The 56,341-nt window shown below is 69.4% G+C and carries 56 protein-coding genes and 1 pseudogene (1 of these 57 cut by a window edge); 16 read left to right on the forward strand and 41 right to left on the reverse strand.

Features of this window, described 5'->3' with window-relative positions; all coding sequences use genetic code 11:
* Positions 1-147: 147 nt before the first annotated feature.
* From AB0J95_RS46970 to AB0J95_RS46985, 4 genes and pseudogenes are all read right to left on the reverse strand, one after another.
* Positions 148-947 (reverse strand): annotated as a pseudogene (locus tag AB0J95_RS46970) (IS5 family transposase).
* 36 nt (positions 948-983) lie between these two features.
* On the reverse strand, positions 984-1,487 hold the full coding sequence (locus AB0J95_RS46975; protein WP_364772792.1) for a methylated-DNA--[protein]-cysteine S-methyltransferase: 504 nt from the start codon (positions 1,485-1,487) through the stop codon (positions 984-986).
* 1 nt (position 1,488) lies between these two features.
* Entirely contained in the window at positions 1,489-1,842 is a 354-nt protein-coding gene (locus AB0J95_RS46980; protein ID WP_364772794.1) for a VOC family protein, read from the reverse strand.
* A 5-nt stretch (positions 1,843-1,847) separates the two neighbouring features.
* Entirely contained in the window at positions 1,848-2,636 is a 789-nt protein-coding gene (locus AB0J95_RS46985; RefSeq protein ID WP_364772796.1) for a helix-turn-helix domain-containing protein, read from the reverse strand.
* Positions 2,637-2,780: 144 nt separating this feature from the next.
* On the opposite strand from AB0J95_RS46985, the gene AB0J95_RS46990 reads away from it, so the two are divergent.
* Complete coding sequence (locus tag AB0J95_RS46990) at positions 2,781-4,265, forward strand: hypothetical protein (protein ID WP_364772798.1); 1,485 nt, start codon at positions 2,781-2,783, stop codon at positions 4,263-4,265.
* A 65-nt stretch (positions 4,266-4,330) separates the two neighbouring features.
* Here the strand turns inward: AB0J95_RS46990 and AB0J95_RS46995 are convergent, their stop codons facing one another.
* From AB0J95_RS46995 to AB0J95_RS47010, 4 genes are all read right to left on the reverse strand, one after another.
* On the reverse strand, positions 4,331-4,633 hold the full coding sequence (locus AB0J95_RS46995) for an iron-sulfur cluster biosynthesis family protein (protein WP_364772800.1): 303 nt from the start codon (positions 4,631-4,633) through the stop codon (positions 4,331-4,333).
* Between the two features lie 19 nt (positions 4,634-4,652).
* A complete protein-coding gene (locus AB0J95_RS47000) occupies positions 4,653-6,437 on the reverse strand; it encodes a SpoIIE family protein phosphatase (RefSeq protein ID WP_364772802.1) in 1,785 nt (594 codons plus the stop codon).
* A 115-nt stretch (positions 6,438-6,552) separates the two neighbouring features.
* Positions 6,553-7,053: a metallophosphoesterase gene (locus tag AB0J95_RS47005; RefSeq protein WP_364772804.1), complete on the reverse strand. Its 501-nt coding sequence runs from the start codon at positions 7,051-7,053 to the stop codon at positions 6,553-6,555.
* On the reverse strand, positions 7,050-8,327 hold the full coding sequence (locus tag AB0J95_RS47010) for a hypothetical protein (protein WP_364773065.1): 1,278 nt from the start codon (positions 8,325-8,327) through the stop codon (positions 7,050-7,052). The genes AB0J95_RS47005 and AB0J95_RS47010 overlap by 4 nt, the downstream gene beginning before the upstream one ends.
* Positions 8,328-8,450: 123 nt before the next feature.
* Between AB0J95_RS47010 and AB0J95_RS47015 the strand changes: the two genes are divergently transcribed.
* From AB0J95_RS47015 to AB0J95_RS47025, 3 genes are read left to right on the forward strand one after another with little or no spacing between them, the layout of a single operon-like run.
* The gene (locus AB0J95_RS47015) at positions 8,451-9,734 is read left to right on the forward strand and encodes an ABC transporter substrate-binding protein (RefSeq protein WP_364772806.1); all 1,284 of its coding nucleotides are present in this window, start codon (positions 8,451-8,453) and stop codon (positions 9,732-9,734) included.
* A gap of 20 nt (positions 9,735-9,754) precedes the next feature.
* Positions 9,755-10,447, forward strand: a complete 693-nt coding sequence (locus AB0J95_RS47020; protein ID WP_364772808.1) for a TetR family transcriptional regulator — start codon at positions 9,755-9,757, stop codon at positions 10,445-10,447.
* Positions 10,448-10,451: 4 nt separating this feature from the next.
* Positions 10,452-11,195, forward strand: a complete 744-nt coding sequence (locus AB0J95_RS47025; RefSeq protein ID WP_364772810.1) for an alpha/beta fold hydrolase — start codon at positions 10,452-10,454, stop codon at positions 11,193-11,195.
* A gap of 69 nt (positions 11,196-11,264) precedes the next feature.
* Here the strand turns inward: AB0J95_RS47025 and AB0J95_RS47030 are convergent, their stop codons facing one another.
* Complete coding sequence (locus AB0J95_RS47030) at positions 11,265-11,876, reverse strand: hypothetical protein (protein ID WP_364772812.1); 612 nt, start codon at positions 11,874-11,876, stop codon at positions 11,265-11,267.
* 197 nt (positions 11,877-12,073) lie between these two features.
* On the opposite strand from AB0J95_RS47030, the gene AB0J95_RS47035 reads away from it, so the two are divergent.
* Complete coding sequence (locus AB0J95_RS47035; RefSeq protein WP_364772814.1) at positions 12,074-13,147, forward strand: helix-turn-helix transcriptional regulator; 1,074 nt, start codon at positions 12,074-12,076, stop codon at positions 13,145-13,147.
* A 34-nt stretch (positions 13,148-13,181) separates the two neighbouring features.
* The gene (locus tag AB0J95_RS47040; protein ID WP_364772816.1) at positions 13,182-14,228 is read left to right on the forward strand and encodes a hypothetical protein; all 1,047 of its coding nucleotides are present in this window, start codon (positions 13,182-13,184) and stop codon (positions 14,226-14,228) included.
* On the opposite strand, the gene AB0J95_RS47045 is transcribed toward AB0J95_RS47040, so the two are convergent.
* Positions 14,218-14,733, reverse strand: a complete 516-nt coding sequence (locus AB0J95_RS47045) for a GNAT family N-acetyltransferase (protein WP_364772818.1) — start codon at positions 14,731-14,733, stop codon at positions 14,218-14,220. The genes AB0J95_RS47040 and AB0J95_RS47045 overlap by 11 nt on opposite strands.
* A gap of 119 nt (positions 14,734-14,852) precedes the next feature.
* Between AB0J95_RS47045 and AB0J95_RS47050 the strand changes: the two genes are divergently transcribed.
* Entirely contained in the window at positions 14,853-15,917 is a 1,065-nt protein-coding gene (locus AB0J95_RS47050) for a GDSL-type esterase/lipase family protein (RefSeq protein WP_364772820.1), read from the forward strand.
* On the opposite strand, the gene AB0J95_RS47055 is transcribed toward AB0J95_RS47050, so the two are convergent.
* From AB0J95_RS47055 to AB0J95_RS47070, 4 genes are read right to left on the reverse strand one after another with little or no spacing between them, the layout of a single operon-like run.
* A complete protein-coding gene (locus tag AB0J95_RS47055; RefSeq protein WP_364772822.1) occupies positions 15,899-17,221 on the reverse strand; it encodes a nucleobase:cation symporter-2 family protein in 1,323 nt (440 codons plus the stop codon). The genes AB0J95_RS47050 and AB0J95_RS47055 overlap by 19 nt on opposite strands.
* A gap of 10 nt (positions 17,222-17,231) precedes the next feature.
* On the reverse strand, positions 17,232-17,690 hold the full coding sequence (locus AB0J95_RS47060) for an Lrp/AsnC family transcriptional regulator (RefSeq protein ID WP_364772824.1): 459 nt from the start codon (positions 17,688-17,690) through the stop codon (positions 17,232-17,234).
* Positions 17,687-18,805, reverse strand: coding sequence for a Xaa-Pro peptidase family protein (locus AB0J95_RS47065; RefSeq protein WP_364772826.1), 1,119 nt, complete (start codon positions 18,803-18,805; stop codon positions 17,687-17,689). The genes AB0J95_RS47060 and AB0J95_RS47065 overlap by 4 nt, the downstream gene beginning before the upstream one ends.
* Positions 18,806-18,822: 17 nt before the next feature.
* Positions 18,823-20,058, reverse strand: a complete 1,236-nt coding sequence (locus AB0J95_RS47070) for an MFS transporter (protein WP_364772828.1) — start codon at positions 20,056-20,058, stop codon at positions 18,823-18,825.
* 141 nt (positions 20,059-20,199) lie between these two features.
* On the opposite strand from AB0J95_RS47070, the gene araD reads away from it, so the two are divergent.
* Positions 20,200-21,921, forward strand: a complete 1,722-nt coding sequence (gene araD / locus AB0J95_RS47075) for an L-arabinonate dehydratase (RefSeq protein WP_364772830.1) — start codon at positions 20,200-20,202, stop codon at positions 21,919-21,921.
* A 2-nt stretch (positions 21,922-21,923) separates the two neighbouring features.
* Here the strand turns inward: araD and AB0J95_RS47080 are convergent, their stop codons facing one another.
* Entirely contained in the window at positions 21,924-22,370 is a 447-nt protein-coding gene (locus AB0J95_RS47080) for a hypothetical protein (RefSeq protein ID WP_364772832.1), read from the reverse strand.
* 76 nt (positions 22,371-22,446) lie between these two features.
* Positions 22,447-23,346 carry a dihydrodipicolinate synthase family protein gene (locus AB0J95_RS47085; protein ID WP_364772834.1) on the reverse strand — a complete coding sequence of 300 codons (900 nt, stop codon included), beginning with the start codon at positions 23,344-23,346 and terminating at the stop codon, positions 22,447-22,449.
* 174 nt (positions 23,347-23,520) lie between these two features.
* Between AB0J95_RS47085 and AB0J95_RS47090 the strand changes: the two genes are divergently transcribed.
* Positions 23,521-24,504, forward strand: coding sequence for a LacI family DNA-binding transcriptional regulator (locus AB0J95_RS47090; RefSeq protein ID WP_364772836.1), 984 nt, complete (start codon positions 23,521-23,523; stop codon positions 24,502-24,504).
* An 11-nt stretch (positions 24,505-24,515) separates the two neighbouring features.
* Positions 24,516-25,457 carry a 5'-3' exonuclease gene (locus AB0J95_RS47095; RefSeq protein ID WP_364772838.1) on the forward strand — a complete coding sequence of 314 codons (942 nt, stop codon included), beginning with the start codon at positions 24,516-24,518 and terminating at the stop codon, positions 25,455-25,457.
* A gap of 240 nt (positions 25,458-25,697) precedes the next feature.
* Here AB0J95_RS47095 and AB0J95_RS47100 read toward each other — a convergent pair whose 3' ends face one another.
* From AB0J95_RS47100 to AB0J95_RS47145, 10 genes are all read right to left on the reverse strand, one after another.
* Positions 25,698-26,504 carry an SAM-dependent methyltransferase gene (locus AB0J95_RS47100; protein ID WP_364772840.1) on the reverse strand — a complete coding sequence of 269 codons (807 nt, stop codon included), beginning with the start codon at positions 26,502-26,504 and terminating at the stop codon, positions 25,698-25,700.
* Between the two features lie 106 nt (positions 26,505-26,610).
* Positions 26,611-27,819, reverse strand: coding sequence for a GNAT family N-acetyltransferase (locus AB0J95_RS47105; protein ID WP_364772842.1), 1,209 nt, complete (start codon positions 27,817-27,819; stop codon positions 26,611-26,613).
* Positions 27,820-27,876: 57 nt separating this feature from the next.
* Positions 27,877-28,572 carry a DUF4333 domain-containing protein gene (locus AB0J95_RS47110; protein ID WP_364772844.1) on the reverse strand — a complete coding sequence of 232 codons (696 nt, stop codon included), beginning with the start codon at positions 28,570-28,572 and terminating at the stop codon, positions 27,877-27,879.
* Positions 28,573-28,681: 109 nt separating this feature from the next.
* Positions 28,682-31,432, reverse strand: coding sequence for a DEAD/DEAH box helicase (locus AB0J95_RS47115; protein WP_364772846.1), 2,751 nt, complete (start codon positions 31,430-31,432; stop codon positions 28,682-28,684).
* 41 nt (positions 31,433-31,473) lie between these two features.
* Entirely contained in the window at positions 31,474-32,355 is an 882-nt protein-coding gene (locus AB0J95_RS47120) for a YegS/Rv2252/BmrU family lipid kinase (RefSeq protein ID WP_364772848.1), read from the reverse strand.
* On the reverse strand, positions 32,355-33,245 hold the full coding sequence (tatC, locus tag AB0J95_RS47125) for a twin-arginine translocase subunit TatC (protein ID WP_364772850.1): 891 nt from the start codon (positions 33,243-33,245) through the stop codon (positions 32,355-32,357). The genes AB0J95_RS47120 and tatC overlap by 1 nt, the downstream gene beginning before the upstream one ends.
* 96 nt (positions 33,246-33,341) lie before the next feature.
* A complete protein-coding gene (gene tatA / locus AB0J95_RS47130) occupies positions 33,342-33,686 on the reverse strand; it encodes a Sec-independent protein translocase subunit TatA (protein ID WP_364772852.1) in 345 nt (114 codons plus the stop codon).
* A gap of 47 nt (positions 33,687-33,733) precedes the next feature.
* Positions 33,734-33,964, reverse strand: a complete 231-nt coding sequence (locus tag AB0J95_RS47135; protein WP_364772854.1) for a bacteriophage holin — start codon at positions 33,962-33,964, stop codon at positions 33,734-33,736.
* Between the two features lie 19 nt (positions 33,965-33,983).
* Positions 33,984-34,946: a YafY family protein gene (locus tag AB0J95_RS47140; protein WP_364772855.1), complete on the reverse strand. Its 963-nt coding sequence runs from the start codon at positions 34,944-34,946 to the stop codon at positions 33,984-33,986.
* Entirely contained in the window at positions 34,943-35,911 is a 969-nt protein-coding gene (locus tag AB0J95_RS47145) for a WYL domain-containing protein (RefSeq protein WP_364772857.1), read from the reverse strand. The genes AB0J95_RS47140 and AB0J95_RS47145 overlap by 4 nt, the downstream gene beginning before the upstream one ends.
* 163 nt (positions 35,912-36,074) lie before the next feature.
* Between AB0J95_RS47145 and AB0J95_RS47150 the strand changes: the two genes are divergently transcribed.
* Positions 36,075-36,293, forward strand: a complete 219-nt coding sequence (locus AB0J95_RS47150; protein WP_364772859.1) for a hypothetical protein — start codon at positions 36,075-36,077, stop codon at positions 36,291-36,293.
* Between the two features lie 246 nt (positions 36,294-36,539).
* Here AB0J95_RS47150 and pafA read toward each other — a convergent pair whose 3' ends face one another.
* The gene (gene pafA / locus AB0J95_RS47155) at positions 36,540-37,898 is read right to left on the reverse strand and encodes a Pup--protein ligase (protein ID WP_364772861.1); all 1,359 of its coding nucleotides are present in this window, start codon (positions 37,896-37,898) and stop codon (positions 36,540-36,542) included.
* Positions 37,899-38,020: 122 nt separating this feature from the next.
* Between pafA and AB0J95_RS47160 the strand changes: the two genes are divergently transcribed.
* A complete protein-coding gene (locus AB0J95_RS47160) occupies positions 38,021-39,493 on the forward strand; it encodes a phosphatase PAP2 family protein (RefSeq protein WP_364772863.1) in 1,473 nt (490 codons plus the stop codon).
* Between the two features lie 262 nt (positions 39,494-39,755).
* Here AB0J95_RS47160 and prcA read toward each other — a convergent pair whose 3' ends face one another.
* The 9 genes from prcA to arc all read right to left on the reverse strand — a co-directional run bounded on the left by prcA (position 39,756) and on the right by arc (position 49,042).
* Positions 39,756-40,577 carry a proteasome subunit alpha gene (gene prcA, locus AB0J95_RS47165; protein ID WP_364772865.1) on the reverse strand — a complete coding sequence of 274 codons (822 nt, stop codon included), beginning with the start codon at positions 40,575-40,577 and terminating at the stop codon, positions 39,756-39,758.
* A 39-nt stretch (positions 40,578-40,616) separates the two neighbouring features.
* On the reverse strand, positions 40,617-41,480 hold the full coding sequence (prcB, locus tag AB0J95_RS47170; RefSeq protein ID WP_364772867.1) for a proteasome subunit beta: 864 nt from the start codon (positions 41,478-41,480) through the stop codon (positions 40,617-40,619).
* Positions 41,481-41,533: 53 nt separating this feature from the next.
* Positions 41,534-41,728 carry a ubiquitin-like protein Pup gene (locus AB0J95_RS47175; RefSeq protein ID WP_364772869.1) on the reverse strand — a complete coding sequence of 65 codons (195 nt, stop codon included), beginning with the start codon at positions 41,726-41,728 and terminating at the stop codon, positions 41,534-41,536.
* A gap of 91 nt (positions 41,729-41,819) precedes the next feature.
* Positions 41,820-43,328: a depupylase/deamidase Dop gene (dop, locus tag AB0J95_RS47180; protein ID WP_364772871.1), complete on the reverse strand. Its 1,509-nt coding sequence runs from the start codon at positions 43,326-43,328 to the stop codon at positions 41,820-41,822.
* Positions 43,329-43,338: 10 nt separating this feature from the next.
* Positions 43,339-43,968: a hypothetical protein gene (locus AB0J95_RS47185; RefSeq protein WP_364772873.1), complete on the reverse strand. Its 630-nt coding sequence runs from the start codon at positions 43,966-43,968 to the stop codon at positions 43,339-43,341.
* A 109-nt stretch (positions 43,969-44,077) separates the two neighbouring features.
* A complete protein-coding gene (locus AB0J95_RS47190) occupies positions 44,078-44,836 on the reverse strand; it encodes a 5'/3'-nucleotidase SurE (RefSeq protein ID WP_364772875.1) in 759 nt (252 codons plus the stop codon).
* Positions 44,837-44,927: 91 nt separating this feature from the next.
* Positions 44,928-45,998, reverse strand: a complete 1,071-nt coding sequence (locus AB0J95_RS47195; RefSeq protein WP_364772877.1) for a hypothetical protein — start codon at positions 45,996-45,998, stop codon at positions 44,928-44,930.
* A gap of 271 nt (positions 45,999-46,269) precedes the next feature.
* Positions 46,270-47,175, reverse strand: coding sequence for an aldo/keto reductase (locus tag AB0J95_RS47200; protein ID WP_364772879.1), 906 nt, complete (start codon positions 47,173-47,175; stop codon positions 46,270-46,272).
* A 61-nt stretch (positions 47,176-47,236) separates the two neighbouring features.
* Positions 47,237-49,042 (reverse strand): proteasome ATPase, encoded by a 1,806-nt coding sequence (gene arc, locus AB0J95_RS47205; RefSeq protein WP_364772881.1) that lies wholly within the window; start codon positions 49,040-49,042, stop codon positions 47,237-47,239.
* A 250-nt stretch (positions 49,043-49,292) separates the two neighbouring features.
* Between arc and AB0J95_RS47210 the strand changes: the two genes are divergently transcribed.
* From AB0J95_RS47210 to AB0J95_RS47225, 4 genes are all read left to right on the forward strand, one after another.
* Positions 49,293-50,051 (forward strand): hypothetical protein, encoded by a 759-nt coding sequence (locus tag AB0J95_RS47210; protein WP_364772883.1) that lies wholly within the window; start codon positions 49,293-49,295, stop codon positions 50,049-50,051.
* Positions 50,052-50,202: 151 nt separating this feature from the next.
* Positions 50,203-50,700 (forward strand): hypothetical protein, encoded by a 498-nt coding sequence (locus AB0J95_RS47215; RefSeq protein WP_364772885.1) that lies wholly within the window; start codon positions 50,203-50,205, stop codon positions 50,698-50,700.
* A 436-nt stretch (positions 50,701-51,136) separates the two neighbouring features.
* Positions 51,137-51,931, forward strand: a complete 795-nt coding sequence (locus tag AB0J95_RS47220) for a nuclear transport factor 2 family protein (RefSeq protein WP_364772887.1) — start codon at positions 51,137-51,139, stop codon at positions 51,929-51,931.
* The gene (locus tag AB0J95_RS47225) at positions 51,931-52,395 is read left to right on the forward strand and encodes a hypothetical protein (protein WP_364772889.1); all 465 of its coding nucleotides are present in this window, start codon (positions 51,931-51,933) and stop codon (positions 52,393-52,395) included. The genes AB0J95_RS47220 and AB0J95_RS47225 overlap by 1 nt, the downstream gene beginning before the upstream one ends.
* A gap of 3 nt (positions 52,396-52,398) precedes the next feature.
* On the opposite strand, the gene AB0J95_RS47230 is transcribed toward AB0J95_RS47225, so the two are convergent.
* The 5 genes from AB0J95_RS47230 to AB0J95_RS47250 all read right to left on the reverse strand — a co-directional run.
* On the reverse strand, positions 52,399-53,223 hold the full coding sequence (locus AB0J95_RS47230) for a tRNA (adenine-N1)-methyltransferase (RefSeq protein ID WP_364773067.1): 825 nt from the start codon (positions 53,221-53,223) through the stop codon (positions 52,399-52,401).
* Positions 53,224-53,287: 64 nt separating this feature from the next.
* On the reverse strand, positions 53,288-54,415 hold the full coding sequence (locus tag AB0J95_RS47235) for a site-2 protease family protein (RefSeq protein WP_364772891.1): 1,128 nt from the start codon (positions 54,413-54,415) through the stop codon (positions 53,288-53,290).
* A 105-nt stretch (positions 54,416-54,520) separates the two neighbouring features.
* Positions 54,521-55,291, reverse strand: a complete 771-nt coding sequence (locus AB0J95_RS47240) for an MHYT domain-containing protein (RefSeq protein WP_364772893.1) — start codon at positions 55,289-55,291, stop codon at positions 54,521-54,523.
* Between the two features lie 110 nt (positions 55,292-55,401).
* On the reverse strand, positions 55,402-55,965 hold the full coding sequence (locus tag AB0J95_RS47245) for a TIGR03086 family metal-binding protein (protein ID WP_364772895.1): 564 nt from the start codon (positions 55,963-55,965) through the stop codon (positions 55,402-55,404).
* A 60-nt stretch (positions 55,966-56,025) separates the two neighbouring features.
* Positions 56,026-56,341, reverse strand: the 3' end of a protein-coding gene (locus tag AB0J95_RS47250; RefSeq protein WP_364772897.1) for a RecB family exonuclease. The gene runs 542 nt beyond the window's last position; the window shows 316 of its 858 coding nt (coding positions 543-858); its start codon lies beyond the right edge, outside the window; it ends in the stop codon at positions 56,026-56,028.

The raw sequence follows: 56,341 nt of genomic DNA on the forward strand, positions 1-56,341 counted from the left end.
CAAGCCATACGGACCGGCACCCCGCTGGAAACCCGGCCCCCACTTGACAGATGTGATTCCCTCCGGGCAGGCCATACCGGAGGGACAGGGCACGGTGAACCCCCCTCTGGGTGGCGCTGCCGCGCGGCGAGCGCTCTTTCCACCCACCTAAGAACTTCTACTCAATGACAGGTTCCGTAGGCGGCGCCAGCAGATGATGGCGCAAGCGAGGCTGAGGAACGCCTGACGGATGTCGTCGCGGATCTCCCAGCGGGTACGCAGGCGCCGGAACCAGTGCAGCAGCGCGAAGCTTTGCTCGACCACCCACCGATGCGCACCCAGGCCAGAGCCATGCTCAACGCCGCGGCGGGCGAACAACGGCGTGATGCCTTTCTCTCGCACCAGCTTGCGGTACTTGTCGTGGTCGTAGGCGCGATCAGCGCAGATCGTGTCCTGCCGCCGCCGGGGACGCCCGCGTCGGCCACGGACCAGCGGGATCGCCTCGATCAACGGCAGCAACTGGGTGCCGTCGTTGCGGTTGCCGCCGGTCAGGATGACAGCCAGCGGGATGCCGTGCGCCTCGGTGATCAGATGGTGTTTCGAGCCGGTGCGGGCACGGTCGACCGGCTCGGTCCCGCTTTGGGCCGCCCTTCAACGCCCGCACGCGGGACCCGGCGACCACCGCCCTGGGACAAGTCCAGTCCGCCCGCGGCGTGCAGGTCGGCCAGCAAGCCTTCGTGCAGGCGTTGCCAGACCCCGGCCTCGTTCCAGTCACGCAACCGTCGCCAGCAGGTCATGCCGGAGCCGAAGCCCAGCTCTTGTGGCAGGAACTCCCACGGATGCCCGCGTAGAGCACGAACAGGACGCCACACAAAGGCCTTGCGGTCATCCAGCCGCCTACGGCCCGGGTGATCCGCCCGGCTCGGCACCACCGGCAGCACACGCAGCTCAACACCGATGTTGATCAACCTACTCCAAGATCCATTCTGTCAGGACCTTAAAGCTCAACCGATCAACGCGATGCCATCAGGATCCCAATCCAAAGTAGGCGGAAGAGCGCCTTCCATTGTCAGAAGCCACCTTTTGACCTCAAGGTGGTTCCTGACAGTGCCGCCGCTGTACCCACCCAGCCCATCAGCGGCCACGACACGATGGCACGGCACAACAATGGGAATGGGATTGCTGCCCATGACCGAACCAATGCCACGCGCGGGAATCCCAGTCCCGCTGCGCGCCGCCAACTCCCCGTAAGTGATGGCGCTGCCATAGTCCACTGTGGCGTAAAGGGTCTCCAGGATCTCCCGCTGCACGCCCGCGGTCCGCCCCCAGTCGATGGGCACGTCGAACCGCCGCCGCTCCCCCCGAAAGTACTCCTGCAGCTGCGCGACGATGTCGTGAGTAGACGGCGGTGTTGGCGGTGCGGTGGTCCAGCCGATGTCGGCCAGGCCGAGATCGGTGGTCCGGACGCGTAGGCGCCCCACCGGAGTCACCAGCACCGCCGTGGTCATCTCACTCTCCTCCGGGAACCAGGCAGAACATGTGCCCGGCGGGGTCGGCGAGCACGGTCCACTCGCCGCCGCCGGGCTGGAACGAGGGCTTGGTGGCGCCCAACGCCAACAGCTCCTTCTCGGCAACGGCCACATCGGACACGGTCACGTCGATGTGCACCTGCTTGGCCGACGAAGGCCACGCGGGCGCGGTGAAGTCCTCGATCCGCTGGAACGCCAGATCCACCGAACCGGAAGAGATCGTGGCGTAGTCGGCGGTCGACGACGACACGTCCCACCCGGTGAGGACACTGTAGAAGGACGCCAAGGCGACCGGGTCCGGGCAGTCGAGCACGATGGCACTGAGTTTGTTCATGCCTGTCAGCCTGTCCCGGAAGAACGTGCGGGTATTGAAGATTCTTGCAGCAGCGCCCGCGGCGTCGACCCGAGGTGCGCGCGCATCGTCCGGGTGAGGTGCGCCTGGTCGGCGAACCCGAGATCGGCCGCGAGCACGGCGAGGTTACGCTCCCCCGCCTCCAGCCGGTCCAGCGCCCGCCCGACGCGCACCCGGTTGCGGTACTGGGTCAGCGAAACACCCAGTGACCGGGTGAACACGCGGCTCAGCCGGTACGGCGACACGCCAAGCCAGGCCGCGAGCGGCATCAGCCCGCGAGCGGCCGGATCGAACGCCAGCACCGCCTCCCGCGCGGCGGCGAGCAGCGCCCGGTCACCCGACAGCGCCAGGACCGGTGAACGAGACGCGACCGCGAGCAACCCGAGTAACTCCTCCGTCACCGCGAAGGACACATCACCGGACCGGACCGACCGCAACAGCCGCCGGTGCGCCAGATCGAGCCGGGCGTCCACATAGATCACCGGATGAACGTCCGTCCGCCACAGTGCACCGCTGAACGAGACACCGGTACACTCGTCTCCCCCGGCCGGGTGGGCGAACCGTTCCGCGCAACCGGGTACGCTCAGATATCCCACGGTGGCATCGACCTCGACCACCTGCCCGCGCGAGGACCAGCTGAACCGCCCGCGCCGGGCCAGCACGACCCCGAAGTCGGTCCGGACCTCCGGCGCCGACCAGGATTTCCGGTCATCACGGCAGGTCACGGCCCGGACGGTGAAATCCGGCGCCGAGGCGAGCAGCGAAGTGGTGCGCATGACGGCCACGCTAGACCAGCCCACCGACAATTCCGGGCCCTAGGTGAACCGGCCTACACCTAGGTCTTATTCGTCATGGCCGAGGGGTACCCCGCGTCCTAACTTGATCGCAAACGAAACCCCGTACCCTGCGCGGAGGTCATCGTGACCACACCTTCGGGGTCACCCCTGTCCAGAAGAAACCTGCTGCGCGCCGGTGGTGGCTTCGCCGGCGCCCTGGGAACGCTGGCGATGCTGGACAAGCTCGCCTGGATCCCGCAGCGTGAGGCGATCGCCGAGGAGATCGCCTTCCCGGACATCCAGTTCGACATCGGCGCCTTCTGCCCGCCCGCCCGGACGTTCGACGGGATCCTGGCCGGGATGCCGCCCATCAACACGGCGTTCGTGACCGCGCGGCTGGCCCGCACACCGTCCAAAGCGGACGCCGGCCGGATGGAGAGCGCGCTGCGCGCGATCGAGGCCAACTACCCGTACGCCTCCGGCGGCATCTTCACGCACGTCGCCTACAGCGACAACTACTTCAACCGGTTGCCCGCCAACGTGGTCAGCGCGAACATGCCGCGCACGCTGGCCGGCAACCAGCCGGTGCTCAAGCGCGCGGTGGCCAGCCCCAGCGACATCGCGCCCGGCGGGCACACCTTCCAGCTGCGCCGCCCCGAGTTCAGGGTGCCACTCCGGTTGGAGGACAACGACATTCTGTTCACCGTCCGCGGTGACGACTCGTCCTTCGTGGCCGATGTGGTCCGGTTCCTCCAGGGCAGCGACAGGTTGGTCGGCCGGCCGGTCACCTCGCCGCGGTTCGACGCGGGCATGACGATCACCTCGACCAGGGCCATGTTCGTCCAGATGGGACTGCCGAGGAACATCGCCGACCAGAACAACCTGATCTTCAAGGACTTCGTGAACCCGTTCTCGCCCATGTGGATGGGGTTCGCCGACCAGCAGGTCGACGCCAGTGCCCCCGCGCCGGACGTCACCTTCGCCGGCGGGCACGGCATCAAGCTCACCACCGCCCAGCCCGGCAGCTACTTCGACAACGGCGCCATCCAGCACCTGTCGCACGTTCTGCTCGACCTGCGGCAGTTCTACTTCGACGGAACGCCGCCGGAGGAGCCGGGCGACGACACCCGGGAGCCGTTCGAGGAGCGGCTGCAGTACATGTTCGAGTCGCCGCCGCAGATCCAGGGCGACGCCGACCCGTTCCGCAACGGCGGCGGGCCGCGCAACCAGACGCTCGGCTCGTTCCTGCCCAACCGGTTCCGCGGTGCCGGCTACGCCCGCACGAGCGCGCAGCAGTTCGGCCGGATCGGTCACATCTCCGCGCTGCACCGCAGCGGCCGGACCAGCGACGGGCGGCCGATCCACATCCGCATCGACGGTCCCGGCTTCGACGCCATGGACACCACGACCGGGCGCAACACGCCGAAGCTGCAGTTCTCCGGGTTCTTCCCGAGCGCTGACTTCTTCGCCGACCTGCGCCGCAACCAGTCCGCTGTGGACCTGCTGGAGGAGTTCGACCTGGAGGAGGAGGATCACGGCCTGGAGCGGTTCACCACCGCCACGCGCAGGCAGAACTACCTGATCCCGCCCCGGCGGCACCGGGCGTTCCCGCTGATCGAACTCACCTAGGGACAGGCCGGGCTGAAGGCGACCGCCACGCCCGCCTTCAGCCCGTGCCTCCTGGGTCCGGACAGTCAGGCCCGGGGTGGCTGCTGGGCCTCGAGGGCGAACGCGACCTCCCCGTCGGCGTTGCGCTGCACGTCGAGAACCTTGTCGTCGAGGAACTGGGCCGCGCCCTGGTCCACGAAGACATGGGCGCCGTTGTCCGCGGTGACCACCTGGTCGCCTTCCTCCGGCCGCGGCGTGACGGCCAGGGCCAGCTGGGCGCTGGAGTCCTGGCTGGACTGCAAGCTGAACCGCAGGCCCCCGTCGGTCGTCGCTTCCGAGCTGGTCAGCGCCTCGATGGCCTGGGCGGCGGCGTCCGTGACTGCGAGCATGAGGGATTCCCTTCGCTGTTCATGAGTTCGGACGTACATCCAGCAACATATCCACGCCGCTGATCGCCAAAACATTTCCAGCTGGGGATGCGGGCGCCGCGACAACCCGCAGTTGACGCCCGGCGTCCTGCAACCGCCGTCCCTGCTCGGTGAGTACCCGCAGACCGGCGCTGCCGAACACGGTCACCTCGTCGAGGACGAGGGTGATCGGCAGCCGTCCGCCGCGCGCGGCCTCGAGCAGCGCGCTGCGCAGCCGGGGCGCGGTCACCGTGTCCAGCGCGCCGCTCACCGTGATGCACAGGGCGTCGGTGTCGTTGACGGTGTTGATCCTCAGGGTGTCGTCCCTGGCCGGGGAGACCCGCGGGACGACCGAGCGGACCGGGCGGCGGACCACCTTGGCCATGTCCACCACGGTCCCCTTGGACGTGTGCGCCAGCCGCATGTGGTCCATGGACTCGCGGATCATCAGCAGGCCGCGGCCGCGGAAGCCGGGTTCGCCGTTCGGCGGCTTCCACACGCCGGTGTCCGACACGGTCAGCTGGATCCGGCCCAGGTCGTCCAGGGACGCCTCGACGTGCACGATCCCGTCCGCGCCGCCGTAGGCGTGCTCGATGCTGTTGGTGACCGCCTCGATGACGCTCAGCTCGACGGCGACCAGGTCGTCCTCGGTCAGCCGCAGGTCGGCCAGCCAGAGACCCAGGCGACGACGGACCTCGGTGAGCCTGCCGGGGTCCGCGGGCACCGACAGCACCAGTGGTTCGACGAACGGCAGCAACACGGTCACGGCCAGCATGCTGGCGTCGTCACGGCTGCCCTTGACCTGGTCCATCGCGCCGTGGCAGATCCGGTCGGCCAGGTCACGGGGGCCGGCGCCGTTCTGCCGCACGATGGTGCCGGCGGACGCGGCCAGCTCGGCGATCCCGTCCACGATGGTGCGCCCGGGTCGTTCGACCACACCGTCGGAGTACAGAACGATCGTCTCCCCCGGCCACATGGTGTCGTCCGCGGCCATGAACTCGCCCTCACCGAACGCCAGCGGCGGCAGGCTGGGCTGCGGCAGCACCCGCGTGCCCCCGTCCGCGCTCACCACCAGCGGAGGCGGGTGCCCGCGCGTGCAGTACTCCAGCATCCCGCTGTGCCGGTCCAGGATCGCCACGCACACCGTGGCACCCCGCGCGTCCGGCGTGCCGGCTGCGAACGCGTCCAAGGCGGTCACGACCTCACGCAGATCGCCGCCCAGCGAAAGACGCTCGGCGGCGACGGCACGCAGCTGGCCCATGATCGCGGACGCGGTGGCGCCGTGCCCGACGACGTCGCCCAGCACGAGGCCGAGGCGCCGGCGCGGCATCGGGACCACCTCGAACCAGTCCCCGCCCGCCTCGGTGCCGGCCGGCTGGTACACGGCGGACATGCTGACCTCGGGCAGCACCGGCAGCCCGTCGGGCAGCACGGCCCGTTGCAGGTCCAGGGTGATCTCGTGCTCGGTGCGCCGGTCCGGGCGGCCCAGATCGACCACCTGGACGACGAGACCGGTCACTTCGTCGGAAGGACCGGTCAGCGGCTGCACACTCACGAACGCGTCGGGTTCCTCGACCGACAATGGCTCGCCCGAGGTGTAGACGTCGTCGAGCATCCGCAGCAGGTGCGCACCCGGCAGGGCCGGTCCGGCCAGCCGGATCGGCATCCCCTGCAGGTCGACATCGCCCACACTCACGCGCGCCGCCCGGTTGGCGGCGACCACGACGTGCTCTGGCCCGTCGAGCAGCCAGGTCGCCGCCGGCAGATGCTCGAAGGCTCGTGCCACGTCGGACGGGTCGCCCCCATGTCCAGGTCCCACGAGAGCCTCGCCTCCTCATCAGGCGGTTCTCACGCCCCGGGCCGGGTGTACCCCGTTGTGCCGCATGGTAAACCGGTGAACATCATTTCCCGGGCAGTTCGTGCAGCGTCACTCCGGACAGCTCGCCGTGCCCGGCCACTACGGTCATGTACGTGCACGCGGGCTGGCGGCGCCGGTCGGTCGGCGAACCGGGGTTGAGCAGGCGCAATCCGTTGGCCGCCGTCGTGTCCCAGGGAATGTGGCTGTGGCCGAACACGAGCACGTCGGCATCCGGGTACTCGGCGGCGCAGCGGGCTTCCCGGCCCTTGGCCTGGCCGGTCTCGTGCACCATCGCCCACCGCAGGCCGCCCAGCTCAGCACGCGCCACCTCAGGCAACCGCGCACGCAGCTCAGGGCCGTCGTTGTTGCCGTAGACGCCGATCAGCCTGGCGGCCCGCTGTTCCAGCTGGTCCAGCAACGACACATCGACCCAGTCACCGGCGTGCAGCACGACGTCCGCCTCGCTCACCGCCTGCCAGACCTGCGCGGGCATGTCCTTGGCCCGCTTGGGCACGTGCGTGTCGGCGATGAGCAGCAGCTTCACACGGTGAGTTTAAGGATGTCGATGCCGCGCGCGTTGTCGGCGACGTAGACCAGGCCCTTGTGCCAGACCGGCTGCCAGGACTGGGCGTCCGCGGCCCGGTGGTAGGCGATCTGCCGCGGGTTGGTCGGGTCGCTGATGTCCAGGAACCGGGTGCCCTGCGCGTAGAACGACTGCACCAGCACGTCGCCGCGCACGTCGAAGTAGTGCGCTGAGCAGTCGTCGGAGGCCGGGTCGCTGCCCTCCTGACCGGCGACGCCCCAGCTGCCGACGGTGTTGAGCCGGAACGGCTTGTCCGGGGTGGACCGCCAGCCCTCGCCGTTGTACGAGCCCTTCAGCGAGGCGATCACCAGGATGCCGTCGGTGGCACAGCCGTCGTTGAAGCTCTCCTCGGTGACGAACAGCAGGTCGCTGCGGCCCCAGCGGCCATGGCCGTCGATCGGGCGGTAGCTGTTGTGCATGAACTTCGAGGGCGCGGTCAGCTCCGACAGGCCGCCACCCGCGTACGGCACCGGGTTGACCGCAGTCGCCTTGCGGAACTTGCCGGTCGTCGGGTCCTTGTGCACGCCGTCGGTCCAGTAGCCGCGCACACCGCCCCGGCCGGACGCCCAGGCGATGCCCATCTCGTCGACCTGGACGTCGTGCACGTAGTCGGTCTTGCCGTCGTTGCGCGCCAGCTCGATCGGGTTCGGGTTGACCTTGGGGTGGCGCGGGTCGCGCATGTCGGTGACGAAGATCGGCCGGCCGCCCCAGTCCGCGGGCTGGTCATCGGCCTTGGCCGGGCCGCCGGTCCAGACGTACTTGCACTCGTTGATGCAGCTGGTGGTGTGGCCGGTGGGGACCTTGACGTAGCTGAGCACGTTGAGGTTCTCGGGCTTCGACGCGTCCACGACGTAGATGCCGGACTCGCCGGTGTGCGTGTTGCCGCCGAACGCTCTGGGGTCGCGGGACAGGAAGACCAGCTTGCGCTTCTGGTCGACCTCGGTGTTCTCGGTCTCCCACATCCCCGGCAGGTTCAGCTCGCCGACGAGCTTGGGCTTCGCGGGGTTGGCCAGGTCGTAGGCCTTCAGGCCGAACTCGCCGGACACCATCATCACGTCGCGCCAGCCGTACTGCAGGAAGCTGATCGAGATCGCGCCCTGCGCCTCCGGCAGGTTGGCCAGCAGCTTGACGTTCTTGATCGCCTCGGGCGCACCCGCGACCTTGGCCTGCGGCGCCGCGTGGTGCGGCACGTCCTCACACGCGATCGCGGGCGCCACCGACCCGACAGTGAGCATGGTGGCGGACAAAGCGACAGTGACCACCCAGTTACGCACGAAAGCCACACTAGGACCGGCATCACCCGCACACAACGTACTTTCGTCGTACCGCGAAAGTTTCCGTCTGATAGGAAGTGCCGCATGCGATTGACGGTCGTCCTGGTCGCGGCGGCGTTGCTGGCCACGGCATGCACTGACTCCCCGCCGCCCCCGCCGCCGGAAGGCGTGCTGCGGATCGGGTTCCCGAACACGCCGATACTGGATGAGCCGTCGTTCAACTTCGCGTTGTGGACTCCCCTGATCGACTACGACCCCACGACCAGCAAGGTCACCCCACGCGCGGCCGAGTCGGTGACGTCCACCGATCTCAAGACGTGGACCATCAAACTCAAGCCGGACAAGTACATCGACGGCGCGCCGGTCACCGCGCAGTCCTATGTGGACGCTTGGGCGATGCTCCACCCGCTGCCGGGCGGCGTCGCCACCGCCGTGGATCGGCAGACCATCCAGGTCGTGTTCGCCCAGCCGATGAGCGAGGTCCCCGCCATGCTGGCGTCGGAGCGCTCGCTGCCGGTCCGCTGGGACAAGCCGGAGGCCGGCAACGGCCCGTTCATGCTGGATCCGCGCCAGCCGGGGGACCCATGGCGGCTCGTGCGGATGGCGAAGGCCCCGGGCAAGGTCAACGTGGTCGAGGTCCGCCTTTTCGATGATCCCGCCAAGGCCTACGACGAGGTCGCCGCCGGGACGCTGGACATGTCGCTGGTCGTGCCCGGTTCCCGGCATGACGCCATGCACAAGGACTTCGCCGACCGGCACGCGATCTGGCCCCGGCCGCGGTCGGCGGTTCTGTCGTTCGGGGCGGACGCGCCGGAGGCCGCCGCCCGGTTCGCGGTGTCGATGTCGTTGGACCGCAAGGCTTTGGCCGCCGGGCCGATGGACAACCAGGTCGACGCCGCCACCGCGTTGATCCCGCCCGCGCTGGCGCCCGGTGAACGGTCCGGCGCCTGCCGGGCGTGCAACCTCGACGCGGCCGCGGCGAAGTCGCTGAAGGCCCAGTCCGGTCTGACCTCCGTTGCGTTGAAGGCGGGGCCGGTAGCCGACCAGGTGCGTTCGGTGCTGGGCGTCGACACCAAGTCCGGCGTCAAGATCGAGCAGAAGGACCTGCGCGTGGACAGCCTGAGCCCGTACGAGTTCTTCACCCAGCTGGGAGTTCCTTCGGTGCAACAGTTCCTGGACGCCGCCGCGGCCTCCGCCGATCCGGCGGAACGGGCCCAGCAGTACCGGCTCGCGGAGAACCAGATCCTGCGCGATCTGCCGGTGATCCCGTTGTGGACCGCACACGGGCACGCGATCTGGAGCCCGCGCGTGCGAGATGTCGCCGCCACCGCGGCACACGGGATCGATCTCGCGGCGATCTCCCTGTAGCCGGCGGATACTGTCAGGTCATGGTGGACCTTCCGCACCGGCCGCGGTCCCGCAACGGCGCTGGTCTGCCCGCGATCACGGTCGAGCAGATCGTGGACTCGGCGGTCCGGCTGACCGCGGAGCGCGGCCTGGAGAACTGGACGCTGCGGCAGCTCGCGGCGGAGATCGGGGCCTCGCCCGCGGTGGTGTACCACCACGTGGGTGACCGGGAGGCGGTCGTCGCGCTGGTGCTGGAACGGGTCATCCTCGAGGTCGAGACCCCGCCGGAAACCCTGCCGTGGCGCGAATGGTTCTCCACCATGCTCGACAACCACCGCAGGGTGCTGAGGTCCTATCCCGGCACCGCGTACCGGCTGGCGATGTACGGGCCGCCGGTCGAGGCCGCCGCGGTCACCATCGACCTCGGCGTGCGGCTGTTGCAGGAGGCCGGGTTCGGCGCGGAGAGCGTGCTGGCCTACAACGTGCTGATGTCCACCGCGTGCCAGTACATCGCGATGCAGGACAACCCCGGCCGCGGCAGGAGCAACAGCCCGTTCTACCTGCCGTACCGGGAGCGCGAGGACCTGCCTGGCATGGCCGCGGTCGGCCACCTCGTGGCGCGGCTGAGCAGCAGCCCGGAGGCACTGGCCGGGTTCCACGACGAGGTGTTCCGGTACGCGACCGAACGCTGCCTCGACGGCCTGGAGCGGCGTCTGGCCGAGCTGGCAGGATGAACACATGACCGCCGACGCGTGGATCCGCAGGTTCGTCCCGGCGCCGGACGCGCCGACCCGGCTGGTGTGCCTGCCGCACGCGGGCGGTGCCGCGAGCTACTTCCTGGGGTTCGCCAAGGCGTTGTCGCCTGGTGTGGACGTGATCGCGGTGCAGTACCCAGGGCGGCAGGACCGCCGGATGGACCCGTTCGTGGAGACGGTGCCGGCGATGGCGGACGCGGTGATGGTGGCGCTGCGGCCGTGGCTGGACCGGCCGGTCACCCTGTTCGGGCACAGCATGGGCGCGACCATCGGGTTCGAACTGGCGCAGCGGATGGAAAAGGCGGGCGCGGGCCCGGCCGCGCTGTTCGCCTCGGCCCGCCGCGCACCCAGCCAGAGGGTGGACGACGCTACCTACAAGCTGCCGGACAAGGCGTTGATCGCGGAGGTGAAACGCCTGGGCGGCGCGGGTTCGCAGCTGCTGGACGACCCGGACATCCAGGAGATGGTGCTGCCGGCGATCCGCAACGACTACCGCGCCATCGAGACGTACACCAACACCACCGAGGCCAAGGTCGCCTGCCCCATCTACGCCCTCGTCGGCGACAAGGACCCCAAGGTCACCGCCGCCCAAGCCCAGGCCTGGTCGGTCCACACCACCGGCAAGTTCGACCTCCACACCTACCCGGGCGACCACTTCTACATCGACACCAACACCCCCGCGATCCTTCGGCAGATCACCGCCCACCTCGCCGAGATCCGCCCCTGAAGTCCCTTCAGGAAACTTCAGGGCGATACGCTCCGAACCGTCGGCTCAAACGCCGGACTTCAGTGGACTTCAGCCCGCCAGTTGGTGGTGGGTGGTGACCGCGGGGACGTGAACCCAGCCCTGGTGCCAGCCGTCGCCGAGGCGGACCTGGGTGAGGCGGTGGTAGGTGGTGCGGTCGATGCCGTCGTAGTCGTGGCGGATGACCGACATGTAGATCTGCTCGGACACCACGAGGACCATGGGGGCGGTGGTGGCGCGCAGCTTTCCCTTCACCTCGGGGGCATCCAGCAGCCGGCAGGTGATGTCGACGTCCTCGCCGTACACGCCCCGCTTGTCGTAGTGGACCTCGCCGGAGTGGATCGCCGCACGCATCCGGAAACTGTCCTGCGGCCGCTCGAACTCCAGCTGGCACAACAGGTCGCTGAGGGTGGGGACGACGGTGGTGAGCAGCGTGGTCTTCGGCAGGTCGTCCACCGGCCGGACCAGCACGAGCACTCCGTCACCCCGGTCGTAGAGATCGCGGTACTGCTCGGAGATCCCGGCCATCTCCAGCGACCGCTCGAGCAGGTCGTACATGGCGTCGCGCAACTGCGCCCGGCCCACGTTCGTTCTGTGCGTGGATCCCTCGACATCCACCGCGATGATGGCCCGGTGCCTGGGGAGCACAGGAAGTGCGGTCATGACGACCCCCTCTCGGTCGCTGCGCCCTTGTCCTGAACTTCAGTAAATTTCAGCTGCGTCAGATCATGTCTGCTACGCTGTGGTTCCCAACTGTACACGCCGGAGATCGGGTCCAGAAGACTCAACTCCAACTGAAGAAAACTGAATTTACAGATTCACACTGAAGAACACCCGAGTTCACTGGAAGGGTGACACCGGTGAGTGGCAGCGGAAACCTGGCCGAACGTCTGCGCGCCCTGCGGGAGCGGCACTGGACCTGGTTGAGCCTCACGCAGAAGCAGCTGGCCGACGCCCTCGGGCTGAGCGTCGCGTCGATCTCCGCCTACGAGACGCCGGACAAGGCGGTCGTGCCGACCAGGCGGCTCAACGCCTACGCGACGTTCTTCGCCACCCCCCGATCGGTGGAATCCGAGCCCTACCGGGTGCTTCCGCTCACCAAGCTGTCCGAGGACGAGCTCACCGCCCGCGAACAGCTGCTGCAGGACCTGATCCGGCTGCGCGACGAGCCGCCGCCCGTCGCCCCGGCGCCGGACCTGCCCCCGGCGACCGACGGCATGTGGCGGTTCCCGGTCAACCACGACGTGACGATCGTGTGCGCGCAGCTGCCCGCCAAGCTGCACCGCAACTTCGTCTACGCCAACCCGGAGAACCCCGACTACGTCTCGCTCTACACCTACGCCGACCTCGACGCCCTGTTCGAACTGCACGGCCACGTCCGCGCCACCAACCCGGCCAACTCGGTGGAGTACAAGGCCGCCGACCGCGACTTCAACCCCGACGACTTCACCGGTCACCTGATCGTGCTCGGCGGCACCGACTGGAACTTCCTCACCGAGGAGCTGCTCAAGACCATCGACCTGCCGATCACCAGCCTGGAACGGGAGACCGAGGACGACCCGGGCGGGTTCGAGGCGGGCGGCCGGTCCATCGTGCCCAAGCTGCTCGAGAACGGGCAGCTGGCCGAGGACGTGGCGCTGTTCTACCGCGGCCCGAACCCGTTCAACCAGAAGCGAACCGTCACGATTTGCTACGGTATGTACGGGCGGGGAACGTATGGTGTCGTACGCGCTCTCACCGATCCGAGGTTCCGTGACCGCAACGACGGGTTCCTGCGCGAACGATTCGGCACCTCGCGCCAGTTCTTCATCATCAGCCGGGTGAGGGTGGTCAAGACCCAGGTGTTGACCCCAGACTGGACATTGCCGGAATCTCGGCTGTTCGAGTGGCAGGAGGGCACGCGTGAGCTGGCGGGCAGGCGAGGCGCAGGCTGACACTTCGCATCATCACGGGTCACACCGCCAACTGGTGGACACGGTCCACAACCCGGTGCCCGCCACCGTCGACGCCATCATCGTGCCGACCGGCCGCCCGGTCGCTTATCTCCAGTCCGCGATGAAACTGGCCAAATACCACCAATGCACGCTGGTCACCATCAGCAGCCGCAGCTCAACGGCGGCCGATGTGCGCGCACTGGCGGCGCGGGAGGGCCTGGCCGACCTGATCGCGGTCGACGCCACCGAGATCGGCGAGCACGTGCCCGAGTTCGCCACCACGAACCTGCTGCGGGACACCAAGTTCGACCGGCGCACGGACACCAGCCAGAAGCGCAACTTCGGCCTGCTGCTGTCCCGGATGGTCGGCTGGGAGCACGTGGTGTTCCTGGACGACGACATCGACATCCCGGCCCCGCACGACCTGGCCGGCGCGGTCGGCTCGCTCGGCCGGTTCGCCAGCGTCGGGCTGACGATCAACGGCTACCCGGACAACTCCGTGGTCTGCCACGCCTACCGGATCGCGGGCGGGCGGCAGGACACGTTCATCGGCGGCGGGGCGCTCGCGGTCGGCGTGGAGTCGTTCAACTCGTTCTTCCCCAACATCTACAACGACGACTGGTTCTTCCTGCTCAACGACCACGGCCTGCGCCCGTCGGCGTTCACCACCGGCGTCGTGGAGCAGTCGAGCTACGACCCGTTCCACGACCCGACCCGGGCCCGTTCGGAGGAGCTCGGTGACTCGCTCGCCGAGGGCCTGTACATGCTCCTGGACGACACGCAGCGGCTGGACACGGCGAACTACGCGTACTGGGCCCGGTTTCTGTCCCGGCGGCTGAAGTTCATCGACGAGATCGTCACCTTCGTCGGTGACACGGCGTTACCGCAGCCGGAGAAGGAACGCATGATCGAGTCACTGAAGGCCGCCAAAGGCCGGAACCTGGTCATCGAGCCGCAACTGTGCGTGGACTACTTGGATGCATGGCGGCTGGACCGGAAACTCTGGCGCGAGCACATCAACGTGGCGCCCGAACAGCTCGGCGTGGAGAAGACCCTGGCCGAGCTCGGCCTCATCCGCTGACGAGCTTCTTCACCATGACGTGGCAGGTCTCGGTGGCCTGCTTGCGTTCGCCGTCGGCCAGCCGCTCCTCGTACCAGCACTTGACCGTGGAGTGACCCCAGTCCTGGTAGCCGAGCCGTTCGTAGAGCCGCTTGGCGCCGTAGTTGTCGGTGCGCACCGCCAGGGCCACTCGGTCGTAGCCGAAGCCGTACAGCCGTCGCTCGGCCGCGTCGACCAGCCGGCGGCCGATCCTCCGGTTGCGCAGGTCCGAGCGGACCTCGACGTGGTTGAGCAGCGGCACGCCGGGCAGGTGCCGGCGGATCTCGGGCTCGTCGGCCTCGCCCATCCACAGGTAGACCTCGCCGACGAGCTGCTCGTGCAGCCAGGCGGTCAGCAGCTGGCCGTGCCCGCGGTCCTGGCGGGCCAGCCGGTCGGCGATGAAGTCCTCGTCACCGAAAGCCCGGACCAGCGCCCCGCGGTCGGCGTGCAGGGCCGTCCAGAACCGCAACCCGTCGTCGTCGCTCATAGGCTTCCTTTCCCAAGGACGCGCACAGCCTAGATCTTGCCCGCAACGACCCGGCAAAAACCCCTGAACCTCGATCTCCCCGACGGACCCTCCGGTCGTAGCCACTAGGATTATGCGGGATGACTCGCAAGCGGCGATGGACCCTGTACGCCATTCCGGCCCTCGTAGCGGTCGTGGTAGGGGCCTACTTCATCATCGGCGGTGACGAACAGCAGGCGCCCACGCCGCTGCCCCGGCCGCCGGAGAACGTGCCGCAGGTGCTGGTCGCGCTCGGTGACAGCACGATCTCCGGTGAGGGCGCCGGTGACTACGAGCCGGGTACGAACGGGGAGAAGGGCGACTGGTGTCACCGGTCGCGTGATGCGTCCATTCACCACACTTTGGTGACCGGGTTGCAGGCGACGATCAGCCTGGCGTGTTCCGGCGCGAACTCCGCCCAAATAGGACTGGGTGACATCAAGCAGTACACCGAGCCGTCGCAGGCAGGCCGGCTCGCGGTGGTGGCGCGGCAGAACCGGGTGCTGGCGATCCAGGTGGCGGTGGGCGCCAACGACGACCCGTCGTTCGCGAACTCGCTCAACAGCTGTGTGGAGGCGTGGTTCGACCGGACGCGGAAGTCCTGTAAGGACGCGTTGGGGCCGGAGTGGCAGCGGCGGATCGACGCCATGGTGCCCAAGGTCGTGAAGGTGTTGCAGGACATCAGGAAAGTGATGAGCAGCGCCGGGTACTCGGACAGCGACTACCGGCTGGTGCTGCAGTCCTACGCGGCCCCGGTGACGCCGAACCTCATCGGTGGGCTGCAGGACCTGTCCGGGTGTCCTTTCCGGACCGAGGACCTCCAGTGGATCAAGGACACCGCCGTGCCCACGCTGACGGTAGGGCTGCGTAAGGCCGCGACCGAGGCCAACACCCGGTTCCTGGACCTGTCCAAGGCCGGGCAGGGCCGCGAGGCGTGCTCGCGGGACAACCCCGACGAGGAGTGGTTCCGACGGCTGGCCGTGGAGTGGACCGACCTGCGCGCGCAGGAACGCGCCACGCACGCGCTGCAGGAGTCGTTTCACCCCAACGCGACCGGCTATGCCGAGTTCGGCCGCTGCTTCGGCGAGTTCATCACCTTCCCCGCGGTCCGGGAAGGCGCCTGCCTGGTTGGGCGGGACGGCAACCTTCACGCCGCGTTGCTCTGACGTCCACGCAGGTGGTTGAACAACAGGTTCAACAGGATCGCGCACAGGCAGCCCGCGCTGATCCCGGACTCCATGATGGTGCGGAACCAGGCCGGGAAGTGCGCGTAGATGTCCGGCACGGCGGTCGGGATCAGGCCCACACCCAGCGAGACCGCCACCACCATGAGGTTCCCGCTCCTGGTGAAGTCCACTGCGGACAGAATCTTGATGCCGGTCGCCGCGACCGTGCCGAACATCACCACCCCGGCGCCGCCCAGCACCGGCGCCGGGATCCGGGCGACGATCTCGCCGAGCACCGGGAACAGCCCTAGCAGCACCAGGATCCCGCCGCTCACCGCGACCACGAACCGGCTGTACACGCGGGTCAGCCCGACCAGGCCGACGTTCTGCGCGAAAGCCGTGTACGGGAACGTGTTGAACACACCACCGAGCACAGTGGACAGCCCATCCGCGCGCAGGGCGTCGGCCAGCCGCGGTCCGTCCACCGGGCGGCCGGCCATCTCCCCCACCGCCAGGATGTCCCCGGTGGTCTCGGTCATGGTCACCGCCATCACGATGATCATGGCCACGATCGCCGCCGGTTCGAAGGTCGGCAGTCCGAAGTGGAACGGCGTGCTGACACCGACAACCGGCGCGTCCGTGATCCCGGAGAAGTCGGTGAACCCCAACGGGATCGCCACCACCGTGCCGATCACGATCCCGGCCAGCACCGAGATCCGGCTGATCATCGGCGGCGCGAACCGTTGCACCAGCAGCACAAGCAGCAGCACACCCAACGCGAGCGCCAGGTTCTTGGGTGCACCGAAGGACGGCGCGCCGACCCCGCCCGCGGCCCAGTTCACCGCGACCGGGATCAGCGCCAGCCCGATGATGGTGATCACGGTCCCGGTCACCAGCGGCGGGAAGAACCGCAACAGCTTGCCCCACAACGGGGCCAGCAGGATCATCAGCACGCCCGACAGGATCACCGCGCCGTAGATCGCGGTCAGCCCGCCGCCGGTCGTGCCGATCAGCACCATCGGCGTGACCGCGGCGAACGTGCAGCCCTGCATCAGCGGCAGCCGCGCGCCGAACCGCCAGAACCCGAGGCACTGGATCAGCGTGGCCACCCCGGAGATCAGCAGGTCGGCGTTGATCAGGTAGCCGATGTCCGCTTTGGACATGCCCAGCGCGCCGCCGACGATCAGCGGCACCGCGACCGCGCCGGCGTACATCGCCAGCACGTGCTGCAGCCCCAGCGCCGCCATCTGCCCGGCCGGCAGCAGCTGGTCCGCCGGATGCGCTTCGCGATTGACCCGGACCACGGGCACCTCCCTAGAGGGCGGGTGGGCGGCCCTCGTACGGTGTCGAAAGGACCACGGTCGTGCGCGTGGAGACCTTCGCGGCCTCACGGACCTGGCGCAGCAACTCCTCCAGGCCGGCCGGGGACGGCACGCGCACCAACAGGATGTACGACTCGTCGCCCGCGACCGAGTAGCACGACTCGATCTCCGAGATGTGCGCCAGCCGCTGCGGGTAGTCGTCCGGGGCGGCCGGGTCGATCGGGGTCAGCGACACGAACGCGGTCAGCGGCAGGCCGATCGCCTCGGTGTCCAGCCGGGCCGTGTAGCCACGGATGACCCCGCGCTGTTCGAGCCGCCGCACGCGCTGGTGCACGGCGGACACGCTCAGGCCGACGCGCTCGGCCAGGTCGGTGAAGCTGCGCCGGCCGTCGGCGGCCAGCTCCCGCACGATGGCCTGGTCGAGCGGCTCCAGGTGGTGGGGTGCGGTCACTCGCCGAGCACCACCAGTTCGTGCGGCTGGTTGTTGAACGACTCCACGCCGTCCTCGGTGACCACCACGATGTCCTCGATCCGGGCGCCCCACCGGCCGGGCTGGTAGATCCCCGGCTCGACGCTGAACGCCATGCCCGGCTCCAGCGGCAGGTCGTTGCCGTCCACGATGTAGGGCTCCTCGTGCACGTCCAGGCCGATGCCGTGGCCGGTGCGGTGGATGAAGAACTGGCCGAACCCGGCGTCCGCGATCACCTTGCGCGCGGCCAGGTCGATGTCCTGCGCGGTCACCCCGGGCCGGACCGCGGCGACCGCGGCCGCCTGGGCCTGCTGCAGGACGGCGTACGTGCCGGCGACATCCGCGTCACGCGGGGCGCCGATCGAGTACGTGCGGGTCGAGTCGGAGTTGTAGCCGGCCGGCACCGGGCCGCCGATGTCGATCACGACGACGTCGCCCTGCTCGATCACCCGGTCGGAGGCGCTGTGGTGCGGGGAGGCGCCGTTCGGGCCGGACCCGACGATCACGAACTCGGCGACCGCGTGGCCCTCCTCGAGGATCGCCTCGGCGATGTCCGCGGCCACCTCGTTCTCGGTGCGCCCGGCCCGCAGGAACTCGGCCATCCGGGCGTGCACCCGGTCGATCGCCGCCCCGGCCTCGCGCAGCGACGCGATCTCGCTGTCGTCCTTGCGCATCCGCAGCTCCCGGATAACGGGCCCGGCCAGCGCCTGGTCCACTCCGGCGAGCGCGTCCCGCAGCCCGAACACGTGCAGGGCGGGCGTGAAGTCGCTGACCGCCACCCGCTTGGGGTTGCGCAGCAGCCCCGCCGCCAGCTTGGCCGGGTTCTCGCCGTCCACCCAGGTGGCCGCCTCGACACCGAGCCCGTCGACCAGCACCGACTCGTAGCCCAGCAGCTCCAGCTTGGGCACCACCAACGTCGCCGCGCTGCCGTCCGCGGGCAGCACCAGGCAGGTCAACCGCTCGAAGGACCCGCCCTGCGCGCCGATCAGGTAGCGCAGGTCCGAGCCGGGCGTGACGAGCAGAGCGTCGAAACCGGCGTCAGCGGCGGCGGCCGCGGCACGGTCCAGACGAGAGCGGAAGACAGCGGTCGACGACATACCCCAGAGACTAGTGGTCAGCCGACGGAAACCGGCACCGGTGCCGGGGTGGCGGGCGCCTGGAACGGCTGGTCCATCTGGCGCCAGACGCGGAAGGCGACGGGGCAGAGCGTGGTCAGGAAGTACACGGCGGCGAACAGCACCAAGGTGGCGGTCAGGCCGAGCTCGTCGAGCAGCACCCCGGCGAAGAACGCGCCGGCGGGCATCATCGCCAGCACCCCGGCCTCGCTCGCGCCCATCACCCGGGCCCGCAGATGCGCGGGGACACGGTCGAACTCGACGGTCAGCAGCAGGGGGTTGAGGCTGCCCGCGGCGAGCCCGCAGACGAAGAACCCGGCCAGCAGCACCGGCACGCTCGGGCCCAGCCACATCAGCAGGAACCGCGGCGCCCCGGCCAGCAGCGCGCACACCGCGAAGGTGTACCAGCGGCACCACTGCGACCCGCACCAGCCGTAGATCATGCTGCCCGCGGCCGCGCCGAGGCCGAACACGCCCATCAGTTCCCCCAGCAGCACGCTGCTGTGCAGGGACGCGGCGTACGCGGGTTGCAGCACGGTGGACATCCCCGCGTCGAGCGCGTTCATCACCGTGACCGTGCTGATCATCGCCAGGATCAGCCGGTCGGACCGGACATAGCGGAACCCCTCGGCCAGCCGCCCGAAGTAGCCCTTGCTGATCGGCGCCGGGTCCATCCGCACCGTGACAAGACCGCCCACCAGCACCGCGGCGACCAGGAACGTCACCGCGTCCAGTAAAAGCACGCCGGGCGCACCGATCATCGTGATCAGCGCGCCCGCCAGAGGGGCCCCGAGCATCCGCCCGGATCTGATCACGCTGTCGGCGATCCCCGACCCCCGTTCCAGCGAGGTCCTCGCCACCCGGACGGCGCCGGGCAACAACACCCGTTTGGCCGTATCGCCGGGCGCCCTGGTGAGCCCGGCCAGTCCGGCCAGAACGGCCAGCACCGGCAGGGAAAGCCCAACAGTGTTGTATGCCAGTGGGATGGCACCCACCGCGAACATGGCCGCGAAGTCGGCCGCGACGCTCATCGAGCGGGCGCCGAACCGGTCGATCACAGGCCCGGAAAGAACCGAAGACACAAGCAGGCCAACGGTTTCCGTCGCCGTCACCACCCCGGTCTGCAGGCCGCTGCCGGTGCTCTGGAGCACCAGCCACGGGATCGCCAGCAGCGTCATGACCGAACCCGCGTGTGACACACCGAGCGCGCAGAACAGGGCGACCAGGGATCTCATACCCGTCCTTCTGGAGAGGAACGATCCACTGCACCACGCTCCCGACGTTGCGGCAAGCGGTTCACTCTTCCGCGTCTGACGTGCTAAACAGGGGGTTACAGAAAATTTGAAAACGTTTACTTGAATTGCCGGAGGTGCGCGATGGCGCGCAAGTCACCCTCACAGCTGCGGAGCGCGCGTTGGTACAACGGGGAAGGTCTGCGCTCGTTCAGTCACCGCACCCGGACCCGGCAGCTGGGCATCGGCGCGGAGGAGCATCTGGGCAAGCCGGTGATCGGGATCCTGAACACCTGGAGCGAGATCAACCCGTGCCACATCCACCTGCGCGAACGGGCCGAGGCGGTCAAACGCGGCGTGTGGCAGGCGGGTGGGTACCCGGTCGAGCTGCCGGCGAGCGCGTTGTGCGGGGAGACGTTCCAGAAGCCGACCGCCATGCTCTACCGCAACCTGCTGGCGATGGAGGCCGAGGAGCTGCTGCGGTCCTACCCGGTCGACGGCGCGGTGCTGATGGGCGGCTGCGACAAGACCACGCCCGCGTTGCTGATGGGCGCCACAAGTGCCGGTATCCCCTCGATCTTCGTTCCGGCCGGGCCGATGCTGCGCGGCAACTGGCGCGGCCGCACGCTCGGCAGCGGCAGCGACATGTGGCGCGCCTGGGATGACAAGCGGGCGGGCCTGGTCGACTCGGCGCAGCTGGCGGAGCTGGAGGACGGCCTGGCCCGCTCCCCCGGTCACTGCATGACGATGGGCACCGCGTCGACGATGACGTCCGTCGCCGAGGTGCTCGGGATGACTTTGCCTGGGGCGGCGTCGATCCCGGCGGTCGACTCCGGGCACTCGCGGATGGCCGCGGCGAGCGGGGCGCGGATCGTGGAGATGGTGTGGGAGGACCTGACCCCGGCCACTTTGCTGACCCCCGAAGCGTTCACCGACGCCGTGGTCACCGTGCTGGCGCTGGGCGGGTCGACCAACGCGGTGATCCACCTGATCGCCATGGCCGGCCGGGCCGGGGTGGCACTGTCGCTTTCGGACTTCGACGAGATCGCCCGCGGCGTGCCGGTGCTGGCGGACATCCAGCCGAGCGGCCGGTTCCTGATGGAGGACTTCTACTACGCGGGCGGGTTGCGGGGGTTGCTGTCCCGGTTGACGCCGTGGCTGCACCTCGACCGCCGGGTGGCCAGCGGGTGGACGCTGGGCGAGTCGCTGGCCCACGCGGAGGTGTTCGACGCCGAGGTCATCCGCCCGCTGGACAACCCACTGGCCAAGGAGGGCGGGCTGGCCGTGTTGAACGGAAACCTCGCGCCCGCCGGGGCGGTGATCAAGCACATCGCCGCCGACGAACGCCTGTTGCGCCACACCGGGCCCGCGGTGGTGTTCGACTCCTACGCCGACCTCCAGGCGCGGATCGACACCGTCGAAGCCACCGCGGACTCGGTGCTGGTGTTGCGTGGATCAGGCCCCCAGGGCGGCCCGGGCATGCCCGAGCACGGCATGATCCCGATCCCCAAACGCCTGCTGCGGCAAGGAGTCCGCGACATGGTGCGGATCTCCGACGCGCGGATGAGCGGCACCAGCTTCGGCACATGCGTCCTGCACGTGGCACCCGAGTCGCACGTCGGCGGCCCGCTCGCCGTCGTGCGCGACGGCGACCTGATCACCCTCGACGTCCCGGCCCGCCGCCTCGACATCGAGATCAGCCCCGAGGAGCTCGCCGCCCGCCTCGCGACCTGGACCCCATCACCCGACCGCTACCCGCGCGGCTACACCGCGTTGCACGCCGAGCACATCCTCCAGGCCGACGAGGGCTGCGACTTCGACTTCCTGGCCGCGCGCGGCGAGACCCCCGAACCCGACGCGACCTGACCTCAGAACGGGCGTGAGTAGTTCTTGGGAGTGTCGCACCACAGCCGCTCTTCGCCGAAGTAGCCGCAGCGGGTGATCCTGATCCGGTCGATGCCGCCGACCCGGTCGGTGCTCAGGTCGAAGCGGAAGCTCTTCGGCGAGGCCTCGTAGTCGGTCGACCGGGACTGGATCTCGACCTTGGTGGCGAGGTTGTAGGCCTCGAAGTACACGCGCGTGACCGTCACCGGCTTCGGGTCGTTGTCGAACGCCGGGTTGCCGGTCGCCACATACCCGGCCACGGTGACGGTCCGGTTGAACCACGTGAACGAACCGTGCGTGTGGTACCAGCTGCCGCTGCCCTCGTCGAAGATCGTCGAGTCCCCGACATCCCCCGCCGACGCCTGTCCCGCGGTGGCCAGGCTCAACGGCAGCACGGCCGCGATCGCCGCGGCCGCCAGTTTCTTCCGCATCCGGTGTCCCCCTTCATGATCGACTGCCCCGAGGGTACAGACACCGCCCTAACGATTCGCTCCCAGTCACCCGGGCTCAGCTGCCGATGCCCCAGTCGCGCAGGATCTTGCCGACCTCGTCGCGTTCCGCGGGCGGGAGTTCGCTGATGGGTGGGCGGACGTCGCGGCGGCAGAGTTCGAGCTGGGCGAGGGCTTCTTTGACGGCGGAGACGTTGTAGGCGTTGCCGTGGCGGGCGCGGAGGTCTTCGAAGGGCTTGAGGCGGCGCCACACACGCATGGCGGAGCCGGGGTTGCCCGCGTCGAGTTCGTCGAACAGCCGCATCGACAACTCGGGCGCGACACTGGCCAGGCCGGAGGTGAAGCCCTCGGCGCCCGCGACCCAGAAGAACGGCGCCCACGACTCGGCCAGCCCGCACACCCACACCAGCCGTTCCGCGCCCCCGAACCCCGTCTCCGCGAGCATGTCCGCGAACGCCATGACGTCCGGCACGGCGTACTTCACCCCGGCGACGTTCGGACAGGTGATGGCCAGTTTCCGGACCGCCGCGCCGGTGATGTGCGGACTGCGGAGGTAGCAGACGACCTTCAGCGACGGCACGGCGTCGGCGATGGCCTTGTGGTAGGCGATCCAGCCCTCGTCGGACAGGTACGGGTGCACCGGCTGGTGGACCATGACCCCGTCGGCACCCGCGTCGGCCGCCGCGCGGGCCATCTCGACGGCGCGCGATACCTCATGGCCGACGCCGCTGATGACAGTCGCTCGACCCTTAACAGTTGCCACAGTGACCGCCAGGGCGCGGTCGAGCTCGTCGGGGGTCAGTGAGTAGAACTCGCTCGTGTTCCCATTGGGTGTGACACAGCCGATCCCGGCGGTCACGGCGTGGTCGAGGACCCGCGCGTAGTCCTCCTCGGCCAGCGCGCCTCGTGCGTCGAAGGGTGTCGCGGTGATCAACACTACCGAGCGAAGCGCGTCCATGCCCTCTTCCCTTCCCCGGAGAAACAATGTAAACGTTTTCGTTATGTTTCCATCCGACCCGCGCGACGGTCAACGCATCGCACGTCGCGCCCGCCGCGCCGGACGCCCGGTACCGATACCGCGTTACATCGGTCGGTAGGATCTCCAGCCAAGTGACGAACGGAGGTGTGCCCGGTGGCGGTGACCATCCGTGACGTCGCGCGCGAAGCCCAGGTATCGGTGGCGACGGTCTCCCGTGCGCTCTCGTCCCCCGATCTGGTCCGCCCGGCCACTCGCGACCGCGTGCTGAACGCGGCCGCGCAGCTCGGCTACCAGCCCAACCGTGCCGCCCGTGGCCTGATCACCGGCCGCACCGGCAACCTCGGCATCGTCGTGCCGGACCTGAACAACCCGTTCTTCACCGGTGTGCTCAAGGGCGTGCAGGCGCGCGCCCGGCAGGCCGACTACTCAGTGTTCGTCGCGGACAGCGACGAGGACCGCGCGACCGAGGAGCAGCTGCTGCGGGCGATGGCCAAACAGGTGGACGGCGTCATCGTCTGTTCGCCGGGCATCGACGACACCCAGCTGTACGAGGCCGCGGGCACCACCTCGGTGGTCATGCTCAACCGGCGGCTGCGCGGGGTGCCCGCCGCGCTGATGAACAGCGCCTCCGGCATGCGCCAGATCGTCGACCACCTCGTCGCCCTCGGGCACCGCAAGCTCGTGTACCTCAACGGCCCGCGCACCTCCTGGTCGAACAAGGAACGCCGGCGCGGCCTGCGGGTGGCCACCCAGCAGCACGGCGTCGAGCTGATCGAGCTGGGGCCGTTCCCGCCGCGCTACGAGGGCGGTCTGCAGGCGTGCGACCTCGCGCTTGCCGCGGAGCCGACCGCGATCATGGCGTACAACGACATCATGGCGCTCGGCGTGCTGGCGCGGCTGCGGGACCGGGGCATCGTGGTGCCCGACGAGGTCAGCGTGACCGGGTTCGACGACCTGATGTTCGCCGCGCTCTGCTCACCGCCGCTGACCACCGTCGCGATGCCGCTGATGCCGGCCGGCATGCTCGCGGTGGACCTCCTGCTGGACGGGCTGAACGCGGGCACGACCGAGGTCCGTCAGGTCGACCTCGACACGCAGCTGATCGTCCGCGCCACAACCTCGCCGCCACCCGCCTAAGCTTCACCCCCGTGACCGCTCCACTCGCGCTCCTGGACTCCGCCAGCCTGTACTTCCGGTCGTTCTACGCGCTGCCGGACTCCATGACGGCGCCCGACGGCACCGTGGTGAACGCCGTGCGCGGGTTCGCCGACACCATCGCCCGGATCCTCACCGACCGGCAGCCGGGCCGCCTGGTGGCGTGCCTGGACGCCGACTGGCGGCCGGACTTCCGCGTGCGGGCGTTGCCGTCCTACAAGGCGCACCGGGTGGCCGAGGACGGCGACGGGCTCGAGGAGGAGGTGCCGGACCTGCTGACCCCGCAGATCCCGATCATCCTCGACCTGCTGGACGCGGCCGGCCTGTGCACCGCCGAAGCCGCCGGGTACGAGGCCGACGACGTGATCGGCGCGCTGGTGGCGCGGGAGAAGACCGACCCGGTCGAGGTGATCTCGGGTGACCGGGACATGTTCCAGGTCGTCCGGCACGAGCCGACCCCCGCGACGGTCTGGTACGTCGGCAGTGGCTGGAACAAGGTCCAGGTGATCGGCCCGGCCGAGCTGGCGGCCAAGTACGACCTGCCCGCCGAGGACACCGGCCCCCGCTACGCCGACATGGCCGTCCTGCGCGGCGACCCGTCCGACGGCCTCCCGGGCGTGCCCGGCATCGGCGAGAAGACCGCGGCCAAGCTGATCCGCGAGTTCGGTGACCTCCAAGCCCTGATCGCCGGTGCCACCGCGGGGGACAAACGCATCCCCAAACGCGCCGCCACCAACATCCTCGCGTCCGCCGAGTACCTCGCCGCCGCGCCGACCGTTGTCGCCGTGGCCGTCGACGCCCCCGTCGTGCTGGACCGCGACGACCGCGTCCCCACCGAACCCGCCGACCTCGACCGGTTCCTGGCGATCAAGAAGCAGTGGGGCCTGGGCGCCTCCGCGGACCGCCTCCTGGAGGCCATCACCACGGGCCGGTGATCGCCACACCCGCCACGGTCGCTCCATCTGCTGACCGAGCGGGACGGGGTCGGCAAGGTCCTGCGCGACCGGAGTATCGGCACCTGACCACAGCGACCTACGGCGCTGAGCGGCAGACCGCCGTTCTCGCGGTGGGATCACATCGGCGCTGCTACGCGGCTCGGGAATCGCCCATGGCCCAACGGGAACCCGCCACCCGACCACATCGTCCGCACGGCCGCGGACGCTGTCGAGTCCTGCTCAGCGCTTGATGCCCACGCCCGCGTAGAGGTTCGACCGGGACGCGTCGGCGAGGTCGCCGGGCCGGTCCGGCCGCCACTCGGGGGTGTAGACCAGGCCCGGCGGCACCAGCTCGAAGTCGCCGAACATCCGCAGCAGCTCCTGGTGGGTGCGCGGGAAGATCGGGTCGCGGCTGTTCTTGAACACCTCGATCGCGGCCTGCATGCCCTCGGGCGCGTTGTCCCAGGTGAACGCGGACAAGGCCAGGTAGCTGCCGGGAACCAGCATCGACCGGTACGCCTCGGTCATCGCCCACGGGTCGTCCGCGTCCGGCACGAACTGGACCACGCCGACCATCAGCAACCCCAGCGGCCGGTTGAAATCGATCAGGTCCCGCACCGCGGGGTGGTCCCGGATCGCCTCCGGCTCCCGCATGTCCGCCAGGATCGCCGCCGCGTTCGGGTTCTCGCGCAGGATCATCTCGCTGTGCGCCACCGCGACGGCCTCGTTGTCGACGTACACGATCCGCGCCGCCGGGTTGACCTTCTGCGCGATCTCGTGCACGTTGCCGACCGTCGGGATGCCCGACCCCAGGTCCAGGAACTGCGTGACGCCCTCGCCGATCAGGTAGCGCACGACCCGGTCGAGGTACTGGCGGTTGAGCCGGGCCATGTCCCGCGCGGGCAGCACCTTCAGCAGGTTCTCCGCGAGCTCGCGGTCGGCGCTGAAGTTGTGGCCGCCACCGAGCAGGTAGTCGTACACCCGCGCGGCGCTGGGCACCTCCTCGTCGATCCCGGTCGGTACCCATTCGATCGCCGCTTCGGTCACCCAGTCCTCCTCGTCCACGCCGTTGCCGCCAGGTTAGCGGCGAGTGCGCGGATTTGACCCGGCCGGACAGCGGATTAACACGATCGCGCTACGCATCCGTAGGAACTCAGAAAAACGTGCCACACCAGGCAACCGTGTCACACCCGAACAGCTTGTCCGCGTGGGGAAGCGCCGAGGGGTCGAGGACCTGCAGCCGGCCGGCGGCGGCCAGTTCGGACGGTTTGACCGAACCCAGGTAGATCATCGCCAGTGCGGAGGCGTCCAGCACCAGGGCCGCCGAACCGCTCACCCGCGCCGCCCCGGACGGCGAGATCCCATACGTACCAGTGTTCTCGGGCAGGAACGCGTCGTTGACCTTGATCACCACCGGTGGCGCGGAGCCGTAGGTGCGGGCGGCCAAAGCGGACTCGACGTCGATCAGCCGGATCCACAGCTCGTCCTGCACCACAGCGGTCCGACAGGTCCGCACGTCCTGCAGCAACAACTCGGGCTTCTCGTCCAGCGCACGGGACTCGAAGTACACCTCGCCGACCAGGTCCAGGCCGAGCACGAACCGGACGAGATCGTTGTAGGCGCCCGGGTTCGCGGCCTGCAACTCCTCGACAACGACCTTGTTGTCGTGGTCCGGGTTCGCCGGGTCGGCCAGGGATTCGGTCTTGTACAACAGGTACCCGTCGTCACCGTCCGGACCGGAGTGCACCACCGCGTACAGCGTGGGGTTCGGCCGCAGGAACCGGTTGATCAACGCCCACGCGCCGTCGTCCCGCAGCAGCATGCCCGGCCGGTCCAACCCGATTTTCTCGTACAGGCCAGGCAAAAGCGACACGGCCTCATCGCCGGTGACGAACCGGACCTCACCGGCCCGCGGCACCCCGGGATGCAGGCGAGCCCCGCGCATCCGCAGCTCACGGCCGTACGTGCCCGGCCCGTACCCGAACCGGCCGTAGATGACGGCCTCGCTGGCGTTCAGCGCGGCGATCACATCCCCGCGCGCCTTCGCCTCGGCCAGCTGGTAACGCATCAGCTCGGTGAGCACACCCCGGCGGGTGTGGTCCGCGCGGACACCGACCCGGGACACGCCCATGGTCCGCACCATCCGGCCGCCGGGGACCAGCATCTCGAACACGAACGAGTACGCGGTGCCCACGATGGTCCCCTCCGAGAACGCCGCCAGAAACCGCCCGGGCGCGAACGTGGGCCCCAGCTGCGCCCACTCGTCGTCGGTCGTCGTCCCCTTGTGCAGCGCGCGCCGGAACATGTCCTGCGCGGGCCGGTACTCCGGTTCGTCCAGCACCCGTACGGCGAAGTCGCTCACACCGGCGATCTTCGCACGGCGTGAGCGACCGCTTCGAGCGATTTAGGGTCCGGGGTCCTACTTGGACTGGCTGACCTCGTACTCGGCCTTGTCCTCGGACTTGACCGTGATGGTCACCTTGCGGCTGTCGCCGTTGACCTTCAGCGTGCAGTCGAAGGTGTGGCCGACCTTGACCTCCTGGTCGGCGGGGCACTGCACGTCGCTCGCGTCCTCGTTGTAGCGCTCCTTGAGGATCTTCACGACGCCCTGCTGCACGGCGCTCTGGTCGAGCACCTTCTTGTTCAGGAAGCCCGGCGTGACGAACGCGGTGACCACGAAGCCGGCGACCAGCAGCACGACCACCACGACGATGATCCACACCGTGGCGCCACCGGACTTCTTCTGCGGCTGCGGCTGCTGGCCCGGGTACTGGCCGTAGCCCCCGTATGGCTGCTGTTGCTGCGGCTGGCCGTAGCCAGGGTATTGCTGCTGCTGCGGCTGGGCGTACGGCTGCGTCTGCTGCGGGAACCCGCCGCTGGGCGGCTGTTCCTGGCCGTACTGCGGCTGCTGCGGATACCCGCCCTGTTCCTGCGGCTGGCCGTACTGGGGCTGCTGCGGCTGCTGCTGCGGATAGCCCCCGTACTGGGGCTGCTGTTGCGGGTAACCCGGCTGCTGGGCCGGGAAACCGCCGGCCGGTGTGCCGTAGGGCTGCTGCGGTTGCTGGCCCCACTGCTGCGGATCGTTCCCGCCGGGTGGCCCGTACGGGCTGCTCATGCTTTGCCTCCGGTGTCCTGGTGCAGCCGTTCCGCGAGATCCAACCACAGCCGCACTGAATTCCCTCCCTCGACCCGGCCAGCGTGTCCCAGCCGTGTCTCGCGATTTCTCACAACGTACCCATCGCCACCACACCGCGGCGGATGTCCTGCACCGCCTGTGCCGCGGTGGCCCCCACCGGGTCGCCGGTGCCGAGCACGTCCCTGATCTGGTCCAGCAGGTCAACCACCTGGCGGCACCAGCGCACGAAGTCGCCCGCGGACAGCTCCTGACCCGCGCTTTCGGCCGCGGTCAGGACCCGCTCGAGCGACTCGCCGCGGGCCCAGCGGAACACCGGCCAGGCGAACCCGGCGTCCGGCTGGCGGGTGCGGTCCAGCTTGTGCCGGCGCTCGTCCTCGTCCAGCGACGCCCACAGGCGCGCGGTCTCGGCCAGCGCCTCGGTGACCGCGCCCGGCGGGACGCGGGTGTCCATCGGCCCGTCCCGGCGCGCCTCGTAGACCAGCGCGGAGACCACCGCGGCCAGCTCGGCCGGGTTGAGGGCGGACCACACCTCGTGCCGCAGGCACTCGGCGGCCAGCAGGTCGGACTCGCCATAGAGCCTGGCCAGCCGCCTGCCGTGCTGGGTGACTTCCTCGGAACCGTTGCGGGACAAGTACTGCCGCTCGGTCAGCAGGGCGCGGATGCGGTCGAAGTTGCGGGCCAGCGAGTGCGTCGTGGCCGCTACCTTCTGCTCCAGCTGCTCGGTCTCCGACTTGAGCCGGTGGTAGCGCTCACCCCAGCGCGCGTGCGCCTCACGGTCCTCACAACCGTGGCACGGGTGCGCGCGCAACGCCCGGCGCAGAGCCGTGAGATCGGCGTCGTCGTCCGGACCGGAGCGGCGCTTCGCCCGGGTCGGCACGGTGATCCCGGTGTTCTGCAACGTCGAGGCGAGGTCCCGGCGGGACTTCGGGGAGCGAACGTCTACCTGTTTGGGCAGTCTTATCCGCCCCAACGGCTCGACCGGCTGGGTGAAGTCGTGCACGGACAACCGGCCGGACCACCGGTCCTCGGTCACCACGAGCGGCCGCGGCTCACCCATCGGGTCCAGGCCCGGATCGATCACCACCGCCAGCCCCGACCGGCGGCCGGTCGGCACCGCGATCACGTCGCCCTTGCGCAACCGCTCCAGCGACGCCGCCGCCTCGGCCCGCCGGACCGAGGAGTTCTGCCGTGCCAACGCCTTCTCGCGGTCGTTGAGCTTGCGGCGCAGCTCGGCGTACTCGGCGAAGTCGCCGAGGTGGCAGGTCATCGACTCGGCGTAGCCCTCGAGGGCCTCCCGGTTGCGGTCGATCCGGCGGGACACGCCGACCACCGAGCGGTCCGCCTGGAACTGCGCGAACGACTGCTCCAGCAGGCCGCGGGCGGCCTCCGCGCCCAGCCGCGCCACCAGGTTGACCGTCATGTTGTAGCTGGCGCGGAAGGACGACTTCAGCGGGTACGTCCGGGTCGAGGCGAGGCCGCCGACCACCTTCGGGTCCACGCCCGGCTGCCACAGCACGACCGCGTGGCCCTCGATGTCGATCCCGCGCCGTCCCGCCCGGCCGGTGAGCTGGGTGTACTCCCCCGCGGTCAGGTCGACGTGCGCCTCGCCGTTGTACTTCACCAGGCGTTCCAGCACGACCGTGCGCGCGGGCATGTTGATGCCCAGCGCGAGGGTCTCGGTGGCGAACACGACCTTCACCAGGCCGCGGACGAACAGCTCCTCCACGGTCTCCTTGAACATCGGCAGCAGCCCCGCGTGGTGGCTGGCGAACCCGCGCTCCAGCGCCTCACGCCACTCCCAGTAGCCGAGCACGCCCAGGTCGCCCTCGGGCAGGTCCTTGGTCCGCAGGTTGACGATCTTGCGGATCTCGGCGACCTCGGCCTCGGTGTTCAGCCGCACCCCGGACCGGCTGCACTGCACCACCGCCGCGTCACAGCCGGCCCGGCTGAACACGAACACGATGGCGGGCAGCAGGCCCGCGTTGTCCAGGCGCTGGATGGTGTCGATCCGCGACGGCGGCTTGAACCGCGACCCCCGGACCGGCGGACGGCGCCCGCGCCCGCGCGGGCCGCCCCAGGCGTGCATCCGGCCGACTTCCTCGATCCGGCGGGTCAGGTGCGGGTTGATCCGCGGCTCCCCGGCCGGGTCCTCGCCGGCGAACAGGTCCATCATCCGCGGGCCGACCAGCATGTGCTGCCACAACGGGACCGGGCGGTGCTCGTCGACCACGACGGTGGTGTCGCCGCGGACCTCGACGAGCCACTCGCCGAACTCCTCGGCGTTGCTCACCGTCGCGGACAGGCTGACCAGGCGGACGTGCTCGGGCAGGTGCAGGATGACCTCCTCCCACACCGCCCCGCGGAACCGGTCGGCCAGGTAGTGCACCTCGTCCATCACCACGTAGGCCAGGCCCTTGAGGGCGCCCGAGCCGGCGTAGAGCATGTTGCGCAGGACCTCGGTGGTCATCACCACGATCGGCGCGTCGCCGTTGACCGACGTGTCGCCGGTCAGCAGGCCGACCTTGCCCGCGCCGTAACGGGCCGTCAGGTCCGCGTGCTTCTGGTTGGACAACGCCTTGATCGGCGTCGTGTAGAAGCACTTGCGGCCCTCGGCCAGCGCCAGATGCACGGCGAACTCGCCGACCACGGTCTTGCCCGCGCCGGTCGGGGCGCAGACGAGCACCGCGTGCCCGGCCTCGAGCGCCTCGCACGCCTGGGTCTGGAAGGGATCGAGCTCAAAGGAGAGCGCGGAGGAGAACTCGGCCAGCTCCGGGCTTTCCGAACGGCGTCGAGACGCCTGGTAAGCCTCAGCCGGCGTACGCGAAGGGCGTGCGGCCACGGGTCAACAGTAACGTGCCGGTACGACAGTCGTGGCGGGGATTACTTGACCACGACCTGAAGAGCAGCGGGAACACAGGTGACGTCGAGCGGGAGCGGGCGGATACGTTCGCCGTCGGCGTAGCCGATCCAGCCGCCGTCCACGCTCAGGCTCACCTCACGCGCCCGCATCGTGGTCACCGCGGGGTGGTCGACGTGCGAGCCGGTCCGCAGGCCGGGAAGGATCTTGAGCAGGTCACGGCGGGTGGCACGGCCCACGACGGTCACGTCCAGCCAGCCATCGGCGGGGTCGGCGCCCGGGCAGACCGGGATGCCGCCGCCGTAGAAGGGCGTGTTGCCCACCGCCACCGAGTTCGCCTCCACCTCGAGGGTCTCGGTCTCGGTGCGCACGGTCAGCTTCGCCGGGGTCAGCGCGGCCAACTCGGCCACGATCGCCAGGTCGTAACGGCGCGGGCCGCGCGGCCAGCGCATCCGGTTGACCCGCTCGTTGACGGCCGAGTCGAAACCAGCGCACAGCACGGTCGCGAACCACGTGTCGCCGGCCCGGCCGAGGTCGAACGAGGACCGCAGGTCACGGCGCAGGCCGTCGGCCACGACGCTCGTGGCCTGGATGGGGTCCTTGGGCAGGCCCAGGGCGCGGGCGAGGTCGTTGCCGGTGCCCGCGGGGATGACCGCCAGCGCGGTCTCGGACTGCGCGCACGCCTGGACGGCGGCGTGGGCGGCTCCGTCACCGCCGAGGACGACGACCGTCTCGGTGCCCGCGTCGACGAGCTTGCGCAGCGTGCTGACGGTGTCCTGGGGCGACGTGGGGACGTACTGGTCCAGCTGGTCGACGGCGTCGCGCAGCCGCGCGGAGACCGAACCGGCCACCCGTGCGGCCGTGCCCAGCCCCGATGCCGGGCACACCACCAACGCCGCGCGCATTACGTGACGTCGTCGAAGCTGGAGCCGGCCGGCTTCTCGCTCGGCTGCTCCGGCCTGGTGTCCATGTGCAACGGCGAGACGTCGTCGTCACTGAGCTGCGAGTAGTCCTCCTCGGTGCCCGACACCTTGGCCGCCTTGCGCCGGTCGTGCACCCTCGCGACCTGCACGGAGATCTCGAACAGCAGGCACATGGCGATCGCCAGCGCCACCATCGAGAACGGGTCGGTGCCCGGGGTCGCGATCGCGGCGAACACGAACAGCGCGAAGTAGATGCCCCGGCGCCAGCGCTTGAGCTTGTCGTAGGTGAGCACGCCGATCTGGTTGAGCATGATGATCACCAGCGGCAGCTCGAAGCTCACCCCGAAGATCAGCAGCATCACCAGGACGAACGAGAAGTAGTCGTCGGCCTTGAAGAACGTCTGGAAGTAGCCGCCACCGAAGCCGACCAGGACCTGCAGGCCCTGCGGGACGACGTAGTAGGCCAGCAGCGCACCGGCGACGAACAGCATCGTGGCGAACAGCACGAACCGGCGCGCGAACTTGCGTTCCTTCGCGTACAGGCCGGGCGCGATGAAGGCCCAGATCTGGTAGAGCCACAGCGGGCTGGTCAGCACGGCGCCCGCGCCGAAACCCACCTTCATGCGGACCATGAAGCCCTCGAAGGGGGTCGTCTGCAGCAGCCGGCACGTCTCCTGCGCGGCACCCGGGGCGACGCCACGGGCCTCCGACGGCAGGTCGCAGTACGGCTTGAGCATGATGTCGGCCAGCGCACCGTGCGGGACGATCTGCCAGTCCCACCAGATGTAGCCGAAGATCGCACCCAGGACCAGGAACAGCAGAGCGAGACTGAGCCGGTGCCTGAGGTCGTAGAGGTGCTCTCTCAGGCTCATGGTGCCGTCGGGATTGTGCCGGCGGCTGCGTGTCCGCCGTGCTTCCCGGCGGTCCGGGTCGCGGGCCACCGTGTAACCGTCTTTCGCTAGGTCAGGTCAGCTGGCGTTCTTCTGCTCAGCCTGCGGTGCCTGGCTGTTCTTCAGCTGCGCCTGCAGTTCGTCGATCTGCTTCTGCATCTTCTCGACGTCCGAGGCGGTCGCGGCCTTGGCCTCCGGCAGCTGGGAGGGCGCGGGGTCCTGCGGCCTGGCCGGCGTCGCGGTGGCCTGGACCGGCGCGACGGGCTCCTCGCCCTCGTCCTGGCGCATGCCCTTGGTCTCGGCCTTGATGATGCGCATCGACCGGCCCAGCGAGCGGGCCATGTCCGGCATCTTCTTGGCTCCGAAGAGCAGGATGATCACCACCGCGATGATGATCAGCTCGGTGGCTCCGAGGTTACCCACAGGACTTCCTCCTCCGTTGCCCAACTCACCAGCATGCTACCTGTCAATCACGCTTTCGTGACGGCGCCATGGTCGTTCTTCCGGGCCTTGCGTTCACGGATCGCGACGCCCAAAGCGGCTTTTCGGGCGGTCAGCAGTCCGGTCGCCGCCTGCACCTCGCCGGTGACCTGCTTGCGCGTAATGCCGAGCCTGCGGATGTGACCAGCCAGCGCGAGCAACGCGAGGGCCAAGATCACCAGACCGAGCGCCAGCAACACGGCGACCAGGATGAACGACACGGCCGGAACAGTAGCCTGCTCAGGTTGACTCGAGATTGCCGGCCAGCTGCAGCGCGGCGAGCGCCCGGTTCCGCAGTTGGTCCGCCAGCTCGTCCGGCGCCTCCACCTGCACCTCGCCGCCCAGGCTGAGCAGCAGCCGGACCATCCAGGACCGGTCGGAGTAGCGCATCCGCACCCGCACCCGGCCGCCGTCGAGCTCCTCGGCCGACTCCACCGGGTAGTACTCGGCCACCCAGCGGGCGTCCGGGTCCAGCACCAGGACGGCGAGCCGCTGGTCGGGGCGGTTCTGGAAGAGGCCGACGGACACATCGGTCGGCTCGGCGTACGGCGGTGGCGCGGCCGGCTCGTCCAGCTCGGTGATCTCGTCGATCCGGTCCAGCCGGAACAGCCGCACCGCGTCCGCCCGGCGGCACCAGGCCTCCAGGTAGGACCGGCCCTCGACCAGCAGCAACCGCATCGGGTCGACGGTCCGCTCGGTGATCTCGTCCTTGGACGCGGTGTAGTAGGTGATCCGCAGCGCACGCCTGGTCCGTAGGGCGTGCTGGACGTGCTCGCGGACCTCGGCGTCGCCCTCCCGAACGCCCAGGCCGACCACCACGCCCGCGGGCTGGGCCTGCCCCGCGGCCGCCTCGATCTTGGCGACAGCTCGCCGCACCGCCTCGCCGTCGGCCAGCCCCGGGGTCTTCTCCAGGGCCCGCAACGCGACCAGCAGCGCGGTGGCCTCGGCGCCGGTCAGCCGCAGCGGGCGGCTCATCCCGGCGTCGTAGGCGACCGTGATGGTGTCGCCCTCGAAGGACAGGTCGATCAGGTCGCCGGGGCCGTACCCGGGCAGCCCGCACATCCAGAGCAGCTCCAGGTCCTTGCGCAGCTGCTTCTCGCCGACGCCGAAGTCGGCCGCCGCGTCGGTGATCTTGATGCCGGGCCGGGCCAGCAGGTAGGGCACCAGCGCGAGCAGTCTCGGCAGGCGCTCGGGGGTGCTCATCCGCCGACCACCGCCAGCAGGCGCTCGTGCACCGACTTGCGCAGCACGTCCGGCTCCAGCACCAGCACGTCGGGGCCGAACCCGGCCAGCCAGTTCGCCGCCGACTCCGGGTACAGCAGCTCCAGCTCCACCTCGTCGCCCGGGATCCCGGCGACGGCACGGCTGCCGATCACCTTGGCGCGGCGGCGCACCCCGGTCGCCTTACCCCTGGCCACCCAGATGCGCGCCATGGAGCTCGACGTCGGCTCGCCGCCGGTGTGCGCGACGAAGCCGAGCAGGTCGACCTTCTCCGGCGCCTGCACGACGCCGGGCTCGCCGATCGGCTCGACCTCGCCGACGATCCGGGACAGCCGGAAACATCTCGGCGCCCTGCGGTCGCGGTCGTGGCCGACGACGTACCAACGGCCGCGCCAGGACACCACGCCCCACGGCTCGATGGTCCGCCTGCGCAGCTCGGCCGGGCTGGGGCGGCGGTAGTCGAACGTGACGGCCTGCCGGTCCTGGACCGCGGCCAGCAGCGGGGCGAACGCGGACTCGGTCGTGCGGACCTTGGGCTCCACCGCGGCGGCCGAGGACTGGTCGACGTCCACCCCGGCGGCGCGCAGCTTGATCAGGGCGCCGTTGGCCGCCCCGGTCAGCTCCGGCGAGTCCCAGAGGCGGACCGCGAGCGCGACCGCGGCGGCCTCGTCGGGCTCGAGGTCGATGTCGCCGAGCTCGTAGTCGCGGCGGGCGATCCGGTAACCGTCGGTCATCTCCGCGCCGGACTGGCGGCCGACCTCCAGCGGCACGCCGAGCTCGCGCAGCTCCGTCTTGTCCCGCTCGAACATCCGGAAGAACGCCTCGTCCGAGGGCGCGTCACCGTAACCAGGGACGATCTCCCGGATGCGTTCCGCGGAGAGGTACTGCCTGGTGGACAACAGACAGAGCACCAGGTTCACCAGGCGTTCTGCGCGCGCGACGGACACCCCGAAACCCTAACCCCACCGGTGCGTCCCATGCCCGTACCACTCCGTGCGAACGGACCGTTCGCACGGACTCGTCCACGCCCGGAGATCCGATCACCGGATCGAACACACTTTCGTGTGACTTCTGAGGCGAATGTGACTGATGTGATCCAGGCTACGAGGCGTGTGGATCTGTGTTGTGGTGTTGCTCGGCCTGAGCGCGGTCGCGGCCCGCCTGCGCCGCCGCCGGTACCGTCCCCGCGCCACCGCCCGCCCGGTCCGTCCCCGTCCGCCGGCACCCAGCTGCGTGGTCATCGTCGGTTCCCGGTTCGGCACGCACACCCGGCGCACCGACCGCAAACCCCAGCCCCGCCACTACCGGGCCCCCGCCGCCCGCCGCTGACGTTCGCGGTGCTGCACCTGCCCACCATGACGATGCCGAGCGGATCCTCACCGGCTACACGGACGTTCCGATGGGCGTCAGCTGAACATCCCGGACTGCTCGTGCTGCTCGCGGCCGGGGACAGCGGCGCCACCTTCGACGATCGGCTGGCCAAAGCCGCTCAGGACCGCGGTCTCACGGTGGCCAAGTAGCACTCGTGCGTGGCCGCGCCGGTTGGACCGGCTCGGCCACGCACGTTGGTGTGGGTTAGAGGCTGGCGATGAGGCGCTCGACGCGTTCGTCCACGGCCCGGAACGGGTCCTTGCACAGCACCGTGCGCTGGGCCTGGTCGTTCAGCTTGAGGTGCACCCAGTCCACGGTGAAGTCCCGGCCCGCTTCCTGGGCGGCGGCGATGAAATCACCGCGCAGCTTGGCCCGGGTGGTCTGCGGCGGGGTGTCCTTGGCCGCCTCGATCTCCCCGTCGTCGGTGACGCGGGCCACGAGGTCCTTGCGCTGCAACAGGTCGAAGATGCCCCGGCCGCGGCGGATGTCGTGATAGGCCAGGTCCAGCTGGGCGATCCGGGCACTGGACAACTCCAGCCCATGCTTGGCCTGGTACCGCTCCACCAGCCGGTGCTTGATCGCCCAGTCGATCTCCCGGTCGATCCGCCCCAGATCCTCCTGCTCCACCGCCTCCAGCGTGCGCCCCCACAACTCGATCACCCGGTTGGTCACCGGATCGGCACCACGCCGCTCGACATGCTCGACCGCCTTGGCGTAGTACTCCCGCTGGATATCCAGCGCCGAGGCCTCCCGGCCACCCGCGAGACGCACCAGCCTGCGGCCGGTCAGATCATGACTGATCTCCCGGATCGCCCGGATCGGGTTGTCCAAGCTGAAATCCCGGAACTGCACCCCATCCTCGATCATCTCCAGCACGAGGTTGGCGCTGCCGACCTTCAGCAGGGTGGTGGACTCGGACATGTTCGAGTCGCCCACAATCACGTGCAGGCGGCGGTAGCGCTCAGCATCCGCGTGCGGTTCGTCGCGGGTGTTGATGATCGGCCGCGACCGGGTCGTCGCGCTGGACACGCCCTCCCAGATGTGCTCGGCCCGCTGCGACAAGCAGTACACCGCGCCCCGCGGCGTCTGCAGCACCTTGCCCGCGCCACAGATCAGCTGACGCGTGACCAGGAACGGCAACAACACATCCGCGATCCGCGAGAACTCCCCGGCCCTGGTGACCAGATAGTTCTCATGACAGCCGTAGGAGTTGCCGGCCGAGTCGGTGTTGTTCTTGAAGAGGAAGATATCGCCGCCGATACCCTCATCGGCCAGCCGACGCTCGGCATCCACGAGCAGGTCCTCCAGGATCCGCTCACCCGCCTTGTCATGCGTCACCAGCTGCACCAGGTCGTCACACTCCGCCGTGGCGTACTCCGGGTGCGACCCGACGTCCAGGTACAGGCGCGAGCCGTTACGCAGGAAGACATTCGAGGAACGTCCCCACGACACGACCCGCCGGAAGAGGTACCTCGCCACCTCATCCGGGCTCAACCTGCGCTGCCCATGGAAGGTGCAGGTCACCCCGAACTCGGTCTCGATGCCGAAGATCCGCCGCTGCATCCCTTAAGCCTAGGCGGTCCGGGCGACAGGGGCCGTGCGCCGTTCGGGGCGACATAGGTCAACTGGCCGTATTCGTAACATTCGATCGGCGCCGGATCGGCGGTGTCGCTAACGTTCCAGACGTGTTCAGACGAGTCCGCAGCCGCCTGCGCGATGCCAGCCAAGTGGACAAACGCCTCGTCCGCCGGTCCGCCGGGCTGCCGCCCAGCCGCGCCGACCGGGTGTTGACGGCGCTGACCAAATCGGCCAACCACGGAAAGCTCTGGTTCGGCGTGTCGGCCGTGCTCGCCCTGCGCAAGGGCAAGACGCGCCGCGCCGCGATGCGTGGTGTGGCCGCGATCGGGGGCGCGAGCATGAGCGCGAACCTGATCGGCAAGCAGCTGTTCCCGAGACGCCGGCCGGCGGCCGAACTGCTGCCGGTGCACCGCCGGTTGACCAAACGGCCGACATCCTCGTCCTTCCCGTCCGGTCACTCAGCGTCAGCAGTGGCGTTCACCACAGCGCTGGCCATGGAGAGCCCGGTCTTGGGCCTGGTCATCGCCCCAGTGGCGGCAGCGGTCGCATATTCGCGCGTCCACACCGGCGTGCACTGGCCGACCGATGTCGCCGCCGGTGCGGCCATCGGGGTGGCCGCCGGGCTCGCCACCCGGCGCTGGTGGCCCACCGGAACGGACGAACCGGCCATCGCGCACCCCCATTCGGCGTTGTCGGCGTTGGAGGACGGCGAAGACCTGCTGGTCCTGGTGAACCCGGGATCCGGGGTGGACGGCGAGGACCCGACCGGCCAGATCGCCGAGTACTGGCCCAAGGCGACCGTGCTGACGCCGTCGCCCGGCCGGGACCTGGTCGAACAGCTGCGGGACGCGGTCGACAGCAAGGCGCCCAAGGCCCTCGGCGTCGCGGGCGGCGACGGAACCGTCGCGGCGGTCTCCACGGTCGCCGCGGAACGGCAGTTGCCGCTCGTTCTCGTGCCCGCAGGGACGCTGAACCACTTCGCCCGGGACGTCGGCGCGGACGGGATCCAGAGCGCCGCCACGGCCGTCTCAGCGGGCGACGGCGTCCGGGTCGACCTCAGCACGGTCACCGTCGACAGCCAGCCGGCCCGCTGGTTCATCAACACCGCGAGCCTCGGCGGCTACCCGGACATGGTGCGGCTGCGGGAGAAACTGGAGAAGCGCTGGACGAAATGGCCCGCGGCGGGGATGGCCCTGGTCAAGATCCTGCGCGAGTCGACCCCGCTGCACCTGCGCATCAACGGCGAGCACCACCTGGTCTGGATGATCTTCGTCGGCAACGGCAGCTACCGCCCCAAAGGCTTCGCCCCCACCACCCGCCCGCGCCTGGACAACGGCCTGATGGACGTCCGGTACATCCGGGCCGACGTGCGGTTCTCCCGGTTGCGGTTCATCGCGGCCGCGATCACCGGAGCGCTGCACCGCAGCGTCACGTACCGGCACTTCGACACGGGTGAGCTGGACGTGACGGTAATCGGGTCGCCGGTCGCGATCGCCACTGATGGGGAGGTGGGGCCGGAGGGGACACGGTTCCGGTTCCGTTCGCAGCCCGCCGCGCTGGGTGTGTATCGCGCTGAGTGAGGCTGGGTCTGGGCGCCCGGCTGGGTCTGTCTGCGAGGTGCCCGGGCGCGGGTTTGATTTTGTGCGGGGACCCCTGCGGCGCGCGGGCAGGCAAGATGCGGGCAGGGCCGGCGCCCTGCCCGCCGACGAGCTTATGCGCGCCGCCACCCCGCACAAAATCAAACCCGCGCTACCCCACACCCATCCGAAGGTGGCCCCGCTGTCCCGAAAAAAGGGCCCCTCGTGCGGGTGTGCGCGAGGGGCCCTGGGGTGGCTTTGATGGTTATTCGCCGCCGGGTGCATCGGTGGGGGGTTCGTCCTTTTTGGACTCGTCGGCGGCCGGAGGCGTTTCCGTGGTGGGCAGCAGGGCGGTGAGGGCTTCGCCGGAGATCCGGCGGAAGGCGCGGCGCGGGCGGGAGCGGTCGAGGATGGCGACCTCGAGCTTCTCCGGGCCGAGCAGCTCACCGGCGTTGCCGTTGTTGTTGCCCGCCGAGGAGGACGAGGACGACGAGGAGGCGCCGGTGCTGGGGCTGCTGGACTTGCTCAGCGCGCGGACGGCCACGCCCAGCGCCTCACCGAGCTCCATGCCCTCGTTGACGGTCTCCTTGAGCGCCGTGGAGATCGGGTCGGTGTTGCCGCCCATCACCACGTAGCGCGGCTCGTCCACGATGGACCCGTCGTAGGTCAGCCGGAACATCTGGTCCTGCTCCGAGGTGGCGCCCACCTCGGCCACGCAGATCTCGACCTCGTAGGGCATCAGCTGGTCGGTGAAGATCGAGCTGAGGGTCTGCGCGTACACGTTGGCCAGCTGGCGGGCCGAGACGTCCCGCCGGTCGTAGGCGAAACCCCACAGCTCGGCGTGCTTGATGCCGCCCCGGCGCAGGCTGTCGAACTGGCTGTAGCGTCCGGCCGCGGCGAACCCGATCCGGTCGTAGAGCTCGGACACCTTGCGCAGGGTGCTCTTCGGCGGAACCTCGGCGACGAACAGCACGCCACCGGCGTACTTCAGGACGACCACGCTGCGGCCGCGGGCGATGCCCCTTCTGGCGATCTCCGACCGCTCCCGCATCAACTGCTCGGGCGAGGCGTACAGCGGCATGCTCACAGCGAGGGCTCCTGGGTCTCGATGGTCTGGAAAAGGAGGCTAGCCACGGGGGCGCCGCATCCGGTCGGTGACGACGGCCTCGGCGATCGAGCTGGTCTCGTCCTCGGGGACGCGCACCGCGCCGTTCTGGCCGTCGATGGTGATGACGGACGGGAAGATCCGCCGCGACACGTCCGGGCCGCCGGTGGCGGTGTCGTCCTCGGCCGCGTCGTAGAGCGCCTCGACCGCCGCCCGCAGCGCCGCGTCCCGGTCGCCCGCCGGGTCGTGCAGCTTTTTGAGCGACGAACGGGCGAACAGCGAGCCGGAGCCGACCGCGTGGAACCCGGCGCGCTCCTCGTAGCGGCCGCCGACCACGTCGTAGGACACGATCCGGCCGGCCGGCTCGTCCGCCTCGTGGTCGTAGCCGACGAACAGCGGCACCACGGCCAGCCCGCCCATGGCCATGTCGAGGTTGCTGCGCACCATCGAGGCCAGCTGGTTGGTCTTGCCGTCCAGCGACAGCTGCACGCCCTCGATCTTCTCGTAGTGCTCCAGCTGGACCGCGTACAGCCGGACCAGGTCGATCGCCAGGCCCGCGGTGCCCGCGATGCCCACCGCCGAGTACTCGTCGGTGATGTACACCTTCTCCATGTCCCGCTGGGCGATGAGATTGCCCGCGGTCGCCCGGCGGTCACCCGCGATCAGCACGCCGCCGTCGTAGACGGCGGCGACGATGGTGGTCCCGTGCGGGATCTCGACGGGGTTCACCGCGCCCATGCCCGCGGGCGACACTCGCACGCTGCCGCCGGGCAGCAGTTCCGGCGCCTGCTCGCGCAGGAACTCGGTGAACGACGACGAGGCGGCCGACATGTAGGCAGCCGGTAGCCCAAGGCCCGCCCCCAGGCGGGAGAAGGTGTTGTCCATGCCCTGCTTTCGTTCCTAGGTGCTCTGTCCGGCCGCTACGTGGTGCCCGGGGGCTACTGGCCGCCCTTTTGCACGTACGCGCGGACGAAGTCCTCCGCGTTCTCCTCGAGGACGTCGTCGATCTCGTCGAGGATCGTGTCCACGTCCTCACCGAGCTTCTCGCGGCGTTCCTGACCGGCCGGGGCCGCGCCTTCGACGTCCTCGTCGCCGTCGCCGCCACCCTGCCGCTGCACATGTTCCTGGGACATTGGGCCTCCCGTTCGACTGGCCTACTTGAACATTACCCAGGAGGACCGACATTCGTCCCGCCGGTGCCCGGGTGTTTCTCTCCCGGTGAACTCAGCCGCGACTGGCGCCGGTCAGCGCGTCGACCAGTTCCTCGGCCGTCGCCGAGGCCTCCAGCAACGCTCCGACGTGGGCTTTTGTCCCCCGCAGCGGCTCGAGGGTGGGGATGCGGACCAGCGACTCGCGGCCGAGATCGAAGATGACCGAGTCCCAGGACGCGGCCGCGATCGAGTTCGGGTAACGCTCCAGGCAGCGGCCCCGGAAGTACGCCCGGGTGTCGCTCGGCGGCTCGGTGATCGCCGCACGTACCTCGTCCTCGCTGACCAGGCGTTTCATCGAGCCGCGGGCCACCAGGCGGTTGTAGAGGCCCTTGTCCAGCCGCACGTCGGAGTACTGCAGGTCGACCAGGTGCAGCCGGGGCGAGGACCACTGCAGGCCGTCGCGGGCCCGGAAGGCCTCCAGCAGCCGCAGCTTGGCCGGCCAGTCCAGCCGGTCGGCGCACTCCATCGGGTCGCGGCGCAGCGCGTCCAGCACGTCCGCCCAGGTCCGCAGCACGTCGCGGCTGACGGTGTCCTGGTCAGTCTTCTCCAGGTGCTCGGCGGCCATCTCCATGTAGGCCGACTGGATGTCCAGCCCGGTGAACTTGCGGCCGTTGGACAGCTCGACGGTGGTCTTGAGCGTCGGGTCGTGGCTGAGCGCGTGCACCGCGCGGACCGGGTCGGCCAGCTTGAGGTGGTCGAACCGGATGCCGGACTCGATCATGTCGATGACCAGCGCGGCCGTGCCCAGCTTGAGGTAGGTCGAGTACTCGGCCAGGTTGGCGTCGCCGATGATCACGTGCAGCCTGCGGTACTTGTCGGCGTCGGCGTGCGGCTCGTCGCGGGTGTTGATGATGCCGCGCTTGAGCGTGGTCTCCAGGCCGACCTCGACCTCGATGTAGTCAGAGCGCTGGGACAGCTGGAAGCCGGCCTCCTCGCCGGCCACGCCGATGCCGACCCGGCCGGAGCCGCAGATCACCTGGCGGGACACGAAGAACGGGGTCAGCCCGGCGATCACCGAGGTGAACGGCGTGCTGCGGCTCATCAGGTAGTTCTCGTGGGTGCCGTAGCTGGCGCCCTTGCCGTCGACGTTGTTCTTGTACAGCTGCAGCCGGGGCTGGCCGGGGACGGTCGCCGCGGTCAGCGCGGCCTCCTCCATCACCCGCTCCCCCGCCTTGTCCCAGATCACCGCGTCGCGCGCGTTGGTGACCTCGGGCGCGGAGTACTCCGGGTGCGCGTGGTCGACGTACAGCCGGGCGCCGTTGGTGAGGATGACGTTGGCCGCGCCCAGGTCCTCCACGTCCGGGTCGGACGGGGCCATGCTGGGCGCGCCGAGGTCGAACCCGCGGGCGTCCCGCAGCGGCGACTCGACCTCGTAGTCCCAGCGGGCCCGCCGGGCCCGGGGGATGTCGGCGGCCGCCGCGTAGGCGAGGACGACCTGGGTCGAAGTCAGTACCGGGTTGGCTGTGGCATCGCCTGGAACCGCGATGCCGTACTCCACTTCAGTCCCCATGATCCGCCGCATGAGGACCAGCCTATGAGGTGCGTGCCAGGGCCGTCGCAGCGAGTGGTGCGATCCGTGTCACGGCCTGCCGGGCCTTGGTCTCGGTGGCCGCGCTGACCACGACCACGCTCAGCAACTGCCCATCGGCCTTCACCGCAGTGCACGCGGACTGTTTCGTGCTCGTCGCACACCAGCTGACCTGGCCATCTGCCGCCACGGCAGGCGTGCGCACGGTGACCTCGGCGCCCTCGGCCCGGTACTTCCCGCAGGTCAGCTTGTCCCGCAGGGCGTCGACGACGTCGTCCGCCTCGTCGTCGTAGGCCAGCACGACCTGGCGCAAAGTTGCTCCACTCGGGTAACTCCACGCGGTCTGGTAGGCCGTTGTGGCGTCCAACAGCGGCACATTGCAATCCGGCAACGTCGCGGGAACCGTGCGCTGCGGGGAGCCACTCGGTTGGACACCCTCACTGGCCAGATCGGCGGCGGTCAGCGCGACCTTGTCCAGCGCGGGCGCCTTCGGCTGCTCGCTCGGCGCTGCCACGGGGGCCGGGCGTGGGGCCGCACTGGGGCTCTGCGACGGCGCTGAGGGTGTTTCGGCGTCCCGGTAGTACCGGTTGTCCCGGAGGTCGTTCGGCTGGCTCGAGCAGCTCGACAGAAGCACAGCGGCTCCCGCAACAGCGAGCACGTGCACGCGACGCAAGGTTGTTGGTCCCCTTGAAGCTCTTGGCATCTCCCAGACCTGGGCCCGGTCAACCTATCGCACCGCGAACTCAGCTCAGGTCGAGGCCCATCAGCCGGTGGTCCTCGTGGATCGAGCGCAGCGGCGTCACCGTGACGTACCCGTCGGCCAGCAACGCCGCGTCCGTCCCGGCCTCGAGTTCGCCCTCCACCTCGATGGTCGCGAGCTCGATGGCCTCGTCGCCGATCCGCGTGACCTTGCTGCGCAGCTGGCCGTAGGTCGCGAGGCGGGCGATCCGCGGCGGGCGCAGCCGGTCCGCGGGCACGTTGGGAACGTTGACGTTCAGCGCGTCGCCCGCGGAAAGCCCGGCCAGCTTGGGCAGCAGCCGGCTCACCACGGCCGCGGCGCTGTCCCACAGCGGTTCGCCCCCGCCGAGGCCCACATCGAGCGACACGGCCATGGCACGGGCGCCGTGGATGGCGGCCGTCATGGCCGCGCCGACGGTTCCGGAATGCAGCACCGCGCGGCCGATGTTGGCACCCAGGTTCACGCCGGACAGCACGACATCGGGCCGGGTGCCGAAACCGTCCTCGCCCGCGACCATGGCGATCAGCCCGGGCTGGGCGGAAACCGCGTACGCCTCAACGTCTTCGAGCCCAGGCAGCCGGTGCCGCCGGATGACCACCTGGCCGCCGCCGACCGCCGCGTGCACCGCGGCACTCGCCCCGCTGGCCTCCGTCGCGGGCGCGGCGATCAGCGTCTCCCAGCCGAAGTCCACCGCACAGCGCGCGAGCGCCGCCAGGCCGGGTGAGTGGATGCCGTCGTCGTTGGTCACCAGCACGCGGGTCATACGGCTCCCTTCGCAGTGGACGGGTCACGTCCAGGCTAGGGCGCTGTCCCGCCGGCCCGGCCCGCCGGAGGGACAGCCGCGGATCATCGGGTCACGGGCAGGTCATGTGCGCGACCGTTCCCGGGGTGGGCACGTGGATCGGCTCCAGCCGGATGGACGCGTTCGCCTGGTTAGGGTCGCGGTCCGGGTACCACTGGTCGATCCACTCGACCAGACCGTTGTCCAGCCAGGACAGGCTGCGCACCTGGCCGCCGCAGCTCTGGTCGGAGATCCGGCCGACCTCGTGCCACGGGCCGAGCATGCCGTTGGTGGAGTACGCGTAGCCGGCGCCGGTCCCAGAGCAGTACCCGCAGTTGGGTTGCGAGTAGGTCAGGTACAGCACCGAACCCGACCGGAAGATGGCGGGCGACTCGACGTCGTTACGGCCCACGACGTTGCGCACACCGCCGCCGACACCGTTGACCCACCACTGGTCGAGCGGCTCGATGTTCAGTGTCTGGTTGGCCATGGTGCAGACGATGTAGGCGCTGCCGCCGTCGTTGACGATGGAGAAGTCACCGTTGTCGTAACAGGTCGACATGTTCGGCTTGTTGGTCGAGCCATGCGGGCCGCCTGCTTCCGAGCCACACGGCCCGACCGGGCTGTTGCAGCCGAGCGCGTAGTAGGCGTTCGCGCCGATCCGCCGAAAGTCGTCGGGCGCGTTGAACCACAGGATCCAGACACCGTCGCTCTGCCGCTGCACCATACGCGGGTTGAAACACCCACCGCCGAAGTGCTTCACACAGGTCTGCTGCCAGCTCTCCCCGCCCGGCGTGATGCCGCCCCAGCTGTTGTGCCCGGACGGGTCGAACATGTTGCCGCGGTCGGTCCAGTGCACCTTGTCGGGCGAGCTCCAGACGCCGAAGCCGCAGAAGTCCGTCTCCGGGTGCTGCCACTTGAAGCCACACGCGTAACGGGTGCCGTACAGGTAGTACGTGCCGCCGACCTTGTTGATCATGCCGTCGTGGCCGTCGATCCCCGTGATCTCCTGAGGTTCGTCGGGCGCGACACCTTGCACGGACGGTGCCGCGGCGACGGCACTCGGCACGGCACCGGCGAGGCCCACAACAGCCAGCGCCGCCACTAACGCGGCACATGCGGTTCTTTTCAATGCGCGGATCATCTCTCCCCTTTCGCTGACCCGTCATTCAGTCCGGCGATGCTGATTTCGGTGGCACGCAAGCCGCCGCTCGCCGGGCCGGGAGTCCGGCCCCAGCCCCTGCCAGGTCCGGTTCGCGAACCGGACGCCCCTCCCGTTGAAACGTTTTAACAACTCGTCGAACGTTAGCAATGGCCCGCTGGGGCCACCAGCTATTCGACCGTCCTCCAAAGCCCGCGGTCACCCCGCGCAGGAACTGACAACTCCTGCCCACGGATGCGGGGTTCGTTCGCGATCAGGTCCACGCAAGGTGTGCGCGTTGGTCCCAGTAGCCGGCGGGGTCCTCGGCCAGGTCGGCGAGCAGCATGCCGTCTGGTTCGTCCAGTTCGACCGGCACGAGGTTGGAGTGCAACTGGGGAACGCTGGCGGCGCCCGTCAGCACGACGTCCGCCCACGGCTGTGCGAGGGCCGCGGCCATGGCTACAGCGTCGGGGCCTGCCAACGAGCGGTTGGCGATGTCGGCGACCGCACGGGGTGGCCGCACGGCGAGCCGTCCGTTCGCCATGACCTCCTTGACCATCACCCGCGCGCCCGCCTTGTGCGCCTCGGCCAGCGCGGGCCCCGCGGAGGTCTCCAGGAGGTTCCAGGTCGACTGCACGGCCGAGAACAGCCGCTGCCCGTCCACTTCGAGCTCGAACGCCCGCCGGATCGTGTCCGCCTGCCTGGGCCCGGAGGTGGAGAACCCCAGCGGCACGCCGATCCCGGCCATCGCGGCCTGCAGCTCGCGGTCGGTCAACAGCGGGCTGTCGATGGTCAGCGAGTGCACCTGGTAGAGGTCGACGTCCAGCAGCGCCCTGGTCTCGGCCCACTGGCGCTCGAACCGGGCCAGCGAGTGCTCCTTCACCTCGTGCACCTCGGCGTCCGGCCGCCAGTCCGCGGTGTACTCGTAACCCCACTTGCTCGACACGGTCACATCCGTGAACCCGCGGGAGGCCAGCCAGAGGCTCACGAACTCCTCGGCACGGCCATATGACCTCGCGGCATCGACCCACCGGATTCCGGCCGCGTACGCGGCGTCCAGGACCTCGAAACAGGCCTCCCGCATCGCGTCGACCGTCCGCTCGGCGGGCAGGGCGCCGTCGCGGCCCAGGTTGATGTACGCGGGCCTGCCGAGGGCCGCCGTGCCGATCGCGATCGTCATGCGCCCAAACATAGGCAACGGGCGCCGCGGCCGCGGCGCCCGTTGCGTCGATCGGGAGGATCTACAGGTACTGGCCGGTGTTGCTGGCCGTGTCGATCGCCCGGCCGGACTCCTGGTTCTTGCCGGTGACCAGCGTGCGGATGTAGACGATCCGCTCGCCCTTCTTGCCGGAGATACGTGCCCAGTCGTCCGGGTTGGTGGTGTTGGGCAGGTCCTCGTTCTCCGCGAACTCGTCCACGATCGCGTCCAGCAGGTGCTGCACCCGCAGACCCGGCTGCTTGGTCTCCAGGACCGACTTGATCGCGGCCTTCTTCGACCGGTCGACGATGTTCTGGATCATCGCGCCGGAGTTGAAGTCGCGGAAGTACAGGACCTCCTTGTCCCCGTTGGCGTACGTGACCTCGAGGAACCGGTTGTCCTCGCTCTCCTCGTACATCCGCTCCACGGTGTGCTGGATCATCGCGTCCAGGCACGCCCTGGTGTCACCGTGGAACTCGGCGAGGTCCTCGGCGTGGATGGGCAGGGTGTCGGTCAGGTACTTGGAGAAGATGTCCTTGGCCGCCTCGGCGTCCGGACGCTCGATCTTGATCTTCACGTCCAGCCGGCCCGGGCGCAGGATCGCCGGGTCGATCATGTCCTCGCGGTTGGAGGCACCGATCACGATGACGTTCTCGAGGCCCTCGACACCGTCGATCTCGCTCAGCAGCTGAGGCACGATCGTGGTTTCCACATCGGACGACACACCGCTGCCGCGGGTCCGGAAGATCGAGTCCATCTCGTCGAAGAACACGATCACCGGGGTGCCCTCGGAGGCCTTCTCCCGTGCCCGCTGGAAGATCAGCCTGATGTGCCGCTCGGTCTCGCCCACGAACTTGTTCAGCAGCTCGGGACCCTTGATGTTGAGGAAGTAGGACTTCGCCTCGCCGTCCCCGTCACCGCGTGCCGCCGCGACCTTCTTGGCCAGGGAGTTGGCCACGGCCTTGGCGATGAGCGTCTTGCCGCAGCCGGGCGGGCCGTACAGCAGCACGCCCTTCGGTGGCCTCAGCTCGTACTCCCGGTACAGGTCCGCGTGCAGGAACGGCAGTTCCACGGCGTCGCGGATCTGCTCGATCTGCCGGAACAGGCCACCGATGTCGGCGTAGTCGACGTCGGGCACCTCCTCCAGCACGAGATCCTCGACCTCCGCCTTGGGCACGCGCTCGTACGCGTATCCGGACTTGGTGTCGACCAGGAGCGAGTCTCCTGGCTTGAGCGGCGAGTCGGCCAGCGGATCGGCCAGCCAGACCACTCTTTCCTCATCGGCATGTCCGACCACAAGCGCTCGCAGTGAGGCGCCATCGGAACCCGCGGACAGCAGCTCGCGCAACGTGCAGACCTCGCCGGTCTGCTCGAACGTGCCACCCTCCACCACGGTCAGCGCCTCGTTGAGACGCACCGATTGGCCACGCTTGAGCGCGTCGATCTCGACGGCGGGCGATACAGCCACCCGCATGCGGCGGCCGGCGGTGAACACATCCACCGTGCCGTCCTCATGACCGGCGAGATAGACACCGTAGCCGCTGGGCGGCTGCGCTAGCCGATCCACCTCCTCCCGCAACGCCAGCAACTGGCTTCGGGCCTCGCGAAGCGTGTCCACCAACTTGGTGTTGCGCTCGGTGAGCTGACCCACTCGTTCAGATGCTTCGGCAAGCCTCTGCTCGAGCAGGCGCACATGGCGAGGCGACTCCGTCAACTTGCGGCGCAGCAGCGCGATTTCCTCTTCGAGGAATCGGATCTGCGCGGACTGACTGGTCTCACGGCCCGCGCCGTCATCGGCGCTGTGGTCGTCGGCCTCCTCAGGCCGACTGCCGGGACGGTCGTGCTGCATGGTCGGCACCTCCTCCCGAACTTCGTACCCCATACGGTACCGGTGATCACTGACATTAGAAGCTCAACCAGATGTCGAGATCGGCGCGTCGATGTCAAGAAACCCCCGCTCGGAGGGTTTGGATGCTCCATCCCGGTGTAGTACGGAACCGGTGACCGGCTACGGTGCGTCCAGTACTAGTCCAACTGCGCTCGGGGCGAACGCAGTTGAAACGTGACATGTACACGATCGCCACAGCTAGGAGAACGTAATGTCCCAACCGCCGCAGCAGCCGGGCGGATACGGCGACCAGCCCGGCTACGGCCAACAGCCTGGATACGGCCAGCAGCCTGGCGGCGGCTACCCGCAGCAGCCAGGTGGCTACCCGCAGCAAGGTGGATACCCGCAGCAGCAGCCTGGTGGCGCGTTCCCACCATCCGGACCCCAGCCGGCCCAGCCGGGTGGGCAGTTCCCACCATCCGGACAGCAGCCCGGTGGCTACGACCCGAGCTCCGGCGGCTTCCCGCCGCCCGGACAGCCCGGCGCCGGTGGCTACCCGCCGCCGCCCGGTGGTGGTTTCCCGCCGCCCGGGGGTGGCTTCCCGCCCCCGCAGCCGGCCAAGAAGAGCCCGCTGCCGTGGATCCTCATCGGTGGTGGCGTGATCGTCATCGCCGTCGTGGTGGTGCTGATCTTCACCCTCGGCGGTGGTGGCAGCGGCGGCAGCAGCCCGCAGGCCGTGGCGCAGAGCGCGGCGGACGCGTTCAACAGCCGCGACATCAACGCCATCAAGAAGGTCGCCTGCAACCCCGACAGCGTCAAGGAGGAGGACCTGGGCCCGCTGGCCCCCGGCGGCAGCGACAAGCTGCCCGAGGGCTTCGAGTTCAAGGCCACCCTCGGCAGCGTCGAGGAGCACGGTGACACCGCGACCGCGAAGATCAAGCTCTCGGTGAGCTTCGCGGGCCAGTCGCACGAGCAGGAGATCCCGCTTCCGCTGAAGAAGCAGAACGGCTCCTGGTGCGTCGAAGGCTGAGCTGATCGTGCGTGCGAGGCCCGGACTTCTCCCGGAGGTCCGGGCCTTGTTCGTCGGTTGGACACCATGAATGCGTCATGTCCACATGCGAACCCAACTGCGGACGCTGGGCCGGTCGGGTGATCTTTTGGGTTGCGGGTAGCTTGTCGGCGTGTTGACCCCCGCGAGACGCAGAATGCTCGGCGCGACGGTGCTCGCGTTGGGCATGGTGCTGGGCGGCGCGGGGGCGGCGTACTTCTTCTTCGCGTCGGAGGCGCCTTCGCCGGTGGCCGCGGCGCCGGGTCCGTCAGTGCCGCAGTCCGAGGGGTCGCCGGAGAGCCTGGCGCGTGCGGTGGTGGACCGGTTGAACGCCAAGGACCTCGATGGAGTGATCGAGCTCACATGCGCGCAGGGCAAGAACACCGGCCGGCGCGAGCTGATCCGGGCCTTGCCACCGCTGGACCCGTCCGCTCCGGCGTCGACCCGCAGCGCGGCGATGGAGTTCCAGCTCAAGGATGTGAACGAGTTCGCCGAGGGGTACGTCGCGGGGATCGCGGTGAGTTACCAGGGCGCGTCGCACGAGGGGAAGATGCGCATCCAGCGCAGCGGCGACGCGTGGACCCTGTGCGGCATGGACTCCCCGCAGCTCACCGCCATCGGCCCGGGCTGATACCCACCCGTCGCGACCGGGTGCGGGTGACACCCATTTCACAGCCGCCGGATACGGTGTGCGCATGGTCCCGCCCGAGCACCCGCCGGCCCCTGAACCCCCAGACGGCACCCCCGCCGATAAGCCGGAAATGCCCGATTCCCAAGAGGGTGCGGCCAGGTCGAGCGCGGCTGAGGGCGGAAAGCCCGAGGACGCGGACACACCTGCCGCTGCGGGCGGCGAGAAGCCAAGTCCTGCCGCGGGAAGCGAGAGGCCTGGCGAGGCCGAGCCCACCGAAACACCGGCCGCCGCGGGCGAGAAGCCGGGTGACGGCGAGCCGACCGAGACACTTCCCTCTGTAGGTGAAACGCCTGGGGTGGGTGCGGATCGGGATGGGGCGGGGCGGAAGCCGAGTCCGTCGGCGCGGGGTGGGGGCGACGAGCAGCCGACGGAAGCCTTGCCCGCCACGGCAGACAGCGCAGCCGAGGGCGACCAGCCCACCGAAAGCCCCTCCCCCGCGAGCGAAGGCGAGCAGCCCACCGAAACCGGCGACGGCGACGGCGACGGCGACAAGCCCAGCGAAACCGGCGACGGCGACAAGCCCACCGAGGCTCTGCCCGCGGTCTCGCCGCCCACCCGGAAGTCCAGCACGCGGCTGCTGATCGCGATCGGGCTCGCGGTGCTGGTCCTGGTCGGCGGCGGGATCACGATCATCGCGTTGGCGACGCAGAACCGGCCCGAGGATCTGGCTTTGCAGAAGAGCAAGGCCGAGGCTCGTGGAGTAGTCGAGAAGTTCGCGGTGCTCTTCGCTCAGGCGCGGAACGATGGGGCGTTCTCGCTGTCGAAGTCGGATGTGAAGGCACTGCTGTGCAGCCGGGAGCAGGACGCGCTCGACCAGGAGTGGACCGAGCGGGAGACCAAGGAGATCAACCGCTCGTCGGCGCCGCCCACGCCCGCCGCCCGGCTGGAGCTGACCATCAAGGACATCAACATCCAGGGGGATGTGGGTGTCGCGACGTTGACGGGGACCATCGCCGACCGCAAGACCGACCAGGACTTCGGCCTGGTGAAGGAACAGGGTCTGTGGAAGGTCTGCGACGTGGTGTTCCGGATCCCCCGTTCGTCCTCCAGCAGCAACCCGACCACCCCGTCGGACGTCGGAACAAATACGACAGAGCCGGAGTTCCCGACCAGCCCGGTCGGCGAGAACCCCGGCACCACGATCACGACGACCACGACGGAGACACAGTAGTGACCAATGAGGAGCCCAGCAGAAGGCGCAACGGCCGGATCCTGGTCATCGTCGCGATCGCGTTGGTGCTTGTCGTCGGCGGGGTGGGGGTGTTCCTGCTGACCCGTGGCGGCAGCAGCAGTGGCACCGACGACCCGAACTCCGCCGCGCAGCGGTTCACCGAGGTCTACCAGCGCGGTCTGAACACCTCCGGCCGCGACGTGAACGTCGACGAGTTCGCCCCGGTGGTGTGCAACGCGGACATGGAGGGCCTGCGGGAGGCGTTCTCCGCCAAGGAGAACCCGGTGGATGGCGCGCCCCAGTTCAAGCTGTCGGTGAAGAACGTCAAGACCGAGAACGACAAGGGCAGCTTCACCATCAGCAGCGAGGTCACCGTTCCCGGCCAGGACAACGACTTCAGCGACGAGGAGTTCGGACTGGTCAAAGAGGACGGTTCGTGGCGGGTGTGCGGGCTGGGCGCCTGAGCCCTACTTGCCCGAGCGGCGCTGAACCCGTGGCGCCACAACGCCATCGGCCAACCGCCTTGCGGTGAGCAGGAAAGCGGTGTGCGCGACCATCCTGTGGTCCGGGCGCACCGCCAGACCCACCACGTGCCACGGCCGGTGCAGCGTCTCCCACGACTGCGGCTCGGTCCAGCATTGCTGCTCCCGCAACGCTTCCGTCACCTTCGACAGCTGCGTCACGGTCGCCACGTACACGACCAGGACACCGCCGGGAACCAGGTTCTCCTTCACCACGTCGAGCATGTCCCACGGTGCCAGCATGTCCAGGATGACCCGGTCCACTTCACCCTTGTGGGAAGCCAGATCGCCGACCGTCAGCGACCAGTTCTCCGGCAGCTCACCGAAGAACTGGCTGACGTTGCGGCGCGCGTGCTCGGCGTGGTCGTCGCGGATCTCGTACGACGTGACGCTGCCCGAGTCACCGACGGCCCGCAGCAGCGAACACGTCAGCGCGCCCGACCCGGCGCCCGCCTCCAGCACCCGCGCGCCCGGGAAGATGTCGCCCCACATCACGATCTGCGCGGCGTCCTTGGGGTAGATCACCTGCGCGCCACGCGGCATCGACAGCACGTAGTCGGGCAACAATGGCCGCAGCGCAAGGAAAGACGTGCCGCCGACGGACGTGACCACCGAGCCTTCGGGGGTGCCGATCAGGTCGTCGTGGTTCACCGCCCCGCGGTGGGTGTGGTACTGGCCGCCCTCCTCCAGCACCAACGTGTAGTGCCTGCCCTTCGGGTCGGTCAACTGCACCCGGTCACCTTTGCGGAACGGGCCACTCGCCCTGCTCACCGACACCTGCGCTCTTCTCCTTCACGGCCCCAGAACCAGCACACATGGTGGCATCCGGGGTTGCTCAGGCGTTACGCAGGGCCGCCTTGAGGTCCTCGCGGCGCAGCACGCCGGACGGCCGGCCCTCCTCGTCGACGACCAGGAACTGCCAGGCGGCCGTCTCCTGGACGCGTTCGATGATCTCCTCGCCGGTCTCCGAGTCGAGCAGAACCGTCTCCGGCCGGATCGGCTCCGCGGCCTGCTCCGCGGGCGACAACGGCGAGGTCTGGGCCAGCCGCTCGGCCGTCTCCCGGTCCAGCAACCCGGCGGCCACCCCATCCGCGCGCACCAGTACGACGCCGCGCCCGGCGGACGCACCCAGCGCGTCGGCGACCGGGCTCTCCGCGGGCAGCTGCAGCACGGGTTGGACGAGGTCGGCGAGTTTGAGGCCGTCCGGCCAGGTGCGCCGCTGTTCGGCGGTGAACTCGCCGGTGGCGCCCGCGATCACGAACCACGCGGTGATCACGCAGACACCCAGCCGCAGCCACTTGTCCGTGCTGTCCTCGGCGATCCCGAACAGCGCCCACACCAGCAGCGCCCCGGCGACCAAACCGCCGCCGACGGCCGCGGCCGTCGTGCCCTTGGACCGCCGCCCGGTCAGCGCCCACACGCCCGCCCGCAGCATCCGCCCGCCGTCCAACGGCAAGCCGGGCAACAGGTTGAACACCGCCACCGCGAGGTTCGCGGCCGTGCACTCCAGCAGCAGCACCCACAAAGCCGTGTCGTCGGGCACGACCAACACCGTCGCGCCGAACAACGCCGCCAGCACGATCGACACCGCCGGTCCCGCGGCCGCGACGAGCCCCTCGTGCGCGGGTTTTCGCGGTGTTCTGGCCACTTCGGACAACCCGCCGAGCAGGAACAGCCGCACCCGCCGCACCGGCAGCCCGAACCGCAACGCGACCACACAGTGGCCCAGTTCGTGCGCGAGCACGGACACACCCAGCAGCACCGCGAACGCGGAGGCGAGCAGGAAGGCGACGAGATTGCTCACACCAGGCAGCAATCGATCCACCAAAGGCGCGTACAGCAGCACCACAGCCAGCGAGCCCAGCCACCAGGACGGCGCCAGCAGCACCGGCACGCCCGAGATCCGGAACAGCAACAGCCCGCCCTCCCTGCGCACGGGATGACCGCTCCGGATGGTCGTCATCCCACGAGGGTAGGGGCAACGATGTGGGCCTGCCGTGTGCCGCGCGCAGGTCAGTCCTCGTGAGTGGTTTCGGTCGTTGGAACGGCCGAAACCACTCACGAGGGGTCAGCGGTAGCCGATGCTGCCGGCGATGCGGCGCTGCAGGGCGACCTCTTCGGCCATTTCCTTCTCACTCGGCGAGAGCACCACGATGGACAGCACCAGGACCGTGCAGAACCCGATGCCGACGATCAACGGCAGCAGCAGGTCCTCGCCACTGCTGCCGCCGAGGGTCAGCGTCGGCGCGTGCAGGGCGACGTGCGCGGCTGCCATGCCCGTGTGGTGCATCCCGCTCACCGCGACGCCCATCACCAACGCGGCGAGCGTGGTCGCGCCGGGGCCCTTGATGTTCACCGTCGCCCACAACGCCGCCGTGGCCGCGACAACACCGATCAGAACCGACAAAGCCACCAGTCCGGTGTCGTACTGAATGTCACCGAACATTGTTATGGCACTCATGCCGACGTAATGCATGATGGCGACGCCGGAACCGGTGATGAGCCCGCCGGCGAACAGCCACGCGATGTGCTGGGTGAAACCGACGATGAACAACCCGACCGCCACTACACCAATCGCCAGTATCATGCTCAAAAACGTTATCCGCATGTTGTAATGGAGCGGTGTCCCGTCCACTTCCGAGCCGAGCATCGCGATGAAATGCATGACCCAGATTCCGGTTCCGCCAATGGACAACGCGCCCAGCGCCAGCCATCTCGCCTTCGCCGCCCGCTCCACGACCCGCGCCCGTGAAGTACAGAGCAGCCCCAACGCGCAACCGACCACAGAGGTCACGTAGGCCAGCAATGCCGTGAGCGCGTTGAAGGAGAATCCCGACACCCCCGCCTCCCAGTTAATCGGGGAAGAACTTAGTGCGACCAAACTAACCAGGACCTTGGCATCCGATCAAGCTGGAAATCACCCACGTGGGCGAGTTATGTACGGGGGGATTATTTCATGCGCCCGAGGAATGCCAGTAATTCACCGGAAGCACCGGAATCCTTTTCCGGGGGCAACGGCGGGGCAAAGCGCCCCGGCCGGTCCTGGGGCGGGACGAACAACAGCGACAAACGCATCAGCCGGACGGCCAGCCGGTCCGGGATCGGGCGGTCCACCCCGCACGCCCGCGCGACATCCCAGCCGTGCACGGCGATCTCCAGGGCGCCCGCGCTGGTCACCATCAGCCCGGTGAGCTCCCGGTCGGCGATCGCCACCCGGTCGCGCTCACCGTTCGTCCACGCCCCCAGCAACCGGCAGGCGCGGTCCTTCAGCGCCGCGACCAGGTCCGCCGCGGGCGCACCGGCAGCCGGCTCCAGTCCCACATACCCACTGTCGACCGCCTCGTGCAGCGCCGCGAGGGAGTCGTTCATGTGGTGCAGCAGGGCCTCGAGGTCCCAGTCGCGGCATGGGGTCGGCTGGGACATGGCCGCGGGCGTGACGAGCTGCAGGCTGCCCAGGGTGTACCCGATGGCACGCTCCAGCAGCCCGACGCCGCCGCTCAGTAGTGGTGTCACAAAGGTAATGACGCGCACCACCAGGAAAACTCATCGGTCCACCCGGGTGGTTCGGTACTGCTAGTCCGCGCGGTCGAGCACCGTCTCGATGCCGGGGTCCGGTTCTGGCCAACCGGGGTACTCCGGCGGGGTGCCGCCGAACTCGGGGCAGAAGGCCTTGTGGTCGCAGTAGTCGCAGAGGCGGCTCTTGTTGGGGCGGAAGTCACCGGTCTTGGCCGCGCGCATGACGGCCTGCCAGATGGCGTCGAGGGTGCGTTCGAACCGGGTCAGCTCGGCCTCGTCGGGCTGGTAGGCCAGCGACTGGCGGTCGGCGAGGTACATCAGGCGCAGCTGGCGCGGCACGACCCCGCGCAGCCGCCACAGCACGAGGGCGTAG

The sequence above is a fragment of the Actinocrispum sp. NPDC049592 genome, assembly GCF_040675465.1.
Classification (GTDB): domain Bacteria; phylum Actinomycetota; class Actinomycetes; order Mycobacteriales; family Pseudonocardiaceae; genus Kibdelosporangium.

Bases quoted from the DNA above. Each gene is read 5' to 3' on its own strand.
- AB0J95_RS47235 (WP_364772891.1), bottom strand. From the start codon at position 54,415: ATGACGACCATCCGGAGCGGTCATCCCGTGCGCAGGGAGGGCGGGCTG.
- AB0J95_RS47030 (WP_364772812.1), bottom strand. From the start codon at position 11,876: ATGACCGCACTTCCTGTGCTCCCCAGGCACCGGGCCATCATCGCGGTG.
- tatC (WP_364772850.1), bottom strand. From the start codon at position 33,245: ATGAGCCTGAGAGAGCACCTCTACGACCTCAGGCACCGGCTCAGTCTC.
- AB0J95_RS47210 (WP_364772883.1), top strand. From the start codon at position 49,293: ATGTCCCAACCGCCGCAGCAGCCGGGCGGATACGGCGACCAGCCCGGC.
- AB0J95_RS47065 (WP_364772826.1), bottom strand. From the start codon at position 18,805: ATGTCGTCGACCGCTGTCTTCCGCTCTCGTCTGGACCGTGCCGCGGCC.
- AB0J95_RS46985 (WP_364772796.1), bottom strand. From the start codon at position 2,636: ATGCGCACCACTTCGCTGCTCGCCTCGGCGCCGGATTTCACCGTCCGG.
- AB0J95_RS47190 (WP_364772875.1), bottom strand. From the start codon at position 44,836: ATGACCCGCGTGCTGGTGACCAACGACGACGGCATCCACTCACCCGGC.
- AB0J95_RS46975 (WP_364772792.1), bottom strand. From the start codon at position 1,487: ATGACCACGGCGGTGCTGGTGACTCCGGTGGGGCGCCTACGCGTCCGG.
- AB0J95_RS47045 (WP_364772818.1), bottom strand. From the start codon at position 14,733: ATGAGCGACGACGACGGGTTGCGGTTCTGGACGGCCCTGCACGCCGAC.
- AB0J95_RS46980 (WP_364772794.1), bottom strand. From the start codon at position 1,842: ATGAACAAACTCAGTGCCATCGTGCTCGACTGCCCGGACCCGGTCGCC.
- AB0J95_RS47025 (WP_364772810.1), top strand. From the start codon at position 10,452: ATGACCGCCGACGCGTGGATCCGCAGGTTCGTCCCGGCGCCGGACGCG.
- prcB (WP_364772867.1), bottom strand. From the start codon at position 41,480: ATGGACAACACCTTCTCCCGCCTGGGGGCGGGCCTTGGGCTACCGGCT.
- AB0J95_RS47120 (WP_364772848.1), bottom strand. From the start codon at position 32,355: ATGCGCGCGGCGTTGGTGGTGTGCCCGGCATCGGGGCTGGGCACGGCC.
- AB0J95_RS47110 (WP_364772844.1), bottom strand. From the start codon at position 28,572: ATGAGCAGCCCGTACGGGCCACCCGGCGGGAACGATCCGCAGCAGTGG.
- AB0J95_RS47140 (WP_364772855.1), bottom strand. From the start codon at position 34,946: ATGAGCACCCCCGAGCGCCTGCCGAGACTGCTCGCGCTGGTGCCCTAC.
- AB0J95_RS46995 (WP_364772800.1), bottom strand. From the start codon at position 4,633: ATGCTCGCAGTCACGGACGCCGCCGCCCAGGCCATCGAGGCGCTGACC.
- arc (WP_364772881.1), bottom strand. From the start codon at position 49,042: ATGCAGCACGACCGTCCCGGCAGTCGGCCTGAGGAGGCCGACGACCAC.
- araD (WP_364772830.1), top strand. From the start codon at position 20,200: ATGGCGCGCAAGTCACCCTCACAGCTGCGGAGCGCGCGTTGGTACAAC.
- AB0J95_RS47175 (WP_364772869.1), bottom strand. From the start codon at position 41,728: ATGTCCCAGGAACATGTGCAGCGGCAGGGTGGCGGCGACGGCGACGAG.
- AB0J95_RS47085 (WP_364772834.1), bottom strand. From the start codon at position 23,346: ATGGACGCGCTTCGCTCGGTAGTGTTGATCACCGCGACACCCTTCGAC.
- dop (WP_364772871.1), bottom strand. From the start codon at position 43,328: ATGCGGCGGATCATGGGGACTGAAGTGGAGTACGGCATCGCGGTTCCA.
- AB0J95_RS47200 (WP_364772879.1), bottom strand. From the start codon at position 47,175: ATGACGATCGCGATCGGCACGGCGGCCCTCGGCAGGCCCGCGTACATC.
- pafA (WP_364772861.1), bottom strand. From the start codon at position 37,898: ATGCAGCGGCGGATCTTCGGCATCGAGACCGAGTTCGGGGTGACCTGC.
- AB0J95_RS47050 (WP_364772820.1), top strand. From the start codon at position 14,853: ATGACTCGCAAGCGGCGATGGACCCTGTACGCCATTCCGGCCCTCGTA.
- AB0J95_RS47080 (WP_364772832.1), bottom strand. From the start codon at position 22,370: ATGCGGAAGAAACTGGCGGCCGCGGCGATCGCGGCCGTGCTGCCGTTG.
- AB0J95_RS47020 (WP_364772808.1), top strand. From the start codon at position 9,755: ATGGTGGACCTTCCGCACCGGCCGCGGTCCCGCAACGGCGCTGGTCTG.
- AB0J95_RS47010 (WP_364773065.1), bottom strand. From the start codon at position 8,327: ATGCTCACTGTCGGGTCGGTGGCGCCCGCGATCGCGTGTGAGGACGTG.
- AB0J95_RS47070 (WP_364772828.1), bottom strand. From the start codon at position 20,058: ATGAGATCCCTGGTCGCCCTGTTCTGCGCGCTCGGTGTGTCACACGCG.
- AB0J95_RS47195 (WP_364772877.1), bottom strand. From the start codon at position 45,998: ATGATCCGCGCATTGAAAAGAACCGCATGTGCCGCGTTAGTGGCGGCG.
- AB0J95_RS47015 (WP_364772806.1), top strand. From the start codon at position 8,451: ATGCGATTGACGGTCGTCCTGGTCGCGGCGGCGTTGCTGGCCACGGCA.